A 56,537-nucleotide genomic window follows, 5' to 3' on the forward strand; every position below is an offset into this window, starting at 1 on the left:
CGTCCAAAGCCGCTTCGTCCGACGCGCCATAACGTGGTCCATAGTGTCCGCTATCCTCACCGGACGCTATCCGACGCTCCCAGCGCTCGGCAGCGCGGTCGCCCCGGACGCTTACATGTCGACCCCGCAAGTACATGAACATGGCGCCGCTCCGCGCGGCGGAAGCGCAGCCTTCGGAGCCGCCACCGCATGAGTGAGAGTGCGAAAGAGTCTGGACGCTACCGCGGTGGCACGCCGATCGATATGCGCGCGGCGTCATTTCAGGGAGGAGGCTATCCACCGCCTCGGTACCTGGCGCGACCGCGAATCTGTCGAGATCGCCACCCCCCGGACGGGTCGAGCGGTTCAGCACCTGCCGCCTGATTGAGCCGACGGGCACATCCCGCCGTCTGAGGCCGGGAATCGCTCCCGCGCCGATCTGGCGATCCACGATGTCACGCCGCAGCACTCAGGCAAACCTGCCTCCGCAAGTGCGTCACGGTCCAAGCAGCTAGGCGCGGCCAAGCCTCGGACGGCCGCGAAGGTGGAATTGCCCCAGCCCGCCGGAATGCCGCGGTTCCCTCGCATGTCGGACAGCTCTGCCGGACACGATGCCTGGCGAGGACTTGCGAGGCGTTCGTCCCGGGTGACCGGGACCGTGAAGGCACGATCGGGCGCGCGCGGCTACTTGCCCTCGATGCGCCAGGCGGCGACGGCGAGGCTGGCTGAGAGCAGCAGCATCGCCCAGGCAGGTGCGAGTTCGACCTGGCGGATGTCGCGCAGCTGGTAGGCCCGCCGATCCGCGAGGCCGATCCAGCCGCGGCCGTCTGCGACGCGGCCCTCGCGGACCATACGGATCCCGGGCAGCCCGTCCTCGATCCGCTTCACGCCGCCGCGCGTACCAGAGGCGAGCGGGCCGAGCAGGTCGCCGGTCGAGACCGGATCGCGGAATTCGTGCGGCGCGGGCGGGCCGACGACCGCGGTGGTGGCGAGATCGCCGTTCGCGAGGCGCCAGGCGCCGTTCTCGGCGACCTCGATCCGGCCTTGCCATCGGCCGGGAGCGACCTCGGTCATCGGGATCACGCTTTCGGTTCCCGAGGGGCTGGTCGCGAAGACCTCCGGGATCGTGTCCCCGAGCGTGCGCCGCGTCACCACCACCGCGCCCTCGTCGCCGGTGCCGAGCAGCACCTCCTCCTCCAGCTCCGGTTCCTTCATCAGCCAGTGCGCGAGCCGGCGCAGCAGCTCCATCTGCGGCCCGCCGCCCTCGTAGCCCCGGCTCCAGAGCCAGGCCTCGTCGGAGGTCAGGACGGCGACGCGGCCTTCGCCTTCGCGCTGTGGCACCAGCAGGGGGGTGTTGTCGGGCCCTTCCATGATCACCGGCCCGCGCGCCACCACGTCGACCGCGCGGAACCAGCGACCCCATCCCGGCGTCCCATCCTCCGCCGGCGGCCGGGGGGCGTGGGTTCCGAGCCCGGCGGTCACCGGGTGCCGCTCCCCGACGAGCGGGACCCGGGGCACGAAGCCCTCCTCCATCACGCGCCCGGTCGGCTCGACGGGAAGCACGTCGCGCAGGGGGGAGCGATAGAGGCTCTCCGCGCCCGCGAAATCGGCGCCGCTCGCGATCAGGAGCGCGCCGCCGTCGCGGACGTAGCGCACGATATTGTCGAAATAGGTGTTCGGCAGGATGCCCCGGCGCTTGTAGCGGTCGAAGATGATCAGGTCGAATTCGTCGACCTTCTCCATGAACAGTTCTTGCGTCGGAAAGGCGATCAGAGACAGTTCGAAGACGGGAACGAAATCCTGCTTGTCGGGCGGGCGCAGGATGGTGAAATGCACGAGATCGACCGACGCGTCGGACTTCAGCAGGTTCCGCCAGGTCCGCTCACCCGGATAGGGCTCGCCCGAGACGAGCAGCACCCGGAGCCGGTCGCGCACGCCGTTGATCGAGACGATCTGCGCGTTGTTCCGGTCGGTGAGTTCACCGCTCCGGGCCGGGGTGGAGACGCGGAGCGTGTTGGCGCCGCCTCGGGTCAGGGTCACCGGCAGGGACACGCCGCGGTTCAGGGGAATCTGGAAATCGAGCGGTTCGCCGCCGTCGAGCGCGATCGACAGCACCGCCATGCCGCCCGTCTCCGGCGCCGCGCCGAGATCCTCGACGCGGAGCGTGAGGCTTACCGCCTCGTCCACGATCGCGAAGGCGGGGGCGGTCTCGATCACGACGCGCCGATCCCAGTCGGCCGCGTGGCCGGTCAGGAGCACCTGCACGGGCGCCGGGAAGGAGGTCAGCGCGCTCTGATCATGGATCTGCCCGTCCGTCACCAGGATCGCACCCGCGATCCGGTCGGCGGGGAGTTCGGCCGTCGCCTCGGCGAGCGCGGTCAGGAGGTTCGTGCCATCGGCGCCGGCATCGGTCACCCGGATCTCGCGCACTTCGAGCGGGGCGATCGCGTCGAGCCGCCGCAGTTCCGTACGCAGTCCGTCGAGCGCGGCGTCGAGTTGCGCCCGGCGGTCGTCGAGCGCGTTGCTGGCGCTGTCGTCGAGCACCACGAGCGCGATATTCGGCACCGGCGTCCGATCCTCGCGCCGGAGCGAGGGACCGGCGAGCGCGAAGAGGAGGACGAGGACGGCCAGCGCGCGCAGCCACCAGCCGGCGAGCCCGCGCCAGAGCGCCACGACGACCACGACGAGGCAGAGCGCCGCCAGCGCCAGGATCACCGGCGGCGGAAGGGCGGGATCGAAACCGACCGACTGGAACATCTACTGCCCCAGCCGATCGAGCAGGGCCGGGACATGGACCTGATCGGATTTGTAGTTTCCAGTCATGACATACATGATGAGATTGATGCCGAACCTGAGCGCGATCTCGCGCTGGCGCTCGCCCGCGATGCCGCGGCCGACCGGGAACATGGCCGAACCGTCGGGCCGCCGCGCCCAGGCCGCCGCCCAGTCGTTGCCGCCGATGACGACCGGGGTCACGCCGTCGTTGAGATTGCGGAACGGCATGCCCTCGACCTGCTCCGCCTCGGGCGCCGCCTCGACCCAGACCGCGGTATTCGCCCAGCGGCCGGGGAAGTCCTGCAGCAGATAGAAGGTCCGCGTCAGCACGTGATCCGCGGGCAGGGGCTCGAGCGCGGGCACGTCGAGCCGGGTCGCGATCCGCTGGAGCACGCGTCCGTTGGGTGTCGTGCTGCCCATCGCGTTGCCGAGGTCGGCGTCGCGGGTGTCGAAGAGGATCATGCCGCCGAAGCGCAGGTAATCGTTCAGCCGGCGGTAGCCTTCGTCCGAGAGGCTCGGCTGGCTCTCGGAAATCGGCCAGTAGAGGAACGGGTACATCGCGATCTCGTCCGCCTCGAGATCGACGCCGACCGGTGCCGCGGGCTCGACCGCCGTGCGTTCGTAGAGCTCTTCGCTCAGCCCGCGCAGCCCCGCCTCGCTGATCTGGTCGACCCGGCGGTCGCTGGTGCGGACATAGGCCAGAACGGTCTCGTTCGCGGCGTAGATCGCGCGTTCATCGGCGCTGGCGTCGGGACCCGGCGGCTGGCGCGACCCGAAGCCTGGTTCGCCGTACCTCCGCGGGTAGTCGCCGAAGTTCGGATCGCCATAGCCCTGGTCATCGAATCCCTGCGTCCGTTCGAGCGTCTCCGGTCCCGCGTGGTGGCTGGAGCGGTCCCAGCCGTCGTCCTGCGCCTTCACCGGCCCCGGTTGCGCGAGCAGCGCGAGTGCCAGAAGCGCGCTCGCAGCGGCCGCGCCGCGCGCCCCTCCGACGCGGCCGAGCCGGCCGGAGACGCGGAGCGTGGCGATCACGTCGAGCGCGAGCAGGACGAGCGCGGCGGCGATGAGCAAGGGGCCGAGGCGGATCTCGGGCGGCTGGGCGATGGTCTCGATCCGGACCGCGGCGGGCAGGCCCGCGAGCGGCGCGAGCGTATCGTCGGGGCGCATCACATTGAGCGCGACCCGGCGGTCGCCGCTCGCATAGATACCGGGGGGCATCTCGCGCGACGGGCGCTCAGTGATCAGCCGCTCCCCGGCGACCCCGGCGGCGAGGCCCGGCGACTCGGTGTCGCCGAACCCGTTCAGCACCTGCGAAGGGGTCCAGACGGTCCCGGCGATCTCCTCCGCGGTGTCGGCGAGTCCGCCCGCGCTCTGGGTCAGCCGCTCGAGCATCCGGAGAAACAGGCCCGAGAGCGGCAGGTTCGACCAGTCCGCGTTCGCGGTCACATGGAAGAGCACGATCCGGCCGTCGCCCGACCCGCGCCCGGTTACGAGCGGCGTTCCGTCCTCGAGCGTCGCCATGACCCGGTTGGGCAGATCCGGGTCGGGCTGCGCCATGACCTGCGACGAGATCTCGACATCCCGAGGTACCTGAAGCCCGGCGAAGGGGCTGGTCTCGGCGAAGGGGCGCAGCTTGCGTGGCGCGCCCCACGACATCGCGCCGCCGATCGAGCGTCCTCCGGCGCGGAGCCGCACCGGCAGCAGCGGGTCCTCCTCGGTTTGACCGGCGCCCGATTGCGCGAGCCGGGGCCCGGCGAAGCGGATCAGCAGCCCGCCCCGGTCCACCCATGCGGTGAGATCCCGCTGCTCCGCCGGGTTGAGCCCCCCGACATCAGCGAGGATCAGCACATCGGGCGCCGCGTTCAGCGTCTCGGCGAGCGGCGCCTCGACCACCTCGGCGAAAGGCTCGAGCGCCTGGCGAAGATAGTGCAGCGGGTCGGCGAGATCCTGCGCCTCGCCGGCGGCGCCACCGGACATGAGCCCGACCTTGCGCCGGCGCACCGAATCGTCGGCGAGCGCGACGCCGGCGGCGGAGCGCCGCTCGGTGAGCGCGATCCGCGCGACCCGGTTGCGAAGCTCCGCCGGCAGATCGAGCGCGATATCCGTGGCGCCCGCGCCTTCGGCGAAATCACCGACGCCGGTGCCGAGCGTACGCTCGATCCCGTTCGGGTCCGGGCCGATCGCGGCCACCCCGACCGCCCGCGCGACCTCGGTCTCGGCCCGGAGCGCGGTCACGGTGAGCGCCCCCTCCACCAGCCGCGGCGGCGTCAGCGCCAGGGCGGTGTCGGGCGGTGCGACCATCGTCACGCGGCCATGCCCGGTGAGCGCATCCGCGAGCGCGGCCTCGGCCCCGTCGGAGACGCCATCGGTCAGCCACAGCGTCTCGAAATCCCCCTCGGCCCCGGCGAACCAGTCGGCCCAGGCCCCCCGGTCAGGCCCCCAGCCGCGCGGCGCGAAGCCGGGGAGCCGTTCCGACCAGTCCGGAGCGGCGCGGAAGGGGGGCGTCGGTTCGGACGGAACCTGCTCGGCCATCGAGAGGACGGCGGCGGGCCGGCCGGAGCGCGCCGCCTCGTCGAGCGCGGCGCCCGCGCGGGCCATGCGCGCCGCCCAGTCGGGCGCGTCGCCCCAGCCACCGTCGAGCAGCACGACCAGCGGCCCGTCGCCCGCCTCCGGCCGCGGATTCAGGACCGGGCCTGCGAAGGCGATGATCGCAGCGGCGAGCGCCAGCATCCGCAGGAGCAGCAGCCACCAGGGCGTGCGCTCCGGCATCTTCTCCGGATCGCGCAGGCCAAGCAGCAGCCGCACGCCGGGGAAGGCCCGCCGCCCCGGCGCCGGAGGCACGGCGCGCAGGAGCCACCAGAGCACGGGAAGCGCCAGAAGCCCCGCGAGCAACCAGGGCGCGGCGAAGGCGAGGGAGCCGATCATCTTCCGCTCAGATCCTTTCTCCCACCGCCATGTAGAGCCAGAGCAGCGCCGTGCGAGGCGGATGGCTCGTCAGATGCCGCAACACCCGCCAGCCGAGCCCGCGCGCGAGATCGTCGATCCGCCCCCGTTGCTCGGCGAGGCGCGCCGCGTAGGCCTCGCGCAAGGCCCGGGCGCGCTGCGTCTCGAACTCGGTCCCGCCGCCCATGCTCTCGAAGATCACCCGGCCGTCGAAGGGGAAGGTCTCCTCGGTTTCGTCGAGCACCTGGACGAAGCAGCCGCGCACGCCCTGATCCGCCGCGTGGCTGAGCGCCGGCATATAGGCGTCGAGATCGCCGAGAAAATCCGAGAAATAGACGGCGCGCGCGCCCCTCGGCAGCCGGTCGGTGGGCGGGGCGCCATAATCGGGGCGATCCTCGCGTTCGGAACCGGCGAGGGCGAGAGCGAGCTTGTTCAGCTGTGTCCGCCCGCCGCGCGGCTGCTGCGCGGCGGTGCCCATCAGCGCGACGCGCTCGCCGCCGTTGATGAGCAGGACGGAGAGCGCCAACGCGAGCAGCCGTCCGCGCTCGGCCTTCGACCGGGCCTGCGCGTCATCCGAGCCGCGGTAGTCCATCGAGAGCGCGTCGTCGGCCCAGAGCGCGACGGTCTGCGCCGCCTCCCATTCCATTTCGCGGATGAACTGCTGGTCGGACCGTCCGGACCTGCGCCAGTCCACCGCCGAGCGGGCATCGCCCGGAACCGCCTGACGATACTGCCAGAAGTTCTCGCCATGGCCGGCGCGCCTGCGCCCGTGCACGCCCATCGCCACCGTCGCCGCGAGGATCTCGGCCTCGGCGAGCAGCGGCGGCAGGGCGCCGGCGACCTTCTCGGCGTCGCGCCGCAGACCGACCGGTCCCTGCGGCTTCATCCTCCCGCGGAGGATGGGCTGGCTCACGCCGCCGCCTCCAGCCGCATCACATCGCTGACCAGCTGCGCGATCAGCTCGTCGAGCGTGCGGCCCTCGGCGCGCGCCGCGAAGCCGAGCGCCATGCGGTGAATGAGCGCCGGCCGCGCCAGCGCCGCGACATCGGTGAGATCGGGAACCAGCCGCCCATGCAGGAGCGCGCGGGCGCGCACCGCGAGCATCAGCGCCTGCGCCGCCCGCGGGCCCGGTCCCCAGCTTACCTGCTGCGAGACGAGCGGATGGGCGTCCGCCGTCCCCGGCCGGGCCGCGCGCACGAGATCGAGCACGCGGTCCACCACGGCGTCGCCGACCGGCAGCCGCCGGACCAGCCGCTGCGCCGCGATCAGCGAGGTCGCATCGAAGACCGGCTCGGCCGTCGCATCCTCGATCCCGGTCGTCGCCAGGATGATCCGCCGCTCCGCCTCGCGGTCGGGATAATCGATCTCGACCTGCAGCAGGAACCGGTCGAGCTGCGCCTCGGGGAGCGGATAGGTGCCTTCCTGCTCGATCGGATTCTGGGTCGCGAGCACGTGGAACGGACGGGGCAGGGGCCGCCGCTGACCCGCGACGGAGACCTCCTTCTCCTGCATCGCCTGCAGGAGCGCGGACTGGGTACGGGGGCTCGCCCGGTTGATCTCGTCGCCCATCAGCAACTGGCAGAAGATCGGCCCGTCGATGAAGCGGAAGGCCCGGGTGCCGTCGGCGCCGGTCTCTAGCACCTCGGCGCCGAGAATGTCGGCGGGCATCAGGTCGGGCGTGAACTGGATCCGATGCGCGTCGAGCCCGAGCACGGTGCCGAGCGTCTCCACGAGCCGCGTCTTCGCGAGGCCGGGGACACCGACGAGCAGCGCATGGCCGCCGCAGAGGATCGCGATCAGCACCTGTTCGACGGCGGCGTCCTGGCCGATGATTCGGCGCCCGATCATCTCCTGGGCGCGGACGAGCCTTGATCCGACCTCCTCGATCTCGGCGACAAGGGCCTCCGGATCGTCCATCCGGCCGTCGACCTCGGTGCTCATCGCTTCCGCCTTTCCGCGCGAAACACGCGCACAAGTGTTGTCCGACCCTCCACCCAGCCCTATTGTTCTCCTCGGCGGACCCGGCCGGGGCTGCCGGACAGTCTCAGTCTGAACGAGAATATCGACAGCTGCCACCGCGACAATGACCAATCGGGATCACAAACCGGACAGGGCGCCAAGCGCCGACACGATCGCCGCCGCCGCGACCGCGGCCGGCAAGAAGGGCCTGCCGCCCGTGCATCTCTGGGACCCGCCGTTCTGCGGCGATCTCGACATGCGCATCGCGCGGGACGGCACCTGGTTCTATCTCGGAACGCCGATCGGCCGGCCGGCGCTGGTCCGGCTCTTCTCCACCATCCTGAAGCGGGAGGGGGATCGCTACTATCTGGTGACCCCGGTGGAGAAGGTCGGCATCATCGTCGATGACGCGCCGTTCCTCGCGGTGGATTTCGCCGTGACCGGCGCGGGGCAGGACCAGACCGTGAGTTTCACCACCCTGACCGGGGACGAGACGACAGCGGGGCCCGACCGTCCGATCCGCGTCACGCGCGATCCCGAGACCGGTGAGCCGACGCCCTATGTGCTGGTCCGCGCCAATCTCGAGGCGCTGATCGATCGCAAGAGCTTCTACCGCCTGGTCGAGCTCTGCGTCGCGGAGAGCGTGGATGGGGTCGAGCAGTTCGGGCTCTGGTCGGGCGGCGCGTTCTTTCCGTTCCAGCCCGCCGGGGAACTCGACCTCGGGCAACGTTCGGAGGCGCCAGCCTGAGCCAACGGGCCTGAGCCACCGGGTCTGAACCACCGGGCCTGAGCCGGTGGCACCGGTCGGTATCCGGCGCCGGTATCGCCCGCGGAAAGCCCGCGGGCGTCGCGCCGATCCCGAAAGACTCAGTCCTTCAGGTCGCGCTGGTAGATCCAGTCGAAATCCGGGTGGTTCGCGAAGCGCCACTTGCGGATCGGACCGGCCATCACGTTGAGGTAGTAGAGGTCGAACCCGTAGGGCGCGCCGCAGGGATGGTGGCCCTTCGGCACCAGAACCACATCGTGGTCGGCGACCGCCATCGTCTCGTCGAGCGACCCGTCCTCGGTGAAGACCCGCTGCAGTCCGAAGCCCTCGGCCGGATTCAGCCGGTGGTAGTAGGTCTCTTCGAGATAGGTCATCCGCGGGAAATCGTCCTCGTCGTGCCGGTGCGGCGGGTAGGAGGACCAGTTGCCCTGCGGCGTGAAGACCTCGGTCACCAGGAGGCTGTCGGCGAAGTCCTGGTTCTCCATCGCGATCGAGAAGACGTGGCGCGTGTTCGCCCCCTTGCCGCGGGTTCCGGCATCGACATCCTCGGGCCCGATCACCCGCGCCTCGTGGCCACCGTTGCCGGGCGCCGCGCAGACCGCGAGCACGCAGTCGGTGGTGGCCGTCGCCGACCAGGAGGAGCCGTTCGGCACATAGACGCTCCAGGGCGGGGTCCGTTCCCAGACCGAGAGCCGCTCGCCGATCTCGCCGAAATCCTCGTCGCCGGCGCCGATCGTCGCCTTGCCCTCGACCAGAACGAGGATCACCTCGGTATCGCCAGTCTGCTCGGCCACGGTCTCACCCGTGGCGAGTCGGTAGAGACCGAAGCCGACATAGCCCCATTGGGCGGTCTCGGGGGTGATGTCATGCACCTTGCCGGTTGTCCCGGTCGGTTTGCGCAGGAGTTTGGAAGTCATCTCGTTTGATCCCTGTCCTTCAACGGCGTCGAACCGCGCGGGGTTCCGCGCGGTTCAGGGAATGGGCGGGCGGGCCGTCAGTCGATCCGCTGCAGCTCGCGCTTCGCCTCGTAATCGGCGCGGGCGGCCCTGACCTCCTCGCGCTCCGAGACTTCGGGGACGACGACATCCCACCAGTGCCCGCCTTCCTCGCTGGTCGGCATCGGGTCGGTGTCGATCAGGATCACATGGGAGGTGTCGGAGGCGCGGGCGCGCTTCATCGCCTCCTCGAGTTCCGCGATCGAGCCGACCTTCTCGGCCGTCGCCCCCATCGAGGCCGCGTGCGCCACGAAATCGATGCTGGAGGGTACGACATGGCGCGCTGTGTCGATGAGGTTGTTGAAGCTCGCGCCGCCGCATTTGATCTGCAGCCGGTTGATGCAGCCGTAGCCCCGGTTGTCGAGCAGCACGACGGTGATCTTGTGGCCGAGCATGACGCTGGTCGCAAGCTCGGAGTTCAGCATCATGTAGCTGCCGTCGCCGACCATCACCACCACGTCGCGCTCCGGCAGCGCCATCTTGACGCCGAGACCGCCGGCGATCTCGTAGCCCATCGTCGAGAAGCCGTATTCGAGGTGGTAGCCGTTCGGCTTCGAGGTCTTCCAGAGCTTGTGCAACTCGCCCGGCAAGCCGCCCGCGGCGCAGACCACGACGCCGTTCTCGTCCAGCCCGCGCTGCACGGCGCCGATGACCTGCATGTCGGTCGGAAGCGCGTTGCCGTCCTTCGGCGCCGCCGTCACCGCGTCCACCGCCGCGATCCAGTCGGATTTCAGCGCGGCGTCGATATCGGGCGCCTTGTGATCGCCGAGCAGCCCGTCGATCTCCTCGAGCGCCAGTTTCGCATCGGCGATCAACGGCAGGGCGTTGTGCTTGTGGGTGTCGAAGGGCGCGGCATTGATCGAGACGATGCGCCGGTTCGGGTTCTGGAACAGCGACCAGGAGCCGGTGGTGAAATCCTGGAACCTTGTTCCGACGCCGATCACCACATCCGCCTCCGCCGCGACCGCGTTCGTCGCCGCCGAGCCGGTGACGCCGACCGAGCCGAGGTTGAGTGGATGATCCCAGGGCAGCGCGCCCTTGCCCGCCTGGGTCTCGCCGACCGGAATGTTGTGCTTCTCGGCGAAGGCGCGCAGCGTCTCGGTCGCTTCCGCGTAGAGCACGCCGCCGCCCGCGACGATGAGCGGACGTTTGGCGCCCCGGATCGCGTCGGCCGCGACCTTGACCTCGCGCAGGCCCGGACGGGGCCGGCGGCGGTGCCATTCGCGCGGGGCGAAGAACTCGACCGGGTAGTCATAGGCTTCCGCCTGCACGTCCTGGCAGAAGGCGAGTGTCACCGGGCCGCAATCCGCCGGATCGGTCATCGTCGCGAAGGCGCGGGGCAGGGCGGTCAGAAGCTGCTCCGGCCGCTGGATACGGTCGAAGTAGCGGCTGATCGGCCGGAACGCGTCGTTCACGGTCATCGCGCCGTCGTTGAAATCCTCGAGCTGCTGCAGCACCGGATCGGGCGCGCGGTTGGCGAAGACATCGCCCGGCACGAAGAGCACCGGCAGACGGTTCACATGCGCGAGCGCGCAGGAGGTCGCGAGGTTGAGCGCGCCCGGCCCGATCGAGGTGGTGACGGCCATCGCCCGCTTGCGGTTCGACGCCTTGGCATAGGCGACGGCGGCGTTGGCCATGCCCTGCTCGTTATGCGCGCGCCAGGTCGGGAACTTGTCGCCCGCCGCGTAGAGCGCCTCGCCCATGCCGGCCACGTTGCCATGGCCGAAGATCGCCCAGCAGCCGGCGAGGAAGGGCACGCCCTCCTCGTTGAGCTGGGTCGAGCAGTAACGGACCAGCGCCTGGGCGGCGGTCAAACGAACGGTCTTCATGCCGCGGCTCCCTTGCGCGTCTTCGCCCGGGCCTCATCCCAGATCTGGCAGAGGCCCTGATATTTCCCGGCCATGTTGCTCACGGCCTCGTCGTCGGTCATCTCGCCGCTCAGCCAGCCACGCGCGGCCTCGGCGAAGATGGTGCGGCCAACCGCGAAACCCTTCACGAGATCATGGCCCGCCGCGACCTCGAAGCTCGCCGCCAGTTCCTCGGTCGGCGCTTCGAGCCCGAGGACGACGATGCCCCGCGTGTTCGGATCGTTGTTGGTGATCGCATCGCAGGCGTTCTTCCACGAGGCGTCGGTCTTCATCGGCTCGAGCTTCCACCAGTCGGGATAGACGCCGAGGTCGTAGAAGCGCTGGATGATCTCGGCCGAGGTGGTCTCGGTGACCGGCGCGACCTTGGAGGGGATGATCTCGAGCAGGAATTCCAGCCGGTTGGCGCGGCAGGCGTGGAAGAGCCGCGTGACGGTCGCCTCCTGCTCGGCCTTCATCTCGTCCGTGTCTTCGGGGTGGTAGAAGCAGAGCACCTTGACGACATGTTCGAGCGGCCATTCCGAGAGCGCCGAGCCGTAGTCGGGCTCGATCGCGTCTTCCAGCCGGAGCGGGCGGCTGCCGGGATATTCGACCGGGCGGCCGATCCAGAGGCCGGAACCGGCGGCGGCGTAGAGCGCCGAGCGGCCGACGCGGCCGTCGCAGAGGATGCCGTAGCCGGGGCGGCCATCGGCGACCTGGCGCGCGGCCCGCAGGCAGAGCAGCTTGAAGTCGTCGATCTTGTCGCGCGAAACGTCGAGCTCGTCGCAGACCGCCTCGATCTGCATCCGGTGGTCGAAGGCGAAGACATGCATCTCCGACCAGTCACGCAGCCGGTTGGTCGCCCAGTGCACCTGTTCGAGCTCCGCGTCCTTGCGAAGCGCCTTTTCCTTGATGCCGCGGTTGAGGAAGAAGTCGAGTTCCTCCCAGGACGGATAGGCGGGCGTGCAGCCGTGGCGCGAGACGGCGAAGGCGCCGCAGGCATTGGCGAACTTGAGGCTCGTCGGCCAGTCCTGATCGGTCAGCCATCCGCGCAGCAGGCCGGAGAAGAAGCCGTCGCCGGCGCCGAGCACGTTGAAGACCTCGATCGGAAAGCCGGGGCCGGTCTGGCCGTCGTCGAGGCTGTCGGGGATCTCGCCCTCGAAGGCGACCGCGCCCTGCGCGCCGCGCTTGCAGACCAGCGTCGCATCCGAGACGGCGCGGACGGCGCGGAGCGCCTCCACCGTGTCGGTCGAGCCGCCGGCGATGTGGAATTCCTCCTCGGTCCCCACGATCAGGTCGAAGAGATGCAGCGTGGACTGCAGCTTCGCCGTGACCTCCGCGCTCTCGATGAAACGCTCCTCGCCCGCCTCATGGCCCGCGAGCCCCCAGAGGTTCGGGCGGTAGTCGATGTCGAGCGCGGTACGGGCGCCGTTCTCGCGGGCGAGGTTCAGCGCCTTCAGGACCGCGGCTTCGGTGCGCGCATGCGAGAGGTGCGTGCCGGTCGCGACGACCGCGCGGGTGTCGGCGATCAGGGCGGGGTCGATGTCATCCTCGCAGAGCGCCATGTCGGCGCAGTTCTCGCGGTAGAAGATCAGCGGGAACTGTTCCTGATCACGGATGCCGAGCAGGACGAGCGCGGTCAGCCGCTCCGGATCGGTGACGACGCCGCGGGTATCGACACCCTCGGCCGCCAGCGTCTCGCGGATGAAACGGCCCATGTGCTCGTCGCCGACGCGGGTGATGAGGCCGGACTTGAGCCCGAGCCGGGCGGTGCCGGCGGCGATGTTGGTGGGCGAGCCGCCGATATACTTGTCGAAGGAGGCCATGTCCTCCAGCCGGCCGCCGATCTGGCCGCCGTAGAGATCGACCGAGGACCGGCCGATCGTGATGACGTCGAGGCTTGGCATGCTGGTTGTTCCCCCTTCTGCGCCCGCTTCGCGGGTCTGCGAATCAAAATTTTCGGCCCTGCTGGTTAAATAGAATATTTGTTCCGTTTTGAAAACCGGAATTCCACCGTCTCAGCCGTTTTCCCGCCGCGAACCCACGGCGACGGCGAGCGCGATCGCCAGCGCGAAGGTGGCGGAGAGCGCCCGGAACGCGCCCACGTCGATCTCCGAGACCAGGAGCGGGATCGCGTCGAGCCGTTGCAGCGGGCTCGACAGGCTGTCGGTGATCGCGACGACCGAGAGCCCTTCCTTGCCCGCGCTCTCGGCGAAGGCGACGGTCTCGGCGCTGTAGGGGGCGAAGGTGATCGCCAGTACCGCCTCGCCCTCGCGCAGCGCATGGGCGGTGTTGAGCTTGCCGACGCCGGTATGCAGGAAGCTCGGCACCCGCATCTTCTCGAAGGCATAGTCGAAATAGCAGGCGACCGGGAAGGCGCGGCGGAAGCCAACGACATGGATCATCGGTGCCCGGGCGAGCACCTCGACCGCGTTCTCCATCATCTCCGGTGAAACCGTGCTCATCAGCTTTTCGAGCGAGGCGCGGCCCGCCTCGACGAATTCGGCGAGCATCGCCGCCGGGCTCTCGGCGCCGAGCTCGCGCAGGTTGCTCAGCCGCGTGGCATAGTCGGGCCAGTTGCGCGCGTATTCCTCGCGGAAGAGCCGCTGCAACTGGGTGAAGCCGGTGAAACCGAGTTCCTGGCAGAAGCGCATCATCGCCGAGGGCTGCACCTCCGCCGCCGCGGCCAGTTCCGCGACTGTGGAGACCGCGACCCGATCGGGATATTGCGCGATGAAATCGGCGCATTGGCGCAGCCGTTTCGGCATCGCCTCGGCGCGCTCCGCGATCAACCGGAAAAGTTCCTCAAGCGTCGCGGGAGCCGAATCGTTCACTTCCGAAGCCATGACCCGCGTTCCCCCGTCCCCGGATCGTCCGCGTTCCCTGGCGGGCGATTTTGGAATATACATTCCATGCGGAGCGGCGGGTCTGTCAAGCGGGAAGACGGCGCATGATGCTCGCGCTTCACGGTGCCTGCCTCACAGCGCGTCATCCGCCATGGCCACGCCTCGACAGACCGGCGGGCGCGGGCTATCTGGCCGGCTTGCGCGAAAGGGGAGGGCCGGGATGCGGCGGAGAAGGCTTGGAACGGGCGGACCGGAGGTCTCGGCGGTCGGCATCGGCGCGATGTCCTTCGCCGGCGTCTATGGCGCCGCGACCGAGGAAGCGGCGCACGCGGTTCTGACGGCGGCGCTCGATCTCGGGATCGATCACATCGATACGTCGAACATCTATGGCATGGGGCTCTCCGAACGGATGATCGGCGCCTTCCTCGCCCGGCAGGGACGGGCCGCCGCCGGCATGTTCAGGATCGCGACCAAGGGCGGCATCACCCGCGATCCCGAAACCGGGGCGCGGTGCTTCGACAATTCGCGCGCGCATCTGGAGGCGGAACTGGACGGGAGCCTGCGGCGGCTCGGGCTGGAGACGGTCGATCTCTATTACGTGCATCGCCGCGACCCGGCGCTCGCGATCGAGGAGGTAACCGAGACGCTGGCGGGCTTCGTGCGCGCGGGCAAGATCCGCGCCTTCGGCTTCTCCGAGATCGCGCCTTCCTCGCTCCGGCGCGCGGCGGCGGTGTATCCGGTGGCGGCGGTCCAGTCGGAATACTCCCTCTCCACCCGCCTGCCGGAACTCGGGCTCATCCAGACCTGCGAAGGGCTCGGCACCACGCTAGTCGCCTTCTCGCCGGTCGGGCGGGGGCTGCTGACGGACCGGCCGCCGAACCGCGCGGCGATCGAGGCGTCGAACTTCCTCGCGAGCGCGCCGCGTTTCGCCGAACCCGACTACGCGGCCAATCTCGTCGAGGTCGCGCGCTTTCAGGCCCTCGCCGCCGAGATGGGGACCAGCGCCGCCGCGCTCGCCATCGCCTGGGTGCTGGCGCGCGCGCCCGGGAGTCTTGTCATTCCGGGAACGCGTTCGGTCAGGCATCTGCGCGAACTCGCCGCGGGGGCGGCGCTCGACCTGAACGGGGAGGATCTCGCCCGGATCGAGACCGCGCTTCCCGTGGGCTGGGCGCATGGCGACCGCTATTCGCGGGCCGCCTGGGTCGGACCGGAGATGTATTGCTGAGCGCCACCCTCGGGTCGGGCGGCGCGGGATACCGGGTTCTCAACCGACGCGGAGGACGTCATGCTGGCGATCTACGGACATCCGTTCGCCTCGTTCTGCTGGAAGGTCTACATCGCCGCGCGCGAGCGGGGCGTGGCCTATGAGGCGAGGATGGTCGATCCCGACCACCCAGAGAACAGCGCCTTCGTCGCGGCGGCGGCTCCGACAGGCCAGTTCCCCGTGCTGGTCCATGACGGCCGGACGGTCATCGAATCGGCCGCGATCATCGAATACCTCGACCTGAACTTCGGCGATGCGCCGCCGATGGTCCCGGAGGACCGGCGGAAGGCGATCGAGGCGCGGCAGATGGACGGGGTATTCGGCGACTACTTGGCCCGGCCACTGACGGATCTGGTGCTCGACGCGCTTCGGCCCGAGGACCAGCGCGACGCGATGGCGCGCGACGCCGCGCGGAGCGTGCTGGACCGGAGCTATGCCTGGCTCGACCGCTGGATGGCGGGTCGGGACTGGGCGGCGAACGGGACCTTCGGAATCGCCGATTGCGCGGCCGCCCCGGCGCTCTTCTACGCGCATTGGGGGCATCCGATCCCCGAGGAATACGCCGCGCTCCGGGCCTACCGCGCGCGGCTGCTCGCTCGTCCCTCGGTCGCGGCCACGGTGGACGATGCCCGCTATTTCCGTCCCAACTTTCCGCTCAAGGGACTGGCCGACCCGGACTGACCGCGCGCTCCGAAGCCCCAAGGTCGCTCAGTTCGCGGCGGGGGCACCATCGGGCGCGGGCTGGCCGTCGACCCAGAGGCCCTCGTAGACCTGACCATTGGCGAAGGTCATCTTGCCTTGGCCGACGCGGCGGCCGTTCTCGAAGGCGCCCTCGTAGACATCGCCATTCGCATAGGTGGCTGTCCCCGGGCCGTCGAGTTGTCCCGCCTGCCAGCTGCCCTCGAACGTGGCGCCGTTCGTCGTGGTCATCTTGCCCTGACCGTCGCGCAATCCGTCGCGGAAGGCGCCCTCGTAGCGGCCCCCATCGGCATAGGCCGCGACCCCGGTTCCGGAGATCACGCCCGCGACCCAGCCGCCCTCATAGGTGGTGCCGTCGGGATAGGTGACCTTGCCCTCGCCCTGGCGGCGGTCGTTGGCGAAACCGCCCTCGTAGACCGTGCCATCGGCATGACGCTCGGCGCCGGTGCCGGATTTGACCCCGTCGACCCAATCGCCATCGTAGGACGAGCCGTCGGCGTAGACGACCTTGCCCTCGCCCTGCCAGACGCCGTTGGCGAAGGCGCCCTCGTAGAGGGTCCCATCCGCGTGGCGCTCGACGCCCTCGCCGGAGAGCGCGCCGTCCGACCAGGTGCCCTCGAGGCTCGATCCATCGGGATAGGTGAGCTTGCCCTGGCCCGTGCGCTGGCCGCCGTCGAAATCGCCGACATAGGTCTGGCCATCGGGATAGACCGCCGTCCCGGGACCGCTGAGCGCCCCCGCGCGCCATTCGCCCTCGAGGCTCGACCCGTTGGAATAGGTGAGCTTGCCCTTCCCCTGCCGCTGGCCGGCGGCGAAACCGCCCTCGTAGACCGAGCCGTCCGTATAGCTCGCCTTGCCCTCACCCTCGAACCGGTCTTCCGCCCAATCGCCGGTGTAGCTCAGCCCGTCCTTCACCGTCAGCGTCCCCGCGCCCTGGCGCCGGTCATCGACGAAACCGCCGACGTAGAGGTCGCCATTCGCCGAAGTCGCACGGCCGAGCCCCTCGCGCTTGCCATCGGCGAAGGCGCCTTCGTAGCGTGCGCCGTCGGGCTGGGTCAGGACGCCTTCACCCTCGATCCGGCCGGCGACCCAGGCGCCGGCATAGACTGTGCCATCGGCCATCGTAAGCGTGCCCCGGCCCTCGGGCTGGCCCTGCGCCATCGCGCCCTCGTAGACCGAGCCGTCGGGATAGCTGATCCGGCCCTCGCCCGATTTCTCTCCCGCGACCCATTCGCCCTCGTAGACCGTGCCCGAAGGTTCGGTCGCGGTCCCGGTGCCCGATTGCAGGCCGTCGGCGAACTGGCCTTCGTAGCGGACGCCGTTCGCATAGACCGCGACGCCCTGGCCCGAGATCTGGCCGGCGACCCATTCGCCCTCGTAGGTGCCGCCGTCGGCATAGGTGATCTTGCCCTGCCCGTCGGGGCGCCCGTCATGGAACGCACCCGAATAGACCGCGCCATTGGGAAACCGCGCCGTGCCCTCGCCTTCGATGCGTCCTTCCACCCAGTCGCCGGAGTACTCATAGCCCGAGGGCAGCGTGTAGGTGCCTTGCCCGTGCTGGCGCCCGTCGAGGAAAGTGCCCGTATAGACGCCGCCGTTGTCGTATTCCTTCGTCAGCTCGCGCGTCTGGGCCGTCGCGGGCCCGGTGAGGTGCGCCGCGATGGCGGCGGCGGCGAGCATGCTCGCGTGTCGTATCACAGTTCCGCTTCTCCCGGGGCGCGCATCCGCTCCTGACCGCCGGTCGAGGGCGGGGCGAAGACGCGCCGTTGTTCTGCTCATGTTCCTCGCTCGCGGGCCGCGCCGCTGGCGGCCCGCAGTCTAGGGGGGGCTCCGCCGCGCGACAATGGGATTCCCGCTCACATTTCGATCCCGGCGGAGGAAAGCCCGCGGGCGCCGGGGTCGCTGCCGGATCGCAGCCTCGTCGCTGGCTTGTCGCGGCCTTGTCAGGCTGCCCGGGCGGCTCTATGCCGGATCAGGGCTTGACCGAGGAGAGACCACGGCATGACGGGCGGATTCCGGCTGACGATCGCGCAACTTAACCCGACGATGGGCGATTTCGCTGGCAACCGCGCGAAGGCGCGCGCCGCCCATGCCGAGGGCGTGGCGGCGGGCGCCGATTTCGTGGCGCTGCCCGAACTGTTCCTCACCGGCTACCAGACGCAGGACCTCGTGCTGAAACCGGCTTTCGTCGCGCATGCGATGGCCGAGGCGGCGGAACTCGCGCGCGAGACCGCCGGCGGCCCGCCGCTCGGCATCGGCCTGCCGATGCTGGTCGGTGACGAGACCTACAACACCTATGCGATCCTGAAGGATGGCGGCATCGCCGCCTTCGCGAAAAAGCACCACCTGCCGAACTACAACGTCTTCGACGAGCCGCGCGTCTACCGTTCCGGCGAGATCTCGGGGCCGTTCCAGATCGGGCCGCTCCGGATGGGGACGCCGATCTGCGAGGATGCCTGGTATCCGGACGTGGCCGAGACGATGGCCGAGACAGGGGCGGAGATTCTGATGGTGCCGAACGGCTCGCCCTTCCGGCGCGGCAAGTTCGAGGTGCGGATGATGCACATGGTGAACCGCGTCGTGGGGACCGGCCTGCCGCTCGTCTATCTCAACATGCTGGGCGGGCAGGACGACCAGGTCTTCGAAGGCGGCTCCTTCGTGCTCAATCCGAGCGGCAGGCTCATGCTCCAGCTTCCGTGTTTCGCGGAGGCGATCGCCCATGTCGATTTCGACCGGGGCGCCGAGGGGAGTGTCGGGGGGGCTGCCGGGGGCTGGCTCGCGCGGCCCGGCTCCATCGACCCGGTGCCGGACGCGGTCGAGGAAGACTACGCCGCGATGGTGATGGGCCTGCGCGACTATGTCGGCAAGTCCGGTTTCTCGAAGGTCCTGCTCGGCCTCTCGGGCGGCGTGGACAGCGCGATCGTCGCCGCGATCGCGGCCGACGCGCTCGGGGCCGCGAATGTGCGCTGCGTGATGCTGCCCTCCGAATACACCTCGCAGCACTCGCTGGAGGACGCCGAGGCGGTCGCGCGGGCGCTCGGCGTGACGCTCGACACCGTTCCGATCGAGCCGGGGCGCGCGGCGATCATGGAGACGCTGGCGCCGCTCTTCGGCCAGCGGCCGGCGGATCTGACCGAGGAGAACGTGCAGAGCCGGCTGCGCGGGCTGCTCCTGATGGCGCTCTCGAACAAGTTCGGCGAGATGCTGCTCACCACCGGCAACAAGTCCGAGGTCGCGGTCGGCTATGCGACGATCTATGGCGACATGAACGGCGGCTACAATCCGATCAAGGATCTCTACAAGACCCGCGTCTTCGATGCCTGCCGCTGGCGCAACACGCATCACCGAGGCTGGATGCTCGGGCCGGAGGGCGTGGTGATCCCGCCCCGTGTGATCGAGAAGCCGCCCTCCGCGGAGCTTCGGCCCGACCAGAAGGACGAGGACAGCCTGCCGCCCTACGAAGTGCTGGACGGCATTCTCGAACTGCTGATCGAAGGCGATCACTCCGTCGCCGAGGTGGTCGCGGCGGGCTACGACCACGAGACGGTGAAGAAGGTCGAGCGGCTCATATATCTCTCGGAATACAAGCGCTTCCAGTCGGCGCCGGGGACGCGTCTCACGCACAAGGCGTTCTGGCTCGATCGCCGCTACCCGATCGTAAACCGCTGGCGCGACCCGGGCTGACGGTTTCGGGAAGGGGCCTGGCTCCCGGGGCCGCCGCGGGCGGGCCTCGGTCCGCGGCGCATCCGCGCGGCTCCCGCCTATTCCGTCCAGTCGTCCACGCTCCGGATGTCATCGTCGGACCAGCCGAGGTGATGGGCAAGTTCGTGCACCAGCACATGGGCGACGAGATGGTCGAGCGCGACGTCGCCGCGCTCGATCCATTCCTCCAGGATCGGACGGCGGAACAGCCAGACGGCGTCGGGCCGCGTCGACTGGTCGAACACCGACCTCTCGGTCAGCGGGGTGCCGTCGTAGAGCCCCGTCAGTTCGAACGGATCTTCGATCGCCATCTCGCGCAGCGTCTCCTCATCGGCGAAATCCGCGACATGGATGCCAAGGCCCTCGCAGGCCCGCTGAACCTCCGGCGGCAGCCCGGCGAGCGCGCGCCGCGCGAGTTCCTCGATCTCGGCGAGGCCCGGCGCCTCGGCGGACAGGTTGTCGGTCATTGGTGTCTCTCCCCGCCGTTCCGGGTATCCGGGATCTCGGTCGGGCGGAAGGGGCGAGTGATCACGGCGAGTGGTCATGCGATGGTCATTTCGGCCGCGGCGGAGTAAGGGAGCGCGCCAAGGAGGCCGCCCATGACCGTCACCCGTTTCGCCCCGTCGCCGACCGGCTACCTGCATGTCGGCAACCTCCGCACCGCGCTCTTCAACGCGCTGACGGCGGCGAAGACGGGCGGGGAGTTCCTGCTCCGTCTCGACGATACCGATCGCGAGCGGTCGCGGCCGGAATACGCGGCGGCGATCGAGGAAGACCTGCGCTGGCTCGGGCTCCACTGGACCCGGCTCATCCGCCAGTCGGACAGGCTCGACCGCTACGCCGCCGCCGCCGAGCGGCTCCGCGCCTCGGGCCGGCTCTACGAGGCCTTCGAGACGCCAGAGGAGCTTGAGGTCAGGCGGCGCGTCGCCCGCGCGGCCGGGCGGCCCCCGGTCTATGACCGCGCGGCCCTGGCGCTCAGCGAGGCCGAGAAGGATCGGCTCCGGGCCGAGCGCGGCGGGCACTGGCGCTTCCGGCTGGATCGGACACGGGTGGACTGGGAGGACGGCATCCTGGGGTCGGTCTCCATCGACGCGGGCAGTGTCTCTGACCCGGTGCTGATCCGCGCCGACGGGCAGGTGCTCTATACCTTCGCGAGCGCGGTCGACGACACGGAATTGGCGATCACCGATGTGACCCGGGGCGCCGATCACGTCACCAACACCGCCGCCCAGATCCAGATCATCGCGGCGCTGGGCGGAACGCCGCCGCGCTTCGCGCATCATTCGCTCCTGACCGGTCCGGAGGGGGAGGCGCTCTCGAAACGGCTCGGCAGTCTCGCGCTGCGCGACCTTCGCGCGGGCGGGACCGAGCCGCTCGCGCTCCTGTCGCTGCTCGCGCGGCTGGGCTCGTCCGATCCGGTGGAGTCGAGGCGCAGCCTTCGGGAGATCGTCGAAGGGTTCGACATCTCCCGCTTCGGCGCCGCGCCGACCCGGTTCGATCCGGCGGAACTCGCACCGCTGACCGCGCGGTATCTCAGGGGGCTGACACTTGCCGAGATCGCGCCGGATCTCATGCGGCTCGGCGTGCCCGAGGCCGAACAGGCGGCCTTCTGGGACGCCATCGGCGGAAACATCGCGACCCGGGCCGAGATCGCCGACTGGTGGCGCGTCTGCGCCGAGGGACCGTCGCCCGGGAGGATCGCGGCGGAGGTCTCGCGGCGAGCGGATCATGCCTTCCTCCATGCCGCCCGCGCGCTCCTTCCCGCGCGGCCATGGGACGGCGAGACCTGGGGGGTCTGGACGGCCGCGGTCAGGGCCGAGACCGGCCGCAAGGGCAGGGCACTCTTCCAGCCGCTTCGGCGCTGGCTGACCGGGCGGGACCACGGGCCGGAGATGGCGCGGCTGATGCCGCTGCTCCGCTTTGTCCCGGATGTGCCGGAATAGGTTCACCTTTCGTCAACCATCATCTGCCTAGGCTGCCGGCTTCTCACAAAAGGAGGGACCGGCGATGGCCGAGCGGAAACGCGCGGAGCGCGGCAAGGGCGTGCGCCCCCGGAAGTCCGAGGTCTTGCCCGCGGAGGTTTTGCCCGTGGCGGAGATCCGGCGCGACCTCGACACGATGGAGACCTGGAACGCCGAGCGCCGGCTGAAGGAACGCGGCCTGCCCGAAGGCTGGGACGCGCTCGCCTGGGACCTGCCGGCGGAACCGGCGAAGACGAAGATGACGCTCCGGCTCGATCGCGAGGTCATCGACTGGTACGCCGCGCTCGGCCCGGATCACGGTGCGCGGATCAACGCTGTGCTGCGCCTCTACATGCTCGGCGTCCAGTCGCGCGAGATCGAGTCGCCCGAGCAGTTCGACTGGCGCGGCACTCCGGTCGCTGGTTAGACCCCCGGTACGGGTCACTCGGACCGACCGGGCGCGGAGACTCCGATGGTCGCCTGTCGTCTGGCACAAGCCGAAGGGGGACGGGACAACATCGTCGGGGTGCCGCGCCGAACACGGGGCCGTATCCCGCGTGCGACCCGCCAGCCCGCGCGTCGGATCAACATTGCCCCCGGCAATATGCCCCGGATTCCGGTCACTTGATCGCGATCGGCCGGCCAATGGGGCCGTGCCTGGCGTCAATCCCGCGCTCGCGTCATCGGCGGCGGCGGGGTTGATCGGGGCGCTACCCGCCCGGCCCTGGCATCGCGACGACGAGCCATTGGCGCTCGGCCGATCCGGATGGCCGCGCGATCCTCAAGGTTCTCCGATCCGGGCCACTCGCACGCGGCGAAGTAGCTGAATTGATGGCGTTTCCGAAGCCATTGCCCATGCCGAGGCAGTCGCTCGGACGATCTGGAAACGGACGGAACGCCCGCTCCCCGAGTTGGCAAGCTGCGACATTTCGCCGCGGGGGACTGCGTGAACGCGCCGCGGCTCCCCAGATGGCCTGAGGGGCGCGGCGCGGTCCGCTTCGCCTCATGCCTGAACTCGTGTCCGAAACAACCAGAGGAAATCAGAACCGATGCCGGAATTACTCGCCACCCACTTCGCCTTCCTGTTCACACCGGAGGGCTGGGCGGCGCTGATCACGCTCGTCGCCATGGAGGTCGTGCTCGGCATCGACAACCTGATCTTCATCTCGATCCTGACCAACAAGCTGCCCGAGCAGCACCGGGTCAAGGCACGCCGCCTTGGCATTGGCGCCGCGCTCATCATGCGATTGCTCTTGCTTGCGACCATCTCCTATATCGTCGCGATGACCGCGCCGCTCTTCACGGCCTTCGGACATCCCTTCTCCTGGCGTGACCTGATCCTGATCGCCGGCGGTCTGTTCCTGATCTGGAAGGCGACGAAGGAAATTCACCACACCGTCGACCCGGTCGACCACAAGGACGATGCGATCAGCCGCACCGTGAGCCTCACCCTCGGCGGCGCGATCTTCCAGATCCTGCTTCTTGACCTCGTCTTCTCGGTCGACTCGATCATCACCGCCGTCGGCATGACTGATGAGCTCGCGATCATGTATATCGCCGTCATGGTTGCGATCGCCGTGATGCTGCTCGCGGCGACCCCGCTCGCGAACTTCATCGAGAAGAACCCGACGATCGTCATGCTGGCGCTCGGCTTCCTGCTCATGATCGGCACGACGCTGATCGCCGACGGTTTCGGCTTCCACGTGCCGAAGGGCTATATCTACTCCGCGATGGCCTTCTCGGCTCTGGTCGAGTTCCTGAACATGATGGCCCGCCGCGGCGCGGCGAAACACGGGGGCGACGAGGAGGAGACCGGCGAGGCGAGCGCCTCGGCCTCCAGCGGCCCCCAGGCCTGATCCGAGGGGCGCCCCTGAGGGCGCTCTCGCGAGATCCCCTCCAGCATGCGAAGGCGCGGTACCGGAAGGTGCCGCGCCTTTCCTTTTCCGGGAGGTGGTGCGCGTTCCCGGGTGCGCGCCAGCACGCGCCTGCCCTGATTGTGTGCGCGGGCGAGAGGATTTTCAGTCATGTTAACGGAAGCTTACGAGGCATGCGCGCCGCGCATGACGGTGTTGTGCCGCGCCTGCTAACAGAGGGGCGGGACGTGCTCTATGTTCCATGGGGTAGAGATTGTTCGCCTGGAGTAAGAGAGACCATGAACCGCGTTTGGAATGCCATCACCTCCACTTTCGCCGCCGTTAGGAGTGCTACGCGCGTCGTCGCCGCCTTTGAAGCGCGGCGTACCCCGTCGGCCAGCGACCTGCGCCGCCTCGGGATCAATCCGGCGGCCTTCGCGCGGATCCGTCACGCCTGAGGCCAGGGGCCCGAGTTCACCTGAGTTCAAGGGCCCCAGATCATCGGCCCGAGATCAAGGGCCCAAGATCAAGGGAGCAGGCGGAACCGTGTGGGCCGTCCGCTCTCCGCGTCCGGAGCGATCCAGAGATCGAAGCTGCCCGGCTCGACCTCAGGGCGCCCGTCCGGACCAAGGTAGAGTAGATTGTCGCGCCGCAGCGTGAAGCGTGCCTCCGCGGTTCCTCCGGCCACGATCCGGTGGCGCTGGAAGTCCAGTAGGACGCGTACGGGTCGCGAGATCCGGGCGACGCGGTCGCGAATGTAGAGTTGTACCAGTTCCTCGGCATCGACGTCGCCAGTGTTGGCGATGGTCACCGCCGCCGTGATCTCTCCGTCCCGGCCCAGGCTGTCGGCGGAAAGGCGCGGGGCCGAGTATGTGACGGTGGCATAGCCGAGACCGTGACCGAAGGGGTAGAGCGCCCGGTTCGGCGCCTCCCGGAAACGGGCCTTGTAGGCGGAACTTTCCCGTGTCTCGGGCCGTCCGGTGGGAAGGTGGGCGTAGTAGTACGGCTGCTGGCCCGAGCGGATCGGGAAGCTGACCGGCAGTCGTCCCGAGGGCGACGCGGCGCCGAAGAGCAGATCCGCGACGGCGTGGCCTTCCTCCGATCCGAGAAACCAGGTGACGAGGATCGCATCCGCCGCGGAGATCGCGCCCGAGAGTTCGAGCGCGCGTCCGCATTTCAGAAGCACCACCAGAGGCTTGCCGGTCGCGGCCAGCGCGCCCGCCAGCAGGCGCTGCGCCGCCGGCACGTCGATCCGCACCCGCGATTCCGCCTCCGCCGACATGAGCGCGTGCTCCCCCGCGACCAGCACCACGACATCGGCGGCCTTGGCCGCCGCGATGGCCTCGCGGATGCCGCCGGGGATCGGCGCCTCGACCTCGCAGCCGCGCACGGTGACGAGGAGGTCGGGACTGGCGAGGGCGGCGCGCAGGCCCTGTTCGATCGCCACCACCCGTTCGTGATCGGCGAAGATCGACCAGGGCCCGACCGCGTTCAGCGTTCCGTCGGCGAGCGGCCCGATCAGGGCGATCCGCTGGTCGCGGCGCAGCGGCAGGACGCCCTCGTTGCGAAGCAGGACGGCCGAGCGGCGCCCGGCTTCTCGCGCCAGCGCGCGAATGTCAGCGCCGCCAATCTCGCGCCGTTCCACCTCCGGATCGCCGCCGCGATAGGGGTCCTCGAAGAGACCGAGCGCGGATTTGACCGAGAGGACCCGCGTCACCGCCTCGTCGAGCCGCCCCATCGGCACCGCGCCCTCGGCCACGAGGCCGGGCAGGTGGGTCACGTAGAGATCGCTCATCATCACCATGTCGATCCCCGCGAGCATGGCGAGTCGCGCCGCGTCACGTCCGTCCTCGGCGAAACCATGGGCGATCAGTTCGATATCGGCCGTGTAATCCGCGACGACGAAACCCGCGAAGCCCCATTCCTCGCGCAGGATGCCCGTCAGCAGCTCGCGATTGGCGGTCGCCGGAATCCCGTTGATCGTGTTGAAGCCCGACATGGCCGAGAGCGCGCCCGCGTCGAACGCGGCGCGGAACGGCGGCAGGTAGATCTCGCGGAGTTGCCGCTCCGACAGGTCGGCGGCGGCGTAGTCGAGCCCGCTCTCCGCCGCGCCATAGGCGGCGAAATGCTTCGGCGTGGCGAGAAGCGACAGCGGATCGGCGAGGCTCGTACCCTGAAAACCCCGGACCCGCGCGGCGGCCATCCGACTGCCGAGCAGCACGTCCTCGCCCGAGCCTTCGACCACCCGGCCCCAGCGCTGGTCTCGTCCGATATCGACCATTGGCGCGTAGGTCTGGTGGACGCCGGACGCGCCGCCCTCGCGCGCCGCCGCCCGCGCCGTCCGCTCGGCGAGGTCCGGGTCGAAGCTTGCCGCCTCGGCCAGAGGCACGGGGAAGACCGTGCGAAGCCCGTGCAGGATATCGGCGGCGAAGAGGAGCGGAATGCCGAGCCGGCTTTCCTCCACCGCGATCCGCTGCACTGCGCGCGCGCCCGAGGCGCCGATGCCGTTGAAGAGCGCGCCGAGGCGCCCGGCCCGGATCTCCGCCGCCGTCCGTGCCTGATCGCTGTCGAAATCGCCGGGGTTGACCCCGCCGGGCCGCCAGCGGAACGGGTCGTTCATCACCGTGAGCTGGCCGGCCTTCTCCTCCGGGGTCATCCGCGCGACCAGATCAGCGACCAGATCCGCGACCCGGGGCGGCGGCGCGGCCAGGGGGACGCCGGCCGCGCCGACGAGCCCCATCGCCACACCGCCGCCGATCACGCTCCGCCGGGTCGTCATCAACCCTCGCATTCGTTCCTCGCATCTCCGTGCCGGCCGCGCGCCGCCTCCGTGCCCCCAAGACGCGTCCCCGCGGAATGCCGCGGAGCCGAGACCGCGGCGGCCATCACCGCGCCCGGGTTCCGCGGTCGGCTTCCCGCGGCCTGATACGCAGCGCCTCGATCTGCGCCTCCAGCTGGCGCTGGTCATAGGGCTTGCGGAGGCGGGGCAGGTCGATCCCGGCGTCCCGGGGCAATTCCGCGTAGCCGGTCGCGAGGATGATGGGAAGATCGGGGCGGAGGTCGCGGGCGGCCTGGGCGAGCTGGGCGCCGTTCATCCGGGGCATCGAGAAGTCGGTGATCATCAGGTCGATACGCTCGCCGCCACCGAGATAGCGCAGCGCGGTCTCGCCGGAATTGGCCTCCAGCACATCGTGTCCGAGGTCTTCCAGCATGTCGACGGTGCTCATCGCGATCAGCGCGTCGTCGTCGACGAGCAGGATGCGGAGCTTGCCCTCCCGTCCGGGCCCCGCGGGCGCGGTTGGCGGTCCGGGGGCGATCGCCTGCGGCTGGGGTGTCTCCGACCCGGCCGGCCTCGCGTTGCCCGGGGCCGGAGCGGCGGCGCCGGAGATGGCCGGAAAGAAGAGCTCGACCACCGTGCCCTGACCCAGCACGCTCGAAAGCCGGAGCTTGCCGCCCAGCTGTTCGGTCAGGCCGTGGATCATCGGAAGCCCGAGCCCCGTGCCCTTGCCGATTCCCTTCGTGGTGAAGAAGGGCTCGGTCGCGCGGTCGAGAGTCGCCTGGTCCATGCCCGATCCGGTATCCGCGACGGCGAGACGGACGAAGGCGCCGGCCAGATCCGGCGGCGACCGCGTGTCGAGCGTCAGCGTCAGGATGCCCCCGTCCGGCATGGCGTCGCGCGCGTTCACCACGAGATTGAGAAGCGCGAGGTCGAGCTGGTTCGCATCGACGCTGGCGCGTACCGGCTCATCGGGCAGTTCGACGCGAAGCTCGATCGTGGTGCCGATCGTGCGCTCGATCAGCGAGGTCATGCCGCCGATGAGCCCGGCGAGGTCGGTGACGGCGATCGAGAGCTCCTGGCGTCGCGCGAAGGCGAGCAGGCGCTGGGTGAGCGACGCGCCCCGCTGGGCGCCCTGAACCGCTCCGTCGATGAGCCGCGCCGCCCTGGCATCCTGACCGACATGCCGGCGGAGCACGTCGAGATTGGCGAGGACCGCCATCAGCAGGTTGTTGAAGTCATGCGCCACCCCGCCGGTCAGCTGGCCGATCATCTCCATCTTCTGGGCATGGACGAGCTTGCGTTCCGCCACCTCGCGCTGCTCGATCTGCTCGAGGGTCAGGCGATGCGCTTCCTCGAGCTCGGCGGTGCGGGCCGCGACGCGCGCCTCGAGCGTCTCGTTCTGGCTGCGCAGCGCGCGCTCGGCGGATTTGCGCTCGGTCACGTTGGAGCAGACGCCGACCAGCTTGCGCCGGCCGCGGATGCGGACCAGCCGGGCGCGGGTCTCGGCCCAGTGTTCGGCGCCATCGGGCCAGCGGGTGCGGTACTCGACCGCGACATCCGACCCGCCGCCGCCGGCCCGGCCGATCGCATCCGCGACCCGGCCGCGATCGTCGGCGTGGATGCTGGCGAGGAGGTCGGCGTAGTCGAAGGGGGCCTCCGGAGGCCGGCCGAAGATCGCGCGCAGGTCGTCGGAGCCCACCAGCGCCATCGTGTCGAGATCGAGTTCCCAGGCCGAGAGCCTGCCGGCGATCAGCGCCGTCGCGAGTCGCTCGCTGGCCTCGGTCGCCGCCTCCATCGCGGACCGGCTCTCGTACTGGCGGTGGCGGGCCTTGAGCGCGGTGCGGGCGAGGCTGAGGAAGGTCGTCGGATGAAAGGGCCGCTCGATGAAGGTGACGCTGCCGAGCGCGTCGGAGAGCCGCGCGGCCTGCGGATCGCGCTCGGTCCCGCCGCCGTGGTGCGTGAGGAGCAGGAAGTTCAGGTCCGACCAGGCGGGCTGGGCCCTTGTCCAGGACGAGGCCGCGTCCAGATCGGCGCCGCGGAGGGTTTCCTCGGCGACCACGGCGAACAACACATTGTCGGCGAGCATGCCGGAGAATTCCTCGAAATCCGCGCCGGATTTCGAGTTGATCCCGATCTCGGAGAGCAGCGCGGCGGCGACCTCCGTGTCTCGCCTGCCGGCGGTCAGTATGAGCGCGTGGGGGTCGATCACCGTGCTTGGCACGTCATTCTCCCATGAGCCGCGTCGGCTGCTCGCCGACGAAGGTCGGCAGGCCGCGCGGCACCCCCTGGAGATCGTTGAGCAACCGGCCGAAGACAAGCTCCGGCTCGGTGATCCCGCGGTCCAGCATCATGTGTTCGTGTCCACCATACGCTTCTTTACCACCGAAATCGCCCGGCGCATCTGCCGCGCGGCCCGGAGATTGCACGGGCATGCCGCGGTGTCGGCGAGGGACCGCATGTCAGCGGCGACATCCCCCGGTGCCGGTCCGCGTCCGCGGGCGCGCGTGCCGCCTGGCGTCGTTCATCTGGCGTGCGCGGAATTGCGCGGTCGCGGCAACCTCGGACAGGCGCTCGCGTTAACCCCGCGAGGCCGCCTTCGGATGGGGGGCGGCAGGCGGGGGAGGAACGGATGACCGATGAACGCGCCATAGAGGATCGCATACGCAACCGGGCCCATGAGATCTGGGAGCGGGAAGGCAAGCCAGAGGGACAGGACCGGCGCCACTGGGACGAAGCGCGTCTGGAGATAGAAGCCGAGGAGCGCGTCGCCTCGGCCTCGTCCCCCGGCGCGGCCGGGACCCTGGATGAAGATTCGGGGGATACTTCCCTGGCGCCCGAGATCTTTCCCGAGGCCGGGGAGGAGGCGCGGAACGACGAGGTTCCGGTCGAAACCGAGGCGGGCCCGTCCCAGCTGGACCGTTCTCCGATGTGAACGCGGCACCTGCGAGCTGCGAAGCCGAAAGCAGCCCGCCCGGCGGACCGGGCGGGTTCGTCATGGTGAGGTGCCTCACCGTGGCGCTCGTCCCGCCCGAAGGCGTCGCGGCGCGGGTCGTTGCGGCTGGGCCACGCCCCGGAAAGATCGCGAAGGCTTGACTGGTCTCGCCGGGCCGGATCGCCTTAGGTACGATCAACCGTACCGGGGAAATCGATGCGCCTTCTCGCCAGCGTCCTGTGTCTTCTGATCGCCGCGCCCGGTTTCGCGGGTGCCCAGGACACGGCCGGCCAGAACACGGCGCCCCAGAGCGCGACGCCTCCGGGCACGTCGTCCCGGAACGCGACACCCGAAGGCACGCCACCCCGGAACGCGACTCCCCCGAGCACCATCGTCCCGGGCCCGGCTGCCCAGGAAGCGTCTACCCAGAACGCGGCTGTCCGAAGCACGGCGGCGTTCATGGCGCCGGTCGAGGTCGAGTCGCCGGGCGAACTGCCGGTCGTCGTCGAGTTCTACACGAGCCAGGGCTGCGTCACCTGCCCACCGGCCGACGCGCTCTTCGGCGAGATCGCGCAGCAGGACGACGTGATCGCGCTGGCGCTGCACGTCACCTACTGGGACTATCTCGGCTGGGCGGACGTCTTCGGCAAGCCCGAGTTCGACGCGCGGCAGAAGGCCTATGCGCGAGTCATGCGGCAACGGACGCTCTTCACGCCGCAGATGGTCATCCAGGGGCAGGATCTGCTGGTCGGCCGCGATGCCAAGACGGTCGAGGACCGGCTGGCCGCGCACCGGGGGCTGGCGGCGGCGGCGAACCTCAGCCTGGAACGACGCGAGGGCGACACGCTCCACGTCGCGCTCTCACCCGCCGGGTCTCCCGCGGGGCCGGCGGATGTCCAGCTCTTCGCCTATGCGCCAAGCTCCGAGGTCGGGATCACCGCCGGCCAGAACGCCGGCCGGACCATCCGCTACTCCAATGTCGTGACCCAGTGGAACACGCTCGCCCAATGGGACGGAGAGAGCGAGCTTGAGTTCGAGTTCACCCCGGCGCCCGAGGGACCGCTCGCCGTGCTGGTGCAACGGCGCGGGCTCGGCAAGATCCTCGCCGCCGGCCGGATCGACTGATCGGCATCGACCGATCGGGCCGAACGGCATTGACGGCACCGGGCGGGGCGATCAGCGTTCCGGCGGCTGGCCTGGAAAGACCTTCACCCAGCGGCGATGCAACCAGAACCACTGGCCCGGGGTCGCGCGAACCCGCGCCGAGAGGCTGTCGGCGGCGGCCTGCGTCATCTCGAGCGGCGTGCCGGGGGGGATGGGCTCCTCGAAGTCGCAGAGGATGGTCCCGTCCGGCTGGCGCGTCGCATAGGCGGGGATCATCAGGACGTCGAATTTCACCGCAAGCTCGGCGATCATCGTGCCGCTCGGGGCCGGGTGGCCGAGGAAATCGATCTCGGCGCCGCGCTTGGTGTACTGGTCCATCAGGACCGCCATGACGCCGCCCTTGCGCACGTGGCGGATCATCTCGCGGAGTCCCGCGTTGTCGCGGTCGACCATCGGCTCGCCGCCGGCCTTGAGGTTCGCGGTGTAATCGGCGTTGAGGTAGGGGTTCTTGAGCGGGCGGTAGATCGCGCCCGCTTCCATGCCCATCGAGCGCAGCATGCCGCGCGCCGCTTCCCACTGGCCGAAGTGGCCGGAGACCAGGAAGACGCCCTTGCCCTTGGCGACCGAATCGAGCATCGCCTGCCAGCCCGGCCCTTCCGGCGCGCGCCAGGGTGCGCGGCGCTGGAAATCCTTCATCGTCATCGTTTCGACGATGGTACGGCCGAAATTGTCGCCGACCCCCTGCCGGACCTCATGGCGCCAGTCGGCATCGCGTTCGGGAAAGATCAGCTTCAGGTTGCCCTCGACGCGATTGCGCAGGCGCGGCACATGATTCACCGCCGCCCGGCCGAGCCAGGAGGCGAGCCCCATGCGGGCCGGGGCGGGCAGGGCGCGGAAGAGGCCGAGCAGCGCCGCCTGCGGCAGATAGGCAAGGTAGCGCGCGGCTTTGGACCGTTCCTTGCCCATCAGGCGCTCCGCCGGTCGAGCAGGGCGCGCAGCCTCAGGCCGAGCAGCACCGCCGCGGTGACACAGCCGAGGCCGGTGGCGATGAAGAGCCCCCTCTCGGCGAGATCGGTGGCGAAGGCGAGGATGAGGCCGAGCGGCACCATCACGCACCAGAGGGCGATGAAGAAGATCAATGTCGTACCCCAGCTGTCTCCGAGCGCGCGGGTGGACTGGCCGAGCACCACCTGCGCCGCGTCGAAGATCATCGACGCGGCGAGGATGAGCATCAAGGGGGCGGCGCGGTCAATCAGCGCCGGATCGTTGGAGAAGAACGCGATCACCGAGGGCGCGAAGGCCACGAGCAGGACCCCGATGACGCCGATGATCATCATCGCGGCCGAGACGCCGGCGGCGCCGGCCGTGCGGGCCTCGCCGATCTCGCCCGCGCCGGCGGACTGGCCGACGCGGACCGCCGTGGCGACCGAGAGGCCGAGCGCGATCATGAAGACCATCGCCTCGACATTGTGCAGGATCGTGTAGGCTGCGAGCGCCGAGGTTCCGAGGAGGCCGGCGGCCTGGGTCATCGCGGCGAAGGCGAAGGTCTCGAAACAATAGGCCGCGCCGCCCGCCAGCCCGATCCGGCGCATCTCGACGCCCGCGGCCCAGCCGCCCGGCCCCCAGATTCCGCCGAAGCGGCCGCGGAAGGCGCGGAATTCGGGCAGCGTCCACATCCAGCCGAGAAGCCCCGCCGCGAGGACGACCCGGCTGACCGAGGCGGCGATCCCCGCGCCATCGGCTCCCAGCGCCGGCAGGCCGAACCGCCCGCCGACGAGCAGCCAGCAGAGGACAAGGTTCACGACATTGGCCACGACCATGACGACGAGGCCGGGCTTCATCCGGCCGGTGCCTTCGAGATAGAAGCTCGCAGCGACGAAGACGATCTGGCAGAGCGCGCCGGGCGCGAGGAGGCGGGCGACGTGGCCCGCGCCGGCCACCATCTCCGGCGAATGGCCGATGAGGCGAAGCGCCGGTTCGGCGAGGAGCATGAGGAGCGTGAGCCCGCCGCCGACGAGCACCGACCAGCCGAGGCCGCGCAGCATGATCGCCGGAAGGTCCCCGGAGCCCGCGCCCTTCTCGCGCGCCGTGGTGGAGATGATCCCGACCATCGCGCCGACGCCGGTGACGACCAGCGGAAAGAAAACCGCGTTCGCGAGCGAGAGCTTCGCGAGTTCGACCGTGTCATGTCGCCCGACGATCACGATCCCCGTCAGCACGAGGATGATGATGCCGGCGCGGCTCAGCACCACGGGCCAGGCGAGGACGAGAAGGGCGATCCAGTGCCGAAGGAGCCGGGTGCCCAGAGGCTCGGGCGCCCCGGTCAGCGTGGTCATCGCGCGCGCTCCGATTCGGAGCCGGCGCCGGGCAGGCACGGCATCGGACAGGTCTCCAGGTCAGAGCTTCCGGGTCAGAGCTTCCAGCTCAGGGCTTTCGCGTCGCGGATGCCGGCGCCTCGGGGCGCCGGCGGATCGCGGATCGTGTCATGCCCGTTCCCGGCGGGGCCCGGGTCGGTATCAGGTCGTCAGTGCCGGGTCGGATTGATCATCATGACCATCTGACGGCCCTCGAGACGCGGAATCGCCTCGACCTTGCCGTGTTCGGTCACGTCTTCCGCCACGCGCTCGAGCAGCTTGCGTCCGAGCTCCAGATGCGCCATCTCGCGTCCCCGGAATCGCAGCGTCACCTTCACCTTGTCGCCGCTGTCCAGAAACTTGAAGACCGATCGCATCTTGACGTCGTAATCGTGCGTGTCGGTGTTCGGGCGGAACTTGATTTCCTTGATATCGATGACGTGCTGCTTCTTGCGCGCCTCCGATTCCTTCTTCTGGGTTTCGTACTTGTACTTTCCGAAATCCATGATCTTGCACACCGGCGGGGTGGCATTGGGCGAGATCTCGACGAGGTCGAGCCCTGCCTGTTCCGCGAGCGCCATCGCCTTTTCCGGGGTAATCACACCGATGTTCTCGCCTTCGGCGCCGATAAGGCGGATCTCGGGCGCGCGGATGCGCTCGTTGACACGGGGGCCTGTGTCGCGCGTCGGGGGCGCGTTGTGGGGTCTGCGGGCTATGGCCGTTACATCCTTTTGATCGTTGCACCGATAAAAAACCGGAGCATCGCCCCGGTTCCGCGTCAAGATAGTGCAAGTTGACCAATAAGTGAAGACTTGCGCCTCATTTGGAGGCGTTTTTGAATCTCCGTCCGGGAACCGATGCCGGTCCGGACAGTTCAACCAGCGATGGCAGGCTGACCCGAGGCGGTCGGGTCCGGGGTGGGTTCGTGTGCGCGATGTCGCGTGCGACATCTGGCGGGGAGCGCGATCGCCAAGATGGACGCGTCGGGGTAGTACGACTGCGCGTTCCGCGATATGCCGATGCCACGCCCGGGCGGCGGCGTTCAGGCCAGGTCCGGGTTGGAGGGAAGTAACCGAAAGGTGATTGTCGATGGGACGAATACTGTTGATCGTGGTCGTGGTTCTGGCCGTGCTGGTCGGCTTCTTCTACTGGGGTGGCGACGAGGCGACCCAGGAAGCGACCGATGAGGCGACGACCTCGGCGGGCGAGGCGGTCGACTCGGCCGGTGACGCCGTGCGCTCCGCCGGAGAGGCGGCCAGCGACGCCGCGAGCGACGCCGTCGACGCGGTCGGCGACGCGGCGCGGTCGGCGACCGACGCGGTCGAGGACGCGGCCAATTCCGCGCAGGAGGCGCTCGACAACGCGATCGATGGCACCGGCGATGCCGCGCAGGATGCGACGGACACCGCGGGCGACGCGGCTGACAGCGCCACCGATGCGGCTGGCGACGCGGCGGACAGCGCCGGCGATGCTCTGAATGACGCGGGTGACGCGGCCGGGGACGCGGTCAATGATGCCGGCGACGCCGCGGGGGATGCCGTGGACAGCGCCGGCGAAGCGGCGGGCGACGCTGCCGACAGCGCCGGAGACGCGGTTCAGGACGCCACCGAAGGCACGCCGGAGATCACGACCGACGATGTCGGCGTGCCGGCGGAGGAGGAGCCCGCGTCGGGTAACTGATCCGGGCAACTGATCGCGGTCACCCCGCCGTCACCCATGTGATCTGGACCCCGGCCAGCCCACGCTGCTGGCCGGGGTTCGCGGTTCGGCCGAAGGTCCCGGATTCGAGTGTCCCTCAGGTCAGCGACTCGCAGAAGCGGCGGATGCGCCGGCAGGCCTCGGTGAGGTCCTCGTCGGCGGCCGCGTAGCTGATGCGGAAGTTGGGGCTGAGCCCGAAGGCGGCGCCGAAGACCACCGCCACGCCTTCCGCGTCGAGCAGCGCGCCCGCGAAATCCGCGTCCGTCTCGATGACCCGCCCATCCGGGGTCCTCCGGCCGATCAGGCCCGCGATCGACGGATAGACGTAGAACGCGCCCTCCGGCGTCGGGCAGATGATCCCCGGGCAGTCGTTCAGCATCCCGACCACGAGATCCCGCCGCCGCCGAAAGGCCGCGCGTGAGGTCGTGATATAGTCCTGCGGCCCCTCCAGCGCCTCGACCGAGGCCCATTGGCTGATCGAGCAGGCATTCGAGGTCGACTGGCTCTGGATCGTGACCATCGCCTTGATAAGCGGCTTCGGCCCGGCGCCGTAACCGATGCGCCAGCCGGTCATCGCATAGGCTTTCGAGACGCCGTTGACGGTCAGCGTGCGCTCGTGGAGCCGCGGCTCCACCTCCGCGGGCGTGCGGAAGACGAAGGGCGCGTAGGCGATATGCTCGTACATGTCGTCCGACATGATCCAGACCTGCGGGTGGCGCATCAGGACATCCGTCAACGCCTTGAGTTCGCTTTCGGAATAGCCCGCGCCGGTCGGGTTCGACGGCGAGTTGAAGATCAGCCACTTCGTCCGCGGCGTGATCGCGGCTTCGAGTGCTTCCGCCGTGATCTTGTAACCGGTCTCCATCTCGCCCGGGACGACGACGGGCGTGCCTCCGGCGAGCATCACCATGTCGGGGTAGCTCACCCAGTAGGGCGCGGGAATGATGACTTCGTCGCCCTCGTTCACGGTCGCCATGAGCGCGTTGTAGAGGATCTGCTTGCCGCCGGTTGAGACGATCACCTGTTCCGGCGCGTAGTCGAGATTGTTCTCCCGGCTGAACTTCGCGCAGATCGCCTTGCGCAGTTCCAGGATGCCCTCCGGAGAGGTGTACCGCGTCTCGCCCCGGTCGATCGCGGCCTTGCCGGCCTCGCGGATGTTGTCGGGCGTGACGAAGTCGGGTTCGCCGGCGCTCAGGCTGATGATGTCGCGCCCGGCCTCCTTGAGCTCGCGCGCCTGGGTCGTGATGGCGATGGTCGGGGAGGGTTTGACGCGCCCGAGCGCGCTGGAAAGGAAGGACATGCGAGAAGCTCCGGTCAGGTCGCGGATGGGCCGTTCTAGTTTCGCCTCCGAAGGCTCCGCAAGGCCCGAAACGCCTTGGCCCGCCGGGACGCGCGGGCTAAGCGGAGCGGCGGAGGGAAGGCGATGCGAGAGGGTAAGATGATGGAGACGGCGGAGAACCGGCTGAGGCGGCTCAGGATGCGAAGCTGGCGCCGGGGCACCAAGGAAATGGACCTGATCCTCGGGCCCTACGCGGATGCGCGGCTCGGAACGCTCGACGGTCCCGCGCTTGACCGCTACGAGGCGCTGCTCGAGGAGAACGATCAAGATCTCTATCTCTGGGTGAGCCGGGGCGAGGGCGTGCCGGACGCGCACGCGGCGGCGCTCGGCGAGGTGCGCGCCTTCCACGACCTCGGGTGAATCGGCCGGTCAGCGCGTTAACATCTTGTACAACATATTGCCGGACCCTCTCCGCGTCAGGTGACAGCGGAGACAGATCATGAGTGTTCAGGCAAGGATGGCCGCGGTCGAGAAGACGGCGCCGAAGAGCGATCAGGAATTTCTGGCGTCCTACCTCGAAACGCTCGCGCTGGTCGAACGCCTGCACCGCCTGCTGCTCGATGTGGTCAAGGACGAGTTCGAGAGGCTCGGCGTGATCGACATCAACTCGGTCCAGGCGCTCCTGCTCTTCAACATCGGCGACAACGAGGTGACGGCGGGCGAGCTCAAGACGCGCGGCTACTACCAGGGGTCGAACGTCTCCTACAATCTCAAGAAGCTCGTCGAATACGGCTACATGCATCACCAGAAATGCGGCGTCGACCGGCGCGCGGTGCGGGTCCGGCTGACCGAGAAGGGCCGGTCGATCCGGCAGATCATCGCCCAGCTCTTCCAGCGCCACGCCGACGGTATCCTGAACCGCGACGTGCTCGGCAGCGCGCGGCTTCCGGAGATGAACGCGAGCCTGAAGCGGATGGAGCGCTACTGGTCGGACCAGATCCGCTACATCTACTGAGGCCCGGGGGACACGCTGTGACCGCGACGCTTAGCCGCTCCCGAAGAGGGGCTTTCGGACCCCGTCCCTGGCGTGTAATCGTGTCAAGGGCTTAGAAAGATGGTATCATTTCCGCGAGGGAAGGTGATCCGCAGGTAGTGATTCTCGGCGTAGAGCAGGTTTGAAGATTAGAAGTATCGGGTCTTGAGGCGGATCCATGAGGAAGATCATAGACGACCCCGATCACGGGGTACCGGAAGATTTCGACACCCCGATCGGCGAGTTGCTGCGGGGGGAGCGGGCGAGGCAGGGGCGTTCCCTGCTCGACGTTCAGCGTGACCTTCGCATCAAGGCCGCCCATGTCGCCGCGATCGAGGAGATGAACCTCGACGGGTTCGTCAACCGCGGCGTGATCCCCGGCTATGTGCGGAGCTACGCGCGCTATCTCGATCTGGAGCCGGAACCGGTCTATCACCTGTTCTGCGCGCAGACCGGTTTCTCCAGCGCGACCTTCGGCGCGGTCAGCCCCAGGGGCCGTCGCGGCGCGGGCGCAGCGGTGATCGGCAACTTCCACCCCGACTTTCCGCTGGCACCGAAACGCGCGGGCTTCGGGCTGCCGGCCGTGCCGCTCTCCGCCATCGGTTCCGTTCTCGCGCTCCTGGCCCTGATCGGCGGCCTCGGCTACGGCGGCTGGACCGTGGTCCGCAACATCCAGCGCGTGCAGTTCGCGCCTGTCGACGAGCAGCCGGTCGCCGTGGCCGAGGTCGACGATCTCGCCGCGCCCGCGGCCGGCGTCGGACCCGCCTCGGGTGTTTCCGCGCGCCAGGCCAGCGCCACCGCGCTCAGCGAGCTCTACCGCGATCAGGAGGCGGCCGTGCCCGTCCCCACGCCGCGCGACGGCCCGATCGCCGCCATCGATCCCGCGAGCCGCGGCCCGGTGCCGCAGCGCGCGCGTCCGCCCATGCTCGACACCGCCGCGGCGAGCCTGCCGGGTGCCGGGGTCGCGACGATCGCGTCCGGACAGGGCGACACCGCCGCGATCATCGCCGCCGCCGTCGCGGCCAATGTCGCCGGGGCCGTGCCGGAGCCGGTACCGACGCTCGCAGGCGAGCTGGCGCCGCACGAGAAACTGACCGTCATCGCCGAGCGCGCGGCCTGGATCCGGGTCTATCTGCCGAGCGGTACCATCGTCTTCGAGCGGATTCTGGAGAAGGGCGAGACCTATTCCCCGCCCGACGGGCTGACCGATCCGAAGATCTGGGCCGGCAACTCGGGGTCCGTCTATATCCGCGTCGGCGAGACCCTGCGCGGTCCGCTCGGCCGGGGGACGCGCGCGGCGCGCGACGTGCCGCTGGTCGCATCGGCGCTCACCGAGACCTATCCGGCGGTGGAACAGGTACCGGAGGTGGTCTCGCAGAGCCTCGGGACCGATGGCGCGGTCGTTCCGGCCGTCGCCATCCAGTAACGCCCGGCCGATCACGACCGGGCGGATCACACTCGGCGGCGGAGACAGCCCGGGCCCGTGACTTCCGGGCTGTTGGGTCCTATGTTCCGGCACGGATCACGGACACGGACCCTCATGACGCAGAATCACATCCGCCCCTGGCGCAACATCGAGCGCCGCCAATCGCGCCGCATCCATGTCGGCCCCGTTCCCGTGGGCGGAGGCGCGCCAATCAGCGTGCAGACGATGACGAACACGCTGACCCACGACGTCAGGGCGACGGTGGAACAGGTGCTGCGCTGCGCCGAGGCGGGGGCCGACATCGTGCGGGTGTCCTGCCCGGACGAGGCCTCGACGAAGGCGCTCGGCGAGATCGTGCGTGAAAGCCCGGTCCCGATCGTCGCCGACATCCATTTCCACTACCGCCGCGGCATCGAGGCGGCGGAGGCAGGCGCCGCCTGCCTGCGGATCAACCCCGGCAATATAGGCAGCCCCGAGCGGGTGCGCGAGGTGATCAGGGCCGCGCGTGACCACGGCTGCTCGATGCGGATCGGCGTCAATGCCGGCTCGCTCGAACGGCATCTTCTGGAGAAATATGGCGAGCCCTGCCCGGAGGCGATGATCGAGTCGGGGCTCGACCACATCCGCATCCTCGAGGACAACGACTTCCACGAGTTCAAGATCAGCGTGAAGGCGTCGGACGTCTTCCTCTCCGCCGCCGCCTATCAGGGCCTCGCCGAAGCGACCGACGCGCCGATCCATCTCGGCATCACCGAGGCGGGCGGGCTCGTCTCCGGCACGGTCAAGTCGGCCATCGGCCTCGGCAACCTGCTCTGGATGGGGATCGGCGACACGCTCCGCGTCAGCCTCTCGGCCGATCCGGTCGAGGAGGTGAAGGTCGGTTTCGAGATCCTGAAGTCACTCGGGCTGCGTCACCGCGGCGTCAACATCATCTCCTGCCCGTCCTGTGCGCGGCAGGGTTTCGACGTGATCAGGACGGTCGAAATCCTTGAAAAGCGGCTCGAACACATCAAGACGCCGATGTCGCTCTCCATCATCGGCTGCGTCGTGAACGGCCCGGGCGAGGCGCTGATGACCGACCTCGGCTTCACCGGCGGCGGCGCGGGCTCGGGCATGGTCTACATGGCCGGCAAGCAGCACCACAAGCTCGGCAACGAGAAGATGGTCGATCATATCGTCGAACTGGTCGAGAAACGCGCCGAGGAGATCGAGGCCGCGAAGACCGCCGAGGCGGAAGCCGCGGGGCAGGCGGCCGAGTAGGGCGGACCTCTCTCCGCCGCCCCCCGCGTCCGTCCACTCCGCCGATCGCCAGATTCTCCTTGCGGTTTCGCTCCGGGTCGCGCAGGACGCGCGGCACAGGACGGACTTGGAATGATCCCGCTCGACAAACTCGACCAGATCCGCGGCCGCTTCGAATTCCTCGAGGCGAAACTCGCCGAGGGCGCGGCGCCTTCGGAACTCGCGGTGCTCTCGCGCGAATACGCGGCGCTCCGGCCGGTGATCGCCGAGATCGAGGGCTACCGCCGGCTTCTGGCCGATCGTGACGAGGCGTCGCGGATGCTCGCCGACGCCGAGATGCGCGAACTGGCCGAGGAGGAACTCGCCCGCGTGAAGGCGGCGCTGCCCGGGGCCGAACATGCGATGCGTCTCGCACTCCTGCCTCGCGACGCCGCGGACGAACGCTCGGCGATCCTGGAGATCCGCGCCGGCACCGGCGGTGACGAGGCGGCGCTCTTCGCCGCCGATCTCGCACGCATGTACCAGCGTCTCGCCGAGGCGCGCGGCTGGCGCTTCGAGGTTGTCGAGGAGAACCCGACGGAGCTCGGCGGTGTCAAGGAGCTTGTCGCCGAGGTTTCGGGCGCCGGCGTCTTCGCGCAGCTCAAGTTCGAATCCGGCGTCCACCGCGTCCAGCGCGTGCCGGTGACCGAGAGCGGCGGGCGCATCCACACCTCCGCCGCGACGGTCGCGGTGCTGCCCGAGGCCGAGGACGTGGACATAGAGATCCCGGCGAGCGACGTCCGGATCGACACGATGCGGGCCTCGGGCGCCGGCGGACAGCATGTAAACACCACCGATTCCGCCGTCCGGATCACGCATCTGCCCACCGGCATCGTCGTGACCAGTTCGGAGAAGTCGCAGCATCAGAACCGCGCTCGCGCCATGCAGGTCCTCCGCGCGCGACTCTACGATCTCGAACGCCAGAAGCTCGATCAGGAGCGGGCGGCGAGCCGCAAGGGCCAGGTCGGCTCGGGAGACCGTTCGGAGCGGATACGGACCTACAACTTCCCGCAGGGCAGGCTCACCGACCACCGTATCGGGCTCACGCTCTACAAGCTCGATCAGGTGATGCAGGGCGACCTCGGCGAGGTGATCGACGCGCTCATCGCCGCCGATCAGGCAAGCCGGCTCGCCGAACTCGACGCATGAGCGTGGCGCGCGCGCTTCTCGCCGCGGCCTCGGCGCGGCTGGCGGCGGCGGGCGTGGCCGATCCGGCACGCGACGCGCGTCTCCTGCTCGCCCATGCGCTCGGCCTGACCCCGGACCGCCTGACGCTGGTGCTCGGCGATCCGCTATCCGCAGGGGCGGCAGAGCGGTTCGAGGGGCTTCTCACTGAGCGCGCGCGGCGCCGGCCGGTGTCGCAGATCATCGGAAGGCGGGCCTTCTGGGGACGGGAGTTCCATGTCACGCGCGACGTGCTCGACCCGCGGCCGGAAACGGAGACACTGATCGCCAGCGCCCTCGCGGGGCCGCCGGCGCGCCGCCTGCTCGATCTCGGGACCGGATCGGGCATCCTGCTCGTCACGCTGCTCGCCGAATGGCCCGGGGCGACGGGGATCGGCACGGATTTAAGCGTGGAGGCGCTGCGGATCGCAGGCGCGAATGCGCTCCGACACCGGGTGGCGGAGCGCGCCGCGTTCCGGGAGACCGACTGGGCCGAAGGAATTTCCGGCCCGTTCGATTTGATTGTCTCGAATCCTCCCTATATACCGGAGGCGGAGGTTTCCTCGCTCGCTCCCGAGGTTCGGGAGTGGGAGCCGCGGGCGGCGCTCACCGCCGGCGTGACGGGTCTGGAAGCCTATGCGCGGATCGCCGCCGACCTGTCGCGGCTCCTCGCGCCCGGAGGCCGGGTTCTTCTCGAATTCGGCGCGGGCCAGGGACCGGGGCTCGACGAGATCTTCCGTGCGCGCGGATTCGCAGCGTTGAATTTCGCGAAAGACCTCGATGGCCGTGACCGAATCCTGGTCATCGAACAGCGTGAATAACGGGCGTTTTCGCTTGTCTTTCACGGAAACGACCGTATAGACTGAATGAGATCCCGTTGACTGTGTGTCGAATGCGCTCGCAAAAGCGCGGCGGGGATTCGGTAACATGATCACCACTCGGACTTCGACGCGCGCCGTATGGCGTGGCGCGGGGACTCCGAAGAACAGCCCGAATGGCGGAATTCCAGAGACATGAGATCTTCGAACAAGTCGCGATCCAGGAACAAGGCTGGAAACAACGGCCAGAACAATCAGCGCCGTCCCATGGGCAACATCGTCAACCGCGTGTTCGAGAGCGCTGGTCCCGACGGCAAGGTGCGCGGCACGCCGCAGCAGATCATCGACAAATATCAGGCGCTTGCGCGGGATGCCCAGGTCGCGGGTGACCGGGTCGCCGCCGAGAACTACCTGCAGCATTCCGAGCATTACTCGCGCCTCCTCGGCGAAGCGCAGCGCCAGCAGAACGAGCAGCGCTTCGGTCAGGATCAGCGCGAGGACGCGTCCCGCGGGGGCGATGATCAGCCGGCCGAACGCGGGGGCGAACGCGCCGCCGGAGGCGGCGGGGAGCGCCCGCGGGAGCAGCAGAATGGCCAGCCCGCGCCGCGGGCGCGCCAGGTCCAGGGCTTCGGGCTGCAGACGATCGATCCCGAGGATTCGGAATTCGGTCTGATCCCGACGCCCGAGAACAGCGAGCGGCGGGCGCGGACGAGCGGGCCCGCCAGCGACTACCAGTCGAGCGAGGCCATCGGCGGAGATCCGCGCGACGAGGCGCCGGACGCCGGGTCGGCGGCCGAGACGGCCGCTCCGCGCGCGGCGGAGGCGGCCGAGCCGGTGGCTCCCGCGCCGGTGGCGGAGACCAGGACGGAGAGCGCGCCGGAGACGACGGCCGCGCCCGAGACCACGATCGATGCCGCCGTTGAGGCCGGGACCGCGGAGGGACCGGCGGAGGCCGTGAGCGAGGCTCCGGCCGCGCAGGCGGCGGAACAGCCGGGCGAGCCGGCGCCCGAGGAAGCGGCGCCGCCGAAGCGGACCCGGGCCCGGCGCAAGCCGAAGGCGGAAACCGGGGAGAAGCCGGCGAGGAAATCCACCAAGGCTGCGAAGGCCGAGGCCGCGGCCGCCTCCGAAGGCGGGTCCGAGGCGCAGCCCGCCGACACGATGTGAGATCAGCCGGACAAGATCGGCCGCGTGCCGGCCTGAGAAAGCGTCATTGAGAAAGCGACCCTGAGAGAGCGCCGCCGGAGAGATCCGGGGGCGCTTTCGCCTTTTCAGGCCCGCGTCACCGATCCGGGGTCCGATGCGGCGGCCACGGCGCGGGCGAGGGCGCAGAACGCTTCGAGCGACACCTGCTCCGCCCGCTCGGTCGGAGGGATGCCGGCGGCGCGCAGGAGATCCTCCACCTCCGGGCCGAGCGGTTTCAGACTGGCCCGCAGCATCTTGCGGCGCTGACCGAAGGCGAGCGCGACCACGCGGCTCAGCACGGCGGCGTCGGCGGGGAAGCGCGGCGCGTCGAGCCGGGCCAGATGCACGACGGCGCTCGTGACCTTCGGCGGCGGCGTGAATGCGCGGGGCGGCAGGTCGAAGGCGATCCGCGCCGTCGCGCGCCACTGCGCGAGGATCGAGAGCCGCCCATAGGCCTTCGACCCGGGCGCGGCGACGATCCGCTCGGCGACCTCGCGCTGGAACATGAGCGTCAGGCTCTGCCAGAACGGCGGCCAGACCGGAGGCGTCAGCCAGCGCACCAGAAGTTCGGTGCCCACGTTGTAGGGCAGGTTCGCGACGATGCGGATCGGCGAGGTCAGATGCTCCGCCGGATCGATCGCGAGCGCGTCCCCCGAGAGCACTGTCAGCCGTCCCGGCGCCGCCGCCGCGATCTCGGCGAGGGCCGGCAGGCAGCGCGGATCGCGCTCGACCGCCACGACATGGCGCGCGCCCTCCGCGAGCAGCGCGCGGGTGAGGCCGCCGGGTCCCGGCCCGACCTCCAGCACGTCGCAGGCGGTCAGGTCCCCGGCCCGGCGCGCGATCTTGCCGGTGAGATTCAGGTCGAGAAGGAAGTTCTGCCCGAGCGACTTCCGCGCGGAGAGACCATGCGCCGCGATCACCTCGCGAAGCGGCGGCAATCTGTCGAGACCACTGCCGGGACCAGAGCCGTCCAGTTCGGCGCTCATGCCGGCCGCGCCGGGCCGAGGCCCATCCGGCTGAGACCCATCTCGCGCGCGAGGCGAAGCGCGGCGACGAGGCTCGACGGATTGGCGCGGTTCTGTCCGGCGATGTCATAGGCGGTGCCGTGATCGGGCGAGGCGCGGACGAAATCGAGACCGAGGGTTACGTTCACCCCGCCGTCGAAATCCAGCGTCTTCAACGGGATCAATGCCTGATCGTGATACATGCAGACCGCGGCGTCGTAGTTCGCCCGCGCCGCCGGGTGAAAGAGCGTATCGGCCGAACGCGGGCCGCTCAGATCCATCCCCTCGGCGCGGAGCCTGTCGAGAACCGGCGCGATGAGCTCGATTTCCTCCGCGCCCATCGCGCCGCCTTCGCCGGCGTGTGGGTTGAGGCCTGCGACCGCGATGCGGGGCCGGGCGATGCCGAAGTCGCGCCGGAGCCCCTGCCAGGTCACGCGCAGCGTCTGTTCGAGGAGATCGCCGGTCAACGTTCGCGACACATCGGCGAGCGGGATGTGGATCGTGACCGGCACGACGCGAAGCGCGGGCGCGGCCAGCATCATCACCGGAAGCGGGGCGCCGGAGAGGCTGGCGAGAAATTCCGTATGACCGGGAAAGGCGAAGTTCGCCCCGTCGCGGAGCGCCTTCTTGTTGATCGGATTGGTGCAGACGGCGAGCGTCTCGCCCCTCCGGGTGAGTTCGACGGACCGCGCGATGATCTCGATCACCGCGCCCGCGTTCGCCGGATCGGGCTCCCCCGGCGTGACGGGGCGCGGCAAGGGATGCGGCAGGACCGGCAAGCCGTCCGGGAGGTCCGCCCGGGTCTCTCCCGGCATGGCGATCGGCCGGACGGGAAGGCCGAGACCGCGGCCGACCTCCGTCATGTGGTCCGGATCGCCCAGCAGGAAGAAATCGATTTCGCCCGCGAGTTGCGCCCAGGCCTTCAGGGCGATCTCGCCGCCGATGCCGGCCGGATCGCCCTGCGTCAGTACGATCGGCGGGATCATCGCTCGACGATCAGCGCGTCGCTCAGCAGCTCCTGCAGATAGCCCTCGCCGAAGCTGTTGATGCGTTCCGAGAACAGCTGCTGGCGCAGGTCGTCGCGCACCTCGGGATCGTTCGGATCGGGGGCGGGTCCGGGCGGCTGGTCGTAAACGGAGAGCAGTTTGATGATCGCGAGACCGCCCGCTACCGGAGTGGGGCGCGTGACCTGCCCGGGCCGCATCAGGGCGACCTGGTTGCGGACGGTGGCGGGAACCTGATCGATCGCCATCGGCGGCAGGGCTCCGCCTTCCGGACCAGTGGCCGAACGGCTGTATTCCCGGGCGGCCGCCGAGAAATCCCCGCCGCGCGACAGCCGGCGGTAGAGGTCGTCGGCGAGCGCGACCGTCTCCGGCTCGCCGCGTTCGGCGAAGGGGATGGCAAGCTCGGCGAGCCGGACCATTTCCTTCGGCCGCCGCGCCTCGACCGCGAGCGCGCGGTCGAGATCCTCCTCGGTCGGGGTCGCGCGCGCGCGGAACCGCTGGACCAGCACCTCGCGCCACATCATCCCGGCCTCGACGAAATCGTTCATCGTCTGCCGGTCGATCCGGCGGGCTTCGAGCACCCGGGTCACATCCTCGGGCGCGAGGCCCCGCTGCCGCGCGAATTCCGTGATACCGTTCGCGATCGCGTCTTCGCCGAGGTCGATCCCCATCGCCTCGGCGGCCTGGACCTTGACCCTGTCCTCGGTCAGCTGCTCGACCGCGAGCGCGCGCAGGTCCCCCGTGCCGCCCAGCGCCTCGATGAGCCGGGTCCGCTGCTCGATGTCGTAGTTGGTGATCACCCCCTGGTTCACCGTCAGCGCCGGGCCATAGGGGTTTTCCGCCGCCGCCGCTCCATCCCCGAGGCCAAGTCCGCCGCCGATCAGCACCGCCGCGAGTATCGTCCCTTTGATCCGCACGTCGCCCTCTCGTTCAACTCGGCCAGGCGGCGCAATCGCGCGCCGCCGGCCATTGTCTGCCGTTTCGCCCCCCGAGGCCCGCGAGCCGTACGCTGAAGCCGATCGAGGTGGAGGGCGGCACATTATTGGATGACGTATGGCGGCGCGAGACCGAAAGGTCGAATTCCGCGCAATCGTTGCCATAGATGACGCCGCCGCCCGTGCGCAGATTCTCGCGCGCCACGACGTCATAGCGCCAGAGGCCCCGGACCTCCCAGTTCGGCAAGACCCGGTAGCGCGCGTCGAGCCCGAATTCGTTCGTCTCGGGCTGCGGGCCGTAGTACGGGTTGTCGCTCTCGGCGAGATAGATGTAGGAGGCGCGCAGGCCGCCGCTGTCGCCGAGATAGGTCATCATGAACTCGTTGCGGGTAAGCTCGAGATCGGCGTCGAACAGCGCCCGGTCGACGAGGCTGAGTTCACGGCCGATGTCGAGCCGGAGCGCCGAGACCATGTCGGACCATTTCCCGGCGAGGCCCGTGCTTTCGTAGAACGCCTCGTCCGGCGTGGCGCGCACCACCCGGCCGAGCATCGCGCCGAGCGACCAGCCCGCCGGATCGTAGCGGGTGTAGGTGGCGCCCAGGTTCGCACGAAGCCCGGTCTCGATCCGGTCCTCGCCGGGGAAGCGGTTGAGCGCGAAGAGGTTGGTCTCGTCGAACTCCACGAGGGTCGAATCGTTGTTGGGAACATCGAATTCGCCGATCGTGTCGGACCAGATCACCTGCATGATCGGCTCGACCACATGGCTGACCACACCGCGCGCGGAGGCGGCGGTCCGTGCGAAGGGCCAGCGCAGCTCGACGTTGACGTTGGGCTCGGCCCGGTACATCGCCTGGTCGGGGAAGCTCGGATCGTCCCAGACCCGGTACATGTCGAAATCGCCGATCGCGCCCGCGCTCGCCAGCACGCCCTGCGGCAGTGTCCAGGAGCGGCGCCAGTCGAGCGCGCCGCCGAGCCTGAGCGCGTCCTGACCGTCGGCGCGCACGACGCTGAGGCCCTGCGCCTCGACACCGAACTGCCCGCCGATCCGCTCGGGCGTCATGAGGCCGCGGTAGGTGAAGGTGAGCGGCACGACCGGCAGCGTGCTGCTGGCCTGTTCCTCGCGCATGCTCTGGAAGGCGAGCGAGTCGAGTTCGAAATAGTCGTTGCTCCGGGTGCGCGTGAGCCGGGCGTAGCTGGTCAGCAGGTCGGCGTCGGAATAGTCGAACTGCTGCAGGAAGGCGTCGTCGCTGGCGACGGCGAGGTTGAAATCCGTGGTGAAGCCGGTCCCGAAGCCGAAATCGTCGAGCGCGAAGGCGCCGGTCGCGAAGGCGGCGCCGCGGCCGAACTCGCCCTCCATGCCGTCATCGAGGGAGAAGACGCCGTTGAAGTCGAAGCCGCCGGAGTCGAACCGCTGCCGGTACTCGCCCTCGAAGAGCTTCGCGCCAGAACTGGTCAGGAAGGGCGTCAGCGTCGCGTCGGAGGAAGGGCCGATGACGCGGTAATACGGCACCTTCACGCCGAAACCGTAGATGTCGGAATGGCGTGCCATGGGAAAGAGCACGCCGCTCGCGCGGCCCACGGCGGGATCGGGCACGCTCATGCGCGGCACCCAGGCGACCGGCCAGCCGAAGAGCTGCAGCGTCGCATCCTCGAGGTAGATCCGCCGGGCCACGTCGTCCTGGGTGATGCGGGCGGCGCGAAGCGACCAGGTCGGCGTGCTGTTTCCCGCGCAGATCACACAGGAACTGGCGACGGCCCGGTAGAGCGTCGTGTAGCGCCCCTCGCTGCGGCGTGCCTCGGCGGCGGCGATCTGGAGCTTCTCGCCGATCAGCACCTGCGCGCTCTCGATGAGACCTTCGCGGATGTCAGGCGTCAGCGCCGCGTTGCCCGCCAGCATCACGCCGCTTTCCGGATCGGAGAGCGAGATCGGCCCCGTCGCCCGGATCTCGCCGGCGCGTTCGTCATAGGTGATCGCGCGGGCGCGCAGCACCCGGCCCTCGTAGAGTACCTCGACATTTCCGACCGCGGTCAGCTGTCCCGTTTCGCGGTCGTAGGAGACGCTGTCGGCGATCAGCGTGGCGGGCAGGTCGCCCTCCTCGGCCGCCCCCTCCCGCCGCTCCTGCGCGACCCCCGAGCCCAACCCGGTACCCAGCCCGAGAAGCACCAGACCCAACGCAAGAAGATAACTGCTTCGCGCCACGCGCCGTCCTCGCTGCCTCGCCCCGTGATTAGCCGTCTTCGAGGTGCAACAGCAAGCCCAGCGACAGCAGGATCGCCGCGACGGGTGGCGTCCAGGCCGCGGCGAGGATCGGGATCTGTCCGTCCGCGCCGAGGGATTCGGTGAAGTTCTTCAGGAAATAGAGCGCGAACCCCGCGAGCACCGAGAGCAGGATCATGACGCCGGTCTGCCCGAAGCGCGTGGGCCTGAGCGCGAAGGACGCGCCGATCAGCACCATGGCGGCGAAGAGCGCGGGCTTCGCGAGTTCGCTCTGCAGGAACAGCCGGTGGCGCAGGCCGGAGAAACCCGATTCCTCCATCGTCGCGATGAAGCTTCCGAGGTGCCAGAAACCGACGACCTCGGGCGGGGAGAAACTGTCGAGGATCTGGTCCGAGGTGAGGGTCGAGGCGAGGGTGATGCGGCCGCCCGAGACGACCCGCTCGAACCGGCCCTCCGCGTCCCGGTCCCATTGCGTCGCCTGTTCCAGCACCCATTCCCCGGCGCCGAGCCGGGCCGCGAGCGCGTCGATGCGCGAATAGATCGTCCCGCCCTCGTCGAAGCGGAACATGCGCACGCGGCTCAGGATCGTGCCGTTGGGATTGGTACGCGCGGCCTGGATGACGGTCTGACCTCCCGGCGTGTCCGCCTGCCGGAGCCAGACGCCATCGGTGGAGAAGGACATCTGGCTGCCGCCGCCCTCTTCGAAATCCTCCTCCACGACCAGCCCGCGCTTGATCGTCGCCGCGACGAAGGGATTGACCGCGGCGACGAAGAAGATGCCGAGGACGACGGAGGCGGCGACCGGAACGCGGATGAGCCGGAGCGCCGAGATCCCGGCGGCGCGCATCACGACGAGTTCGCTCGTCCGGGCGAAGCCGAGGAAGGTCACGAGGCTCGCGAGCATCAGGACGAGCGGGAAGACCTGATAGAGCGTCTCCGGCGCCTCGAGCAGCGTCACCTCCATGACATCGCCCGCCGAGGCGCCGGAGTCGGCGTAGCGCCGCAGGTTCTCGACGCCGCCGAAGAGCAGCATGACCAGCGTGATGATCGCGAAGACCGACAGGACCGACCGCAGGAAGCGGCGGAGAACGTAGCGCCAGAGCGTCATGCCGGGGCTCCCGAGGATTGGCGTGGCCGCCGGCCCGGCCGCGACAGGCGCCGCGCGAGGACACCGACGTAGACGAGGCCGAGCAGCACGGAGACATACATGAGCGGCCAGGCCGCGGCGTTCCCGCGCACCTCCGAGCGTGTCGCGAAGGTCACGATCTGCAGGATGACCGCGACGCCGATCGCGACGATGACGCGCCGGCCGAAGCCGCTCCGCCGATAGCCGCCCGCGAGGATCGTCACCATCGCGACCATCGGATAGAGCATCGCGAGGATCGGCAGCGAGAGCTTGTAATGCCCCTCGGCCACGTAGTCGCCGAGGCCGTAGCGGCCGGAGGCGAGCATCTCCTCGCTGGGGAAGAGCAGGTCGCCGACCCAGTATTCCGACGGCCGCGGAATCCGCGTCGACTGCTCGCGCAACAGCTCGCTCAGGTCGAAGACGAACTGGTCGAAGCGCACGGTGTTGATCTGCTGGCTGTTCTCATTCAGCGTGATCGCCACGCCGTCGCGCATCACGAGCCGCGCTTCCATGCCTTCGCGGAGGAGCAGCGCATGGTCCGCCGAATAGGTGATCGGCCGGGCGAATTCGCGCTGGTCGTTGAGGAAGATCCCGGCCATCTCGCCCTCGCGGCTCGTGTCGGTGATGAAGAGCGTGATCCCCGGCATCGGATGCAGGAACTGCCGCTCGACGATCAGCGCCTGGGCGAGATCGGAGCGGATCGCCTGCGTGCGTTCGGCGAGCGCGGTACCCGCGGCGGGGACGAGAAAGAGCAGGACCGCGGCCATCGCCGCCCCCATGATCGCGCCGAAGATCGCGACCGGCCGGAGCAGCCCGAACGGCCCGAGACCCGATGCCATCATGACGACGAGCTCGCTTTCGCCGAAGAGCTTGTTGACCGCGTAGAGCGCCGCCCCGATCGCCGAGAGCGGCAGCACGATGACGAGCACCTGCGGCATGACGAGCGCCGAGAAGGTCAGGAAGATCGACGCGCCCTGACCGCTCGCGATCACCGTGTCGATCAGCCGGACGGCCTGGGTGAGCCAGACGACCCCGGTGAAGACGAGTACGAAGAACCCGAGCGCGCCCACGAGCTGGCCGAGGATATAGCTGTCCAGTCGCTTCAAAGGGTCCTCGCTCCGGCCCGCGCGGCCTTGGCTAGCCTGGCGAAAGCCGTTAGTCCTTGCGCTTCGGACTGCAACTTACGGAGACCGCCGTGACCACGCCACTGGAAACCGCCTTCGCCGATGTCGAGGACGCCGATATCGCGAAGATCCCTGGCCGGATGGTCATCGTCGCCGACGACACCGGCGCTCTCGGCCCGCTGGCACGCAAGGTCGACCGGCTGACCAAGGGCGCGGTCTCGCGCCTGACGACGAGCGCGGCCTTCGGGAAGGCGAAGACCGGATCGGCGCATGTCCTCGCCTATCCCGCCGGCCTCGCGGCCGAGTCGCTTCTGGTCCTGAAGCTGCCGAAGAAGGCGACGCCGGCGGAGGCGCGCGTCGCGGGCGCGGCCATCGCGGGCTTCAACGGTGCCGTGCCGCTCCATGTCCTCGCCGGACCGCTGGCGACGGCGCCGGAACTGGCGCTCGGGCTCGGGCTCCGGACCTATGCCTTCGCGACCTATCGCAAGGTCGAGGAAGATGCGCCGAAACCGAACGGCCAGGTCACCTTCCACGTCAAGGACCCCGCCGCCTCCGAGGCGGCCTTCGCGCCCTATGCCGCGCAGATCGCGGGCGTCTTTTTCACCCGCGACCTCGTGAGCGAGCCCGCGAACGTGCTCACCACCACCGAATTCGCCGAGCGCCTCACCGAACTGCGCGAACTTGGCGTCGAGGTCGAGGTGCTGGAGGAGAAGGAGCTCGAAGACCTTGAAATGCGCACGCTGCTCGCGGTCGGGCAGGGGTCCGAGAGCCCCTCGAAGGTCGTCGTGATGCAGTGGAAGGGCGGCGGCGAGGAAGCGCCGCTGGCCCTCGTCGGCAAGGGCGTGGTCTTCGACAGCGGCGGCATCTCGATCAAACCCTCCGCCGGCATGGAAGAGATGACGATGGACATGGGCGGCGCGGGCGTCGTCGCCGGCGTCATCAAGACCCTCGCGCTCCGGGGGGCGAAGGCCAATGTCGTGGGCCTCGTCGGCCTCGTCGAGAACATGCCCGACGGCAAGGCGACGCGCCCCGGCGATGTCGTGAAGTCGAAGAAGGGCGACACGGTCGAGATCATCAATACCGACGCGGAAGGCCGGCTCGTGCTCGCCGATGTGCTCTGGTACGCGCAGGAGCGCTTCAAGCCCGCCGGCATCGTCGATCTCGCCACGCTGACCGGTGCGATCATCATCGCGCTCGGTCATGAGAAGGCCGGGGTCTTCTCCAATGACGACGCCTTCGCCGGTGCCTTCCTCGCCGCGGCCGGGAACGAGGGCGAAGGCGCCTGGCGCATGCCGCTCGCCCCCGCCTATGACAAGGCGCTGACGAGCCGGATCGCCGATATCGCCAATGTCGGCGGCCGGCCGGCCGGTGCGGTGACGGCGGCGCAGTTCCTGCAGCGGTTCATCGAACCCGGGACCCCCTGGGCGCATCTCGACATCGCGGGCGTGGCCTATGTCAACAAGGACACCGACCTGTCGCCGAAGGGCGCGACCGGCTGGGGGGTGCGCGCGCTCGACCGGCTGATCCGGGATCGCTACGAGCACTGATCAAGATGGCGGAGGTGCTATTCTACCACCTGACGCATTCGTCGCTGGAACAGAACCTGCCGGATCTGCTCGAAAAGACGCTGGCGCGCGGTTGGCGCGCGCTGGTGCGCTGCGGCTCGGAAGCGGGGCTCGCCGCGCTCGACGAGCGGCTCTGGACGTGGCGCGACGACGCGTTCCTGCCGCATGGCACCGCGCGCGGACCCCATCCCGCGCGGCAGCCGATCTATCTCACGCTCGGCGAGGAGAATCCGAACGCGGCGGATGTGCTGATGCTGGTCGACGGCGCGCGGGCGGGCGTTCCCGAGATGTCCGGCTTCACCCGCGCCTGCCTGATCTTCGACGGCGCCGATGCCGAGGCGGTCGATGCCGCCCGCCGCGACTGGCGCGCGGTGCGCGACGCGGGGCTGCCCGCGAAATACTGGGCGCAGGAGAACGGCCGCTGGACGCAGAAGGCGGCGTCCTGAGCCTCCGCGTCCCGAACCGTGCCGCCGGGGGCGGTCAGGGCACCAGCCGCATCCTGTCGCCCTCGATCTCGATCCGCGAGAACCGGTCGAGGAAATCCATGCCCAGAAGCGAGATCCCGAGCCCGCCGGCGCTGACATTCGCCCGGACGTTCGAGACATCGAGTTCGCCGAGCGCGATACGGCGCAACCGGACCGGCGCGAGTTGCACCAGCCCGTTCGCGGTCTGCGCCCGGGAGAGATAGTTCAACTCGTCCACGTCGATGCCGGCGGCGCTCGCGTCATCGCGCGAGAGCACGATCCGCGTCGCGCCGGTGTCGATCATGAAGGTCACCGGCGCGCCGTTCACCTCCAGCGCCGCGTAGAAATGCCCGTCCCGCTGGCGGCGAAGCTCGATCGTATCGCCGTCGAGCCGCGTCGTCGCTGGGAAGAGATTGTCGCGGAGCGTGTCGCGATAGGAATAGGCGAAGATCGCCATCAGGAAGATCAGGACCCAGAGCAGGATGTCGCGCAGGCCCCGCAGACTCGCCCGGCCGCCGAAGCCGAAGACGCCCAGCAGGAACAGCAGAATGAGGCCCAGGTAGATCGCCCGTGCGATCTCGTCCCCGGTGAGCCCGTCGATCATTCGGGGGTCACCGGCAGGACCCCGATGTCGCCGAGGCCATCGAGCACGAACTGCACCGCGAGCGCCGCCAGCAGCATGCCGAAAAGCCGGGTCACGACGACGACGCCGTTATGGCCGAGGATGCGCTCGGTCAGATTGCCGGCGCGGAAGACCAGATAGGTGAGCCCCACGACAACGAGCATCACCCCCAGCACGGCGACCAGGCCGAGGATGTCGCCCTGGTTCTCGCCGCCGAGCAGGATCATCGTCGCGAGCGCGCCCGGGCCGGCGATGAGCGGCATCGCGAGCGGGAAGACCGAAGGATCGGCGGGCTCAAACCCGCCGTCCGCCGTCGGATGCGTGGCGGAGGACGCTTCGGCGACATGTTTCTCGCGACGCGCGCTGCGCTTCTCGAAGAGCATGTCCACCGCGATCAGGAAGAGAAGCAGCCCGCCCGAGATCCGGAAGGCGGGCAGGCTGATCCCCACGGTCGCGATCAGCGGCTCGCCCGCGAGGCCGAAGACGGCGAGCAGGCCACCGCCGACGAGCACCGCGCGCAGCCCGACGGCGTTGCGCTGCGCCGGCGTCATGCCGCGGGTCAGCGAGACGAAGACCGGGGCGAGGCCGATGGGATCGATGGTGACGAAGAGCGCGACGAATGTCGTGGCCAGCTCCTCGGGCGACATCAGACGGTCTCGCCCGCGGCTTCGAGCCGCTCCAGCGCCTCGAGCCAGAGCGCCTCGGCCCGCTCCAGCCCCTCCAGCACTTCGGCGCGCTTCCGGTTGAGCTGCTCCATCTCGGAGGCATCGCTGCGGGCATAGAGGATCGGATTGGCGAGCCGGCTGTCGATCTTCTCGCGCATCTCCTCGAGCTTGCGGACCCGCTCCTCGCAGCGCGAGACCTCGGCGCGGAGCGGCGCGTTGGCGGCCTTGCGGTTCGCGGGCCGGGGCTTCTCGTCCTTCCTCTCCTCCTTCTTCGGGCTCGCGACGCCGCGTTCGGAGAGCAGAAGCCGGCGGTATGCTTCCATATCGTCGTCGAAGGGCCGGACGGCGCCGTGTTTCACCAGCCAGAGCCGGTCGGCGACGAGTTCGACCAGATGCGGATCGTGGCTGACGAGGATCACCGCGCCGCCATATTCGGTCAGCGCCTGAACCAGCGCCTCGCGACTCTCGATATCGAGGTGGTTGGTCGGCTCGTCGAGGATGATGAGATGCGGCGCGTCGATCGTCGCGAGCAGGAGCGAGAGCCGCGCCTTCTGTCCGCCCGAGAGCCGCCGGACCTCCGTCGTCGCGATATCGGCGCCGATCCCGCCACCCGCGAGGCGGGCGCGCTGCTTCGCCGGGGTCTCCTCGGGCCGGAGCGCGGCGATATGCTGGAGCGGCGTCTCGTCGAGATTGAGTTCGTCGACCTGATGCTGGGCGAAATAGCCGACGCGAAGCTTCGAGGAGGCGATCTTGCGCCCGCGCATCGGGCTCAGCCGGTCGGCGAGCAGTTTCGAGAGCGTGGACTTGCCCTGGCCGTTGGCGCCGAGAAGCGCGATCCGGTCGTCCTGGTTGATCCGAAGATCGAGTCCCGAGAGCACCGCGCGCTCGCCATAGCCGATCGCGACATCCTCGAGCCGGATGATCGGCGGCGACAGTTCCTCCGGCGTCGGGAAATTGAAGCCCGTCACATTGTCCTCGACCACCGCGGCGATCGGCTTCATCCGTTCGAGCGCCTTCATCCGGCTCTGCGCCTGGCGGGCCTTGGAGGCCTTGGCGCGGAAGCGGTCGACGAAGGACTGCATATGCGCCCGCGCCGCGTCCTGCTTCTTCTTCTCCGCCACCTGCTGCTCCAGCCGCGCGCGGCGGGTGTCGTCGAACGTGTCGTAATTGCCCTGATAGAGCGTGAGCTTCTGGCGGTGCAGGTGCAGGATCGCGCCGACCGAGCGGTTCAGGAGGTCGCGGTCATGGCTGATCACCAGCACGGTATGCGGATAGCTCCGCAGGAAGTTCTCGAGCCAGATCGCACCTTCGAGGTCGAGATAGTTCGTCGGCTCGTCCAGGAGCAGCACGTCGGGCCGGGAGAACAGCACGGCGGCCAGCGCCACGCGCATCCGCCAGCCGCCCGAGAAATCGGCGCAGGGCCGCGCCTGGGCCTCGCCGTCGAAGCCGAGCCCGTTCAGGATCGAGGCCGCCCGCGCCTCCGCGGAATGCGCGTCGATGTCGGCGAGCCGGGCGTGGATCTCGGCGATCCGATGCGCGTCCGTCGCCGTCCCGGCCTCCGCGAGCAGACCCGCGCGCTCGGTATCGGCCATCAGCACGGTTTCGAGCAGGCTGTCGCGGGTCGCGGGCGCCTCCTGCGCGACGCCGCCGATCCGGGCGCGGCGGGGCACCACGATCTCGCCGCCGTCGAGGGCGAGCTCGCCCCGGATCAGCTTGAAAAGCGTGGTCTTTCCGGTGCCGTTGCGTCCGACGAATCCGACCTTGTGCCCGGCCGGGATCAAGGCCGAGCAATCGTCGAAGAGCTTCTTGCCTTCGAGCGTGAAGGAAATGTTCTTGAACGCCAGCATCGGGCTGATTTGGCCCGCCCGCGGGGGCTTGTCAACCGAGCGGCCCAACCGAGAAGCCTGGCCACGACGCTTCGACCGGGCGAATCCGCCGCGCCATTTTCGGCTTCCACCCTTCCTGCGCGCATGCTAACTGGCGCGCGATCAAGTGAGGGAAACTCATGGCACTGCAACGTACCTTTTCGATCATCAAGCCGGACGCCACCCGGCGCAACCTGACCGGCGCGATCAACGCGAAACTGGAAGCCGCGGGCCTCCGCATCGTCGCCCAGAAGCGCATCCATCTGACGCTCGGCCAGGCGCAGGCCTTCTACGGCGTGCACAAGGATCGCCCCTTCTTCGGCGAACTGACGGAATTCATGAGCTCGGGCCCGATCGTGGCCCAGGTGCTGGAAGGCGAGGACGCCGTCCTGAAGAACCGTGAAGTGATGGGCTCGACCAATCCGGCCGACGCCGCCCCGGGTACGATCCGCAAGGAATTCGCGCTCTCGATCGGCGAGAACTCGGTCCACGGCTCGGACGCGCCGGAAACGGCGGCGGAGGAGATCGCCTACTTCTTCTCCGGCCTCGAGATCGTCGGCTGAGAGCCATCTGACCGAGCAGGCCGGCCATCGTCGGACCCGGCCGCCTCGATCCGACAACGCCGGGCGTTTCGCGCCCGGCGTTGTCTTTTCCCGGGAGGGCTTACTGAGCCGGCGCCGGCTCCTCGGGCGTCGAGGCATCGGCGGGAGCATCGCCCTGGGGCATCCCCTCATGGGACATGCCTTCCCCCGACATGCCCTCCCCCGACATGCCCTCCTGGGCCGCGCCCTCCTGGCCCGCCGCGCCGGTCTCGGCCGCGGGCTTCTCCGCCGGAATGATCGACGCGGTATCCGCGCGGGACTGCACGGTGAAGGTGACATCGACCGGCCCCGCCTTTTCGAAGACGAGCTTCGCCGGCAGCGTGGCGCCGATGAGGAACGGCTCCGTCAGTCCCATGAACATGACATGCATGCCGCGCGGCCTGAGCGTCACGCTTTCTCCGGGGGCGAGTTCGATCCCCTCGACCTCGTTCATCTTCGCGACGCCATTCGCATCGGTGCTGGTCTCGTGCAGCGCGCCTCGCGGGTCGGATTCGATGCTGATGAGCCGGTCCGCCGCGGGACCCGCGTTCGTCACGCTGAAGTAGCCCGCCGCCGATTTGGCGGTCCTCGGCGTCGCGACGATATAGGGATGATTGACCGTCAGCCCGCCCGCGGTGAATTCCTCCTGCGCCATCGCGGGCAGGGTGGTCGCGGCGCTGGCGGCGACGGTGGCGGCCAGCGCGAACAGGGCGTGTCTCAGTTTCATCTACTGC

Annotated in this window: 48 protein-coding genes; 21 read left to right on the forward strand and 27 right to left on the reverse strand. The window is 69.5% G+C overall.

What is annotated here, in order from left to right; all coding sequences use genetic code 11:
* Positions 1-663: 663 nt before the first annotated feature.
* The 4 genes from ACLJK8_RS04120 to ACLJK8_RS04135 are packed head-to-tail and all read right to left on the reverse strand — an operon-like array spanning position 664 to position 7,611.
* Complete coding sequence (locus tag ACLJK8_RS04120; protein ID WP_413148834.1) at positions 664-2,736, reverse strand: hypothetical protein; 2,073 nt, start codon at positions 2,734-2,736, stop codon at positions 664-666.
* Positions 2,737-5,676 carry a DUF4159 domain-containing protein gene (locus ACLJK8_RS04125; RefSeq protein ID WP_413148835.1) on the reverse strand — a complete coding sequence of 980 codons (2,940 nt, stop codon included), beginning with the start codon at positions 5,674-5,676 and terminating at the stop codon, positions 2,737-2,739.
* Positions 5,677-5,683: 7 nt separating this feature from the next.
* Complete coding sequence (locus ACLJK8_RS04130; protein ID WP_413148960.1) at positions 5,684-6,580, reverse strand: DUF58 domain-containing protein; 897 nt, start codon at positions 6,578-6,580, stop codon at positions 5,684-5,686.
* A 23-nt stretch (positions 6,581-6,603) separates the two neighbouring features.
* Complete coding sequence (locus tag ACLJK8_RS04135) at positions 6,604-7,611, reverse strand: AAA family ATPase (protein ID WP_413148961.1); 1,008 nt, start codon at positions 7,609-7,611, stop codon at positions 6,604-6,606.
* A gap of 166 nt (positions 7,612-7,777) precedes the next feature.
* Between ACLJK8_RS04135 and ACLJK8_RS04140 the strand changes: the two genes are divergently transcribed.
* Complete coding sequence (locus ACLJK8_RS04140; protein WP_413148836.1) at positions 7,778-8,401, forward strand: DUF1285 domain-containing protein; 624 nt, start codon at positions 7,778-7,780, stop codon at positions 8,399-8,401.
* Between the two features lie 119 nt (positions 8,402-8,520).
* On the opposite strand, the gene iolB is transcribed toward ACLJK8_RS04140, so the two are convergent.
* The 4 genes from iolB to ACLJK8_RS04160 all read right to left on the reverse strand — a co-directional run bounded on the left by iolB (position 8,521) and on the right by ACLJK8_RS04160 (position 14,104).
* Entirely contained in the window at positions 8,521-9,336 is an 816-nt protein-coding gene (iolB, locus tag ACLJK8_RS04145) for a 5-deoxy-glucuronate isomerase (protein ID WP_413148837.1), read from the reverse strand.
* A 77-nt stretch (positions 9,337-9,413) separates the two neighbouring features.
* The gene (iolD, locus tag ACLJK8_RS04150) at positions 9,414-11,243 is read right to left on the reverse strand and encodes a 3D-(3,5/4)-trihydroxycyclohexane-1,2-dione acylhydrolase (decyclizing) (protein ID WP_413148838.1); all 1,830 of its coding nucleotides are present in this window, start codon (positions 11,241-11,243) and stop codon (positions 9,414-9,416) included.
* Positions 11,240-13,165, reverse strand: coding sequence for a bifunctional 5-dehydro-2-deoxygluconokinase/5-dehydro-2-deoxyphosphogluconate aldolase (locus ACLJK8_RS04155; RefSeq protein ID WP_413148839.1), 1,926 nt, complete (start codon positions 13,163-13,165; stop codon positions 11,240-11,242). The genes iolD and ACLJK8_RS04155 overlap by 4 nt, the downstream gene beginning before the upstream one ends.
* 111 nt (positions 13,166-13,276) lie before the next feature.
* Positions 13,277-14,104: a MurR/RpiR family transcriptional regulator gene (locus ACLJK8_RS04160; protein ID WP_413148840.1), complete on the reverse strand. Its 828-nt coding sequence runs from the start codon at positions 14,102-14,104 to the stop codon at positions 13,277-13,279.
* 220 nt (positions 14,105-14,324) lie between these two features.
* On the opposite strand from ACLJK8_RS04160, the gene ACLJK8_RS04165 reads away from it, so the two are divergent.
* Both ACLJK8_RS04165 and ACLJK8_RS04170 read left to right on the forward strand, forming a co-directional pair.
* Complete coding sequence (locus tag ACLJK8_RS04165; RefSeq protein ID WP_413148841.1) at positions 14,325-15,329, forward strand: aldo/keto reductase; 1,005 nt, start codon at positions 14,325-14,327, stop codon at positions 15,327-15,329.
* A gap of 60 nt (positions 15,330-15,389) precedes the next feature.
* The gene (locus tag ACLJK8_RS04170) at positions 15,390-16,049 is read left to right on the forward strand and encodes a glutathione S-transferase family protein (protein WP_413148842.1); all 660 of its coding nucleotides are present in this window, start codon (positions 15,390-15,392) and stop codon (positions 16,047-16,049) included.
* A gap of 27 nt (positions 16,050-16,076) precedes the next feature.
* Here ACLJK8_RS04170 and ACLJK8_RS04175 read toward each other — a convergent pair whose 3' ends face one another.
* Entirely contained in the window at positions 16,077-17,765 is a 1,689-nt protein-coding gene (locus ACLJK8_RS04175) for a 2-isopropylmalate synthase (RefSeq protein WP_413148843.1), read from the reverse strand.
* Between the two features lie 303 nt (positions 17,766-18,068).
* Here ACLJK8_RS04175 and ACLJK8_RS04180 point away from each other — a divergent pair, with 303 nt between their 5' ends.
* A complete protein-coding gene (locus tag ACLJK8_RS04180; RefSeq protein WP_413148844.1) occupies positions 18,069-19,751 on the forward strand; it encodes an NAD+ synthase in 1,683 nt (560 codons plus the stop codon).
* Positions 19,752-19,828: 77 nt separating this feature from the next.
* Here ACLJK8_RS04180 and ACLJK8_RS04185 read toward each other — a convergent pair whose 3' ends face one another.
* On the reverse strand, positions 19,829-20,236 hold the full coding sequence (locus ACLJK8_RS04185; protein ID WP_413148845.1) for a metallopeptidase family protein: 408 nt from the start codon (positions 20,234-20,236) through the stop codon (positions 19,829-19,831).
* Between the two features lie 132 nt (positions 20,237-20,368).
* Here ACLJK8_RS04185 and gltX point away from each other — a divergent pair, with 132 nt between their 5' ends.
* From gltX to ACLJK8_RS04205, 4 genes are all read left to right on the forward strand, one after another.
* Entirely contained in the window at positions 20,369-21,712 is a 1,344-nt protein-coding gene (gltX, locus tag ACLJK8_RS04190) for a glutamate--tRNA ligase (protein WP_413148846.1), read from the forward strand.
* Positions 21,713-21,776: 64 nt separating this feature from the next.
* Positions 21,777-22,157, forward strand: coding sequence for a BrnA antitoxin family protein (locus tag ACLJK8_RS04195; RefSeq protein WP_413148847.1), 381 nt, complete (start codon positions 21,777-21,779; stop codon positions 22,155-22,157).
* Between the two features lie 622 nt (positions 22,158-22,779).
* Positions 22,780-23,586, forward strand: a complete 807-nt coding sequence (locus ACLJK8_RS04200) for a TerC family protein (protein ID WP_413148848.1) — start codon at positions 22,780-22,782, stop codon at positions 23,584-23,586.
* 296 nt (positions 23,587-23,882) lie between these two features.
* Positions 23,883-24,041, forward strand: coding sequence for a hypothetical protein (locus tag ACLJK8_RS04205; protein WP_413148849.1), 159 nt, complete (start codon positions 23,883-23,885; stop codon positions 24,039-24,041).
* 68 nt (positions 24,042-24,109) lie between these two features.
* Here ACLJK8_RS04205 and ACLJK8_RS04210 read toward each other — a convergent pair whose 3' ends face one another.
* The 3 genes from ACLJK8_RS04210 to ACLJK8_RS04220 form a co-directional block, all read right to left on the reverse strand.
* A complete protein-coding gene (locus tag ACLJK8_RS04210) occupies positions 24,110-26,374 on the reverse strand; it encodes a glycoside hydrolase family 3 N-terminal domain-containing protein (protein WP_413148850.1) in 2,265 nt (754 codons plus the stop codon).
* A 94-nt stretch (positions 26,375-26,468) separates the two neighbouring features.
* Positions 26,469-28,583, reverse strand: a complete 2,115-nt coding sequence (locus ACLJK8_RS04215; RefSeq protein ID WP_413148851.1) for an ATP-binding protein — start codon at positions 28,581-28,583, stop codon at positions 26,469-26,471.
* Between the two features lies 1 nt (position 28,584).
* Positions 28,585-28,713 (reverse strand): hypothetical protein, encoded by a 129-nt coding sequence (locus ACLJK8_RS04220; RefSeq protein WP_413148852.1) that lies wholly within the window; start codon positions 28,711-28,713, stop codon positions 28,585-28,587.
* 278 nt (positions 28,714-28,991) lie between these two features.
* Between ACLJK8_RS04220 and ACLJK8_RS04225 the strand changes: the two genes are divergently transcribed.
* Together ACLJK8_RS04225 and ACLJK8_RS04230 are read left to right on the forward strand one after the other, a co-directional pair.
* Positions 28,992-29,294 carry a DUF2934 domain-containing protein gene (locus ACLJK8_RS04225; protein WP_413148853.1) on the forward strand — a complete coding sequence of 101 codons (303 nt, stop codon included), beginning with the start codon at positions 28,992-28,994 and terminating at the stop codon, positions 29,292-29,294.
* Positions 29,295-29,510: 216 nt separating this feature from the next.
* Positions 29,511-30,419, forward strand: a complete 909-nt coding sequence (locus ACLJK8_RS04230) for a DUF1223 domain-containing protein (RefSeq protein ID WP_413148854.1) — start codon at positions 29,511-29,513, stop codon at positions 30,417-30,419.
* Positions 30,420-30,470: 51 nt separating this feature from the next.
* On the opposite strand, the gene ACLJK8_RS04235 is transcribed toward ACLJK8_RS04230, so the two are convergent.
* The 3 genes from ACLJK8_RS04235 to infC form a co-directional block, all read right to left on the reverse strand.
* Positions 30,471-31,364, reverse strand: coding sequence for a lysophospholipid acyltransferase family protein (locus ACLJK8_RS04235; RefSeq protein ID WP_413148855.1), 894 nt, complete (start codon positions 31,362-31,364; stop codon positions 30,471-30,473).
* The gene (locus tag ACLJK8_RS04240) at positions 31,364-32,734 is read right to left on the reverse strand and encodes an MATE family efflux transporter (RefSeq protein ID WP_413148856.1); all 1,371 of its coding nucleotides are present in this window, start codon (positions 32,732-32,734) and stop codon (positions 31,364-31,366) included. The genes ACLJK8_RS04235 and ACLJK8_RS04240 overlap by 1 nt, the downstream gene beginning before the upstream one ends.
* Before the next feature lie 188 nt (positions 32,735-32,922).
* Positions 32,923-33,468 carry a translation initiation factor IF-3 gene (gene infC, locus ACLJK8_RS04245; RefSeq protein WP_413148962.1) on the reverse strand — a complete coding sequence of 182 codons (546 nt, stop codon included), beginning with the start codon at positions 33,466-33,468 and terminating at the stop codon, positions 32,923-32,925.
* 373 nt (positions 33,469-33,841) lie between these two features.
* Here infC and ACLJK8_RS04250 point away from each other — a divergent pair, with 373 nt between their 5' ends.
* Positions 33,842-34,432: a hypothetical protein gene (locus ACLJK8_RS04250; protein ID WP_413148857.1), complete on the forward strand. Its 591-nt coding sequence runs from the start codon at positions 33,842-33,844 to the stop codon at positions 34,430-34,432.
* Between the two features lie 115 nt (positions 34,433-34,547).
* Here the strand turns inward: ACLJK8_RS04250 and ACLJK8_RS04255 are convergent, their stop codons facing one another.
* Positions 34,548-35,750 (reverse strand): pyridoxal phosphate-dependent aminotransferase, encoded by a 1,203-nt coding sequence (locus tag ACLJK8_RS04255; protein ID WP_413148858.1) that lies wholly within the window; start codon positions 35,748-35,750, stop codon positions 34,548-34,550.
* Between the two features lie 138 nt (positions 35,751-35,888).
* Between ACLJK8_RS04255 and ACLJK8_RS04260 the strand changes: the two genes are divergently transcribed.
* The 7 genes from ACLJK8_RS04260 (at position 35,889) to ACLJK8_RS04290 (ending at position 42,612) form a co-directional block, all read left to right on the forward strand.
* Positions 35,889-36,149, forward strand: a complete 261-nt coding sequence (locus tag ACLJK8_RS04260; RefSeq protein WP_413148963.1) for a succinate dehydrogenase assembly factor 2 — start codon at positions 35,889-35,891, stop codon at positions 36,147-36,149.
* A 79-nt stretch (positions 36,150-36,228) separates the two neighbouring features.
* The gene (locus ACLJK8_RS04265) at positions 36,229-36,744 is read left to right on the forward strand and encodes a MarR family winged helix-turn-helix transcriptional regulator (protein WP_413148859.1); all 516 of its coding nucleotides are present in this window, start codon (positions 36,229-36,231) and stop codon (positions 36,742-36,744) included.
* A 196-nt stretch (positions 36,745-36,940) separates the two neighbouring features.
* Complete coding sequence (locus ACLJK8_RS04270) at positions 36,941-38,188, forward strand: helix-turn-helix domain-containing protein (protein ID WP_413148860.1); 1,248 nt, start codon at positions 36,941-36,943, stop codon at positions 38,186-38,188.
* Between the two features lie 114 nt (positions 38,189-38,302).
* Positions 38,303-39,448 (forward strand): flavodoxin-dependent (E)-4-hydroxy-3-methylbut-2-enyl-diphosphate synthase, encoded by a 1,146-nt coding sequence (gene ispG, locus ACLJK8_RS04275; protein ID WP_413148861.1) that lies wholly within the window; start codon positions 38,303-38,305, stop codon positions 39,446-39,448.
* Between the two features lie 111 nt (positions 39,449-39,559).
* Positions 39,560-40,615, forward strand: a complete 1,056-nt coding sequence (gene prfA, locus ACLJK8_RS04280) for a peptide chain release factor 1 (RefSeq protein WP_413148862.1) — start codon at positions 39,560-39,562, stop codon at positions 40,613-40,615.
* Complete coding sequence (gene prmC / locus ACLJK8_RS04285; RefSeq protein ID WP_413148863.1) at positions 40,612-41,451, forward strand: peptide chain release factor N(5)-glutamine methyltransferase; 840 nt, start codon at positions 40,612-40,614, stop codon at positions 41,449-41,451. Before prfA ends, prmC begins: the two co-directional genes overlap by 4 nt.
* Positions 41,452-41,643: 192 nt before the next feature.
* Complete coding sequence (locus ACLJK8_RS04290; protein ID WP_413148864.1) at positions 41,644-42,612, forward strand: DUF4167 domain-containing protein; 969 nt, start codon at positions 41,644-41,646, stop codon at positions 42,610-42,612.
* 104 nt (positions 42,613-42,716) lie between these two features.
* On the opposite strand, the gene rsmA is transcribed toward ACLJK8_RS04290, so the two are convergent.
* Genes rsmA through ACLJK8_RS04320 form a run of 6 tightly spaced genes read right to left on the reverse strand, consistent with a single transcriptional unit; the run spans position 42,717 to position 50,023 of the window.
* A complete protein-coding gene (rsmA, locus tag ACLJK8_RS04295) occupies positions 42,717-43,616 on the reverse strand; it encodes a 16S rRNA (adenine(1518)-N(6)/adenine(1519)-N(6))-dimethyltransferase RsmA (RefSeq protein WP_413148865.1) in 900 nt (299 codons plus the stop codon).
* A complete protein-coding gene (gene pdxA, locus ACLJK8_RS04300) occupies positions 43,613-44,620 on the reverse strand; it encodes a 4-hydroxythreonine-4-phosphate dehydrogenase PdxA (RefSeq protein WP_413148866.1) in 1,008 nt (335 codons plus the stop codon). Before pdxA ends, rsmA begins: the two co-directional genes overlap by 4 nt.
* Positions 44,617-45,555 (reverse strand): peptidylprolyl isomerase, encoded by a 939-nt coding sequence (locus ACLJK8_RS04305; RefSeq protein ID WP_413148867.1) that lies wholly within the window; start codon positions 45,553-45,555, stop codon positions 44,617-44,619. Before ACLJK8_RS04305 ends, pdxA begins: the two co-directional genes overlap by 4 nt.
* A gap of 13 nt (positions 45,556-45,568) precedes the next feature.
* Entirely contained in the window at positions 45,569-47,773 is a 2,205-nt protein-coding gene (locus ACLJK8_RS04310; RefSeq protein WP_413148868.1) for an LPS-assembly protein LptD, read from the reverse strand.
* Positions 47,774-47,801: 28 nt separating this feature from the next.
* Positions 47,802-48,899 (reverse strand): LPS export ABC transporter permease LptG, encoded by a 1,098-nt coding sequence (gene lptG, locus ACLJK8_RS04315; protein WP_413148869.1) that lies wholly within the window; start codon positions 48,897-48,899, stop codon positions 47,802-47,804.
* The gene (locus ACLJK8_RS04320) at positions 48,896-50,023 is read right to left on the reverse strand and encodes an LptF/LptG family permease (RefSeq protein WP_413148870.1); all 1,128 of its coding nucleotides are present in this window, start codon (positions 50,021-50,023) and stop codon (positions 48,896-48,898) included. The genes lptG and ACLJK8_RS04320 overlap by 4 nt, the downstream gene beginning before the upstream one ends.
* Before the next feature lie 89 nt (positions 50,024-50,112).
* Between ACLJK8_RS04320 and ACLJK8_RS04325 the strand changes: the two genes are divergently transcribed.
* Positions 50,113-51,588: a leucyl aminopeptidase gene (locus tag ACLJK8_RS04325; RefSeq protein WP_413148871.1), complete on the forward strand. Its 1,476-nt coding sequence runs from the start codon at positions 50,113-50,115 to the stop codon at positions 51,586-51,588.
* Positions 51,589-51,593: 5 nt separating this feature from the next.
* Complete coding sequence (locus tag ACLJK8_RS04330) at positions 51,594-52,052, forward strand: DNA polymerase III subunit chi (RefSeq protein ID WP_413148872.1); 459 nt, start codon at positions 51,594-51,596, stop codon at positions 52,050-52,052.
* Between the two features lie 34 nt (positions 52,053-52,086).
* On the opposite strand, the gene ACLJK8_RS04335 is transcribed toward ACLJK8_RS04330, so the two are convergent.
* Genes ACLJK8_RS04335 through ACLJK8_RS04345 form a run of 3 tightly spaced genes read right to left on the reverse strand, consistent with a single transcriptional unit; the run spans position 52,087 to position 55,204 of the window.
* Entirely contained in the window at positions 52,087-52,674 is a 588-nt protein-coding gene (locus tag ACLJK8_RS04335; RefSeq protein ID WP_413148873.1) for a TIGR02281 family clan AA aspartic protease, read from the reverse strand.
* Positions 52,671-53,339, reverse strand: a complete 669-nt coding sequence (locus tag ACLJK8_RS04340) for a MarC family protein (protein WP_413148874.1) — start codon at positions 53,337-53,339, stop codon at positions 52,671-52,673. The genes ACLJK8_RS04335 and ACLJK8_RS04340 overlap by 4 nt, the downstream gene beginning before the upstream one ends.
* Positions 53,339-55,204: an ABC-F family ATP-binding cassette domain-containing protein gene (locus ACLJK8_RS04345; protein WP_413148875.1), complete on the reverse strand. Its 1,866-nt coding sequence runs from the start codon at positions 55,202-55,204 to the stop codon at positions 53,339-53,341. Before ACLJK8_RS04345 ends, ACLJK8_RS04340 begins: the two co-directional genes overlap by 1 nt.
* 158 nt (positions 55,205-55,362) lie before the next feature.
* Here ACLJK8_RS04345 and ndk point away from each other — a divergent pair, with 158 nt between their 5' ends.
* On the forward strand, positions 55,363-55,785 hold the full coding sequence (gene ndk, locus ACLJK8_RS04350) for a nucleoside-diphosphate kinase (RefSeq protein WP_413148876.1): 423 nt from the start codon (positions 55,363-55,365) through the stop codon (positions 55,783-55,785).
* A gap of 100 nt (positions 55,786-55,885) precedes the next feature.
* Here the strand turns inward: ndk and ACLJK8_RS04355 are convergent, their stop codons facing one another.
* Entirely contained in the window at positions 55,886-56,530 is a 645-nt protein-coding gene (locus ACLJK8_RS04355; protein WP_413148877.1) for a copper chaperone PCu(A)C, read from the reverse strand.
* Positions 56,531-56,537: the final 7 nt, after the last annotated feature.

The organism is Amaricoccus sp. W119 (assembly GCF_047275745.1).
In the GTDB taxonomy this organism is placed as follows: domain Bacteria; phylum Pseudomonadota; class Alphaproteobacteria; order Rhodobacterales; family Rhodobacteraceae; genus Amaricoccus.

Coding starts and splice junctions, on each gene's coding strand:
- ACLJK8_RS04120 (WP_413148834.1), bottom strand. CDS start 2,736: ATGTTCCAGTCGGTCGGTTTCGATCCCGCCCTTCCGCCGCCGGTGATC.
- ACLJK8_RS04125 (WP_413148835.1), bottom strand. CDS start 5,676: ATGATCGGCTCCCTCGCCTTCGCCGCGCCCTGGTTGCTCGCGGGGCTT.
- ACLJK8_RS04130 (WP_413148960.1), bottom strand. CDS start 6,580: ATGAAGCCGCAGGGACCGGTCGGTCTGCGGCGCGACGCCGAGAAGGTC.
- ACLJK8_RS04135 (WP_413148961.1), bottom strand. CDS start 7,611: ATGGACGATCCGGAGGCCCTTGTCGCCGAGATCGAGGAGGTCGGATCA.
- ACLJK8_RS04140 (WP_413148836.1), top strand. CDS start 7,778: ATGACCAATCGGGATCACAAACCGGACAGGGCGCCAAGCGCCGACACG.
- iolB (WP_413148837.1), bottom strand. CDS start 9,336: ATGACTTCCAAACTCCTGCGCAAACCGACCGGGACAACCGGCAAGGTG.
- iolD (WP_413148838.1), bottom strand. CDS start 11,243: ATGAAGACCGTTCGTTTGACCGCCGCCCAGGCGCTGGTCCGTTACTGC.
- ACLJK8_RS04155 (WP_413148839.1), bottom strand. CDS start 13,165: ATGCCAAGCCTCGACGTCATCACGATCGGCCGGTCCTCGGTCGATCTC.
- ACLJK8_RS04160 (WP_413148840.1), bottom strand. CDS start 14,104: ATGGCTTCGGAAGTGAACGATTCGGCTCCCGCGACGCTTGAGGAACTT.
- ACLJK8_RS04165 (WP_413148841.1), top strand. CDS start 14,325: ATGCGGCGGAGAAGGCTTGGAACGGGCGGACCGGAGGTCTCGGCGGTC.
- ACLJK8_RS04170 (WP_413148842.1), top strand. CDS start 15,390: ATGCTGGCGATCTACGGACATCCGTTCGCCTCGTTCTGCTGGAAGGTC.
- ACLJK8_RS04180 (WP_413148844.1), top strand. CDS start 18,069: ATGACGGGCGGATTCCGGCTGACGATCGCGCAACTTAACCCGACGATG.
- ACLJK8_RS04185 (WP_413148845.1), bottom strand. CDS start 20,236: ATGACCGACAACCTGTCCGCCGAGGCGCCGGGCCTCGCCGAGATCGAG.
- gltX (WP_413148846.1), top strand. CDS start 20,369: ATGACCGTCACCCGTTTCGCCCCGTCGCCGACCGGCTACCTGCATGTC.
- ACLJK8_RS04195 (WP_413148847.1), top strand. CDS start 21,777: ATGGCCGAGCGGAAACGCGCGGAGCGCGGCAAGGGCGTGCGCCCCCGG.
- ACLJK8_RS04200 (WP_413148848.1), top strand. CDS start 22,780: ATGCCGGAATTACTCGCCACCCACTTCGCCTTCCTGTTCACACCGGAG.
- ACLJK8_RS04205 (WP_413148849.1), top strand. CDS start 23,883: ATGAACCGCGTTTGGAATGCCATCACCTCCACTTTCGCCGCCGTTAGG.
- ACLJK8_RS04210 (WP_413148850.1), bottom strand. CDS start 26,374: ATGCGAGGGTTGATGACGACCCGGCGGAGCGTGATCGGCGGCGGTGTG.
- ACLJK8_RS04220 (WP_413148852.1), bottom strand. CDS start 28,713: ATGATGCTGGACCGCGGGATCACCGAGCCGGAGCTTGTCTTCGGCCGG.
- ACLJK8_RS04225 (WP_413148853.1), top strand. CDS start 28,992: ATGACCGATGAACGCGCCATAGAGGATCGCATACGCAACCGGGCCCAT.
- ACLJK8_RS04230 (WP_413148854.1), top strand. CDS start 29,511: ATGCGCCTTCTCGCCAGCGTCCTGTGTCTTCTGATCGCCGCGCCCGGT.
- ACLJK8_RS04235 (WP_413148855.1), bottom strand. CDS start 31,364: ATGGGCAAGGAACGGTCCAAAGCCGCGCGCTACCTTGCCTATCTGCCG.
- ACLJK8_RS04240 (WP_413148856.1), bottom strand. CDS start 32,734: ATGACCACGCTGACCGGGGCGCCCGAGCCTCTGGGCACCCGGCTCCTT.
- ACLJK8_RS04250 (WP_413148857.1), top strand. CDS start 33,842: ATGGGACGAATACTGTTGATCGTGGTCGTGGTTCTGGCCGTGCTGGTC.
- ACLJK8_RS04255 (WP_413148858.1), bottom strand. CDS start 35,750: ATGTCCTTCCTTTCCAGCGCGCTCGGGCGCGTCAAACCCTCCCCGACC.
- ACLJK8_RS04260 (WP_413148963.1), top strand. CDS start 35,889: ATGATGGAGACGGCGGAGAACCGGCTGAGGCGGCTCAGGATGCGAAGC.
- ACLJK8_RS04265 (WP_413148859.1), top strand. CDS start 36,229: ATGAGTGTTCAGGCAAGGATGGCCGCGGTCGAGAAGACGGCGCCGAAG.
- ACLJK8_RS04270 (WP_413148860.1), top strand. CDS start 36,941: ATGAGGAAGATCATAGACGACCCCGATCACGGGGTACCGGAAGATTTC.
- ispG (WP_413148861.1), top strand. CDS start 38,303: ATGACGCAGAATCACATCCGCCCCTGGCGCAACATCGAGCGCCGCCAA.
- prfA (WP_413148862.1), top strand. CDS start 39,560: ATGATCCCGCTCGACAAACTCGACCAGATCCGCGGCCGCTTCGAATTC.
- prmC (WP_413148863.1), top strand. CDS start 40,612: ATGAGCGTGGCGCGCGCGCTTCTCGCCGCGGCCTCGGCGCGGCTGGCG.
- ACLJK8_RS04290 (WP_413148864.1), top strand. CDS start 41,644: ATGAGATCTTCGAACAAGTCGCGATCCAGGAACAAGGCTGGAAACAAC.
- rsmA (WP_413148865.1), bottom strand. CDS start 43,616: ATGAGCGCCGAACTGGACGGCTCTGGTCCCGGCAGTGGTCTCGACAGA.
- pdxA (WP_413148866.1), bottom strand. CDS start 44,620: ATGATCCCGCCGATCGTACTGACGCAGGGCGATCCGGCCGGCATCGGC.
- lptG (WP_413148869.1), bottom strand. CDS start 48,899: ATGACGCTCTGGCGCTACGTTCTCCGCCGCTTCCTGCGGTCGGTCCTG.
- ACLJK8_RS04330 (WP_413148872.1), top strand. CDS start 51,594: ATGGCGGAGGTGCTATTCTACCACCTGACGCATTCGTCGCTGGAACAG.
- ACLJK8_RS04335 (WP_413148873.1), bottom strand. CDS start 52,674: ATGATCGACGGGCTCACCGGGGACGAGATCGCACGGGCGATCTACCTG.
- ACLJK8_RS04340 (WP_413148874.1), bottom strand. CDS start 53,339: ATGTCGCCCGAGGAGCTGGCCACGACATTCGTCGCGCTCTTCGTCACC.
- ACLJK8_RS04345 (WP_413148875.1), bottom strand. CDS start 55,204: ATGCTGGCGTTCAAGAACATTTCCTTCACGCTCGAAGGCAAGAAGCTC.
- ndk (WP_413148876.1), top strand. CDS start 55,363: ATGGCACTGCAACGTACCTTTTCGATCATCAAGCCGGACGCCACCCGG.
- ACLJK8_RS04355 (WP_413148877.1), bottom strand. CDS start 56,530: ATGAAACTGAGACACGCCCTGTTCGCGCTGGCCGCCACCGTCGCCGCC.